The following is a 47,676-nucleotide window of genomic DNA, read 5'->3' on the forward strand; positions in this document are numbered from 1 at the left end:
CCTTGGGGCGACTGTAAACTCGCCTGAAATTCCGAAACTTAGCTGTCCTCTGGGGCCGCTAGGGATTGGGATAAAGCCCGCACCCTGCGCATAGCGCGGGTGTCGGGTAGTTTACGTAGCCGGATCGAAGGTCGGGCAGGCTGGGTTAAGGTGATAAAGAGTTACAGGGCTGGTCGCTATGGCTGAGATGAGTCCGTATCAGGTGTTGGGAATTAGCGAAGAAGCCTCTTTTGAAGAGATTCAATCGGCGCGGGCTCGGCTCCTGGCCAGCTTGGGCGCCGATGAACAGCAGCAAGAGCGGGTGGAGCAAGCCTACGATGCCATCCTGATGCAGCGCCTGCGCCTGCGCAAAGAGGGCAAAATCGCCGTTCCCGATCGCATTCGCTACGCCGAACAACGGGCTGCCCATCCTGAGCCGGAGCTGAGTTTGCCTCGCCCTGCTGCCCAAAATCCCCCCTGGGTCAGCCGCTGGTTGGATACCCCCTCTACCGCCGATGCCCTCTGGCCTGCGGCGCTGCTGGGTGGGCTGGGGGGTTGGGTTATCCTGGCTCCCGATGAGTACCCCTCGCTGCAACTGGCCTTGGGGCTGATGGCTTGTATCTATTTCCTGTACCGCAAAGAGCGCCGCTTCATTCGCGCTTTTCTCTTGGCCCTGGCGGGCCTGAGCCTGGGGCTGATGTTGGCCTACGGCATTGCCCTTCCTCTCACCGGTGGCGATGCTCCTGGTGCGCTGTTGGTGGGGATCACGTTTACGGTGATGTGGTTGGTGACCAGCTTTCTGCGCTAGCTGCCGGTTGGCAACGGATATCCAACCAGGGATCATCCTCACCTGCCAAACCGCCGCTGCCGCGACTGATAGCTAAGCAAGGCTTGGTGAAAAGCGGCTCGGTCGAAATCCGGCCAGAGGATGGGGGTGAAATACTGCTCGGTGTAGGCCATCTGCCAGAGCAGGAAGTTGCTGATGCGCATCTCGCCGCTGGTACGGATCAGCAGATCAGGATCCGATAAGCCGGTGGTGTAGAGAAATTGGGAAAAGAGGGCCTCGTCAATCTGATCCGGCTGCAGCAGCCCCTGCTGCACCAAGGTGGCAATGGAGCGGCAGGCTTGTAGGATCTCCTGTCGTCCCCCGTAGTTGAGGGCCACCGTCAGGCAAATGCCCTTGTTGTGCTGGGTGCAGGCCACCGCATGCACGATGGTTTCCTGCAGAGAGTGGGGCAGAGCCGACAACTGGCCGGCAAACTGGATGCGCACCCCCTGCTGCACCATTTCCCCCAATTCCTGCCACAGCACCTGCTCGAACAAAGTCATGAGAAAATCCACCTCCTCGCGGGCCCGGCCCCAGTTCTCGGTGGAGAAGGCATAGGCGGTAAGGGCTGGGATCCCCCAATCATTGCAACAGCGCAGCAGCTCCTTCAGGGCCGCTACCCCTCGCTGATGCCCAACACTGCGGGGTAAGCCCCGTTTTTGCGCCCAACGCCCGTTGCCATCCATCACCACCGCCACATGGCGGGGCAACAACTGCGGATCTAGGTCGGCAGGCAACTGCAGAAGATGGGCAGGAGAAAGGGTCATGGAGATTCAGTCTTCGGGGAGGGTTTTCTCAGGTTTGCGAAAGAGTTTAGTTAGATCGGAGAGGGATCCCCACCAGCGCAGCGGCCCATTGCGAAACCAGGGGTAGGCCCACAATCCCTTTAGCGGAGCATCTCGTTTTTTGGCATCGCGGGGATTGCGCAACCGCTGTACCAGCAGCTCGTGTAACTTGGCACTGGTCAGAGGCCGCTCGATGCGCCCACCCTCCGCCAGGGAAATGGATCCCGTTTCTTCTGAGACCACAATACACAAGCAATTGGTCTGCTCTGTGATCCCCATCGCAGCACGGTGCCGTGTGCCCAGTTGCCGAGAGGCGGCCCGCTCCGAAACCGGTAGGATGACCCCCGCTGCGCGAATGCGATCCCGATGGATGACCACAGCCCCATCATGCAACAAAGTTGAAGTCTGGAAAATGGTCTGCAGGATCTCCCGCGACACCCGCGCCTGCAGAGGTACTCCTTTGTCGGTAAACACCCGCGAGTCAATTGGTTGCTCCGGCTCGATCACAATCAGCGCTCCTGTGCGGTTTTGGGAAAGTTCTCGCACTGCTTGCACCAGTTCTTCCACCAAATCTTCCTCAGGATCCTCCTCGTCATCGCCTGCGTTGCTCGGCCACTCCATGCGGATGGCTCTTGCCAATTGCTCCAGCAGCCGCCGAAACTCCGGTTGAAAGAGCACGCCCATGGCTACGGCTGCGCCCAGGAGCAGGCGATCCAAGATCAGGTGAACCAAGGGGAGAGAGGCTGTGGCCAGGTACAGCACCAGCAGCACTATAAATCCCCTCACCAGCACCCCAGCACGACTTTCGCGGGTGTAGTAGAGAGCCAAAGCCAACAGAAAGACAGCCAGAGCCCAGTCCAAGAGGCTGAGAAAGTTAAACTGCTGTAGCCAAGCCCATAAGGCCGCCAGCATGGCGAAAAACCCCGTTCACGCTCCCCTCATTGCGGACCTTCTGCCTGGTGCCGTTCTGCACCTCAGAACCCCTGTTGGACTGCGGCCCCCAGACCAGCCTACCACTCACCTCCTGGCTGTCTTCCAGTCTTTCTCGCATGAGGTGCGTTGGCTGCGGTCGGCGCTGCCAGGAAAGGCTGTGCCTCTACTGACCAGATGGGTATGGGCAAACTTCCCCTTCAACGCAGCAACCGCTCTGGCAAGACATCTTGACGGATTAAGTCGGCATAAGTTTCTCGCCGCACAATCAACTGGGCCTCTCCCTCGTTGACCAGCACCGCGGCTGGCCGAGGGAAGCGATTGTAATTGGAAGCCATGCTGTAGTTGTAGGCCCCCGTCGCCAAAACCACCAACACTTCTCCTGCCATTGGGGCGGGCAGAAGCACATCCTTCAACAGCACATCCCCCGACTCGCAGTGTTTGCCGGCCACCGTTACCCGCTGCGTGGCCTCTGCCTCTGGTCGGTTGGCCAGAAGGGCGGTATAGCGGGCTTGATAGGTGATCGGGCGCGGGTTGTCGGACATACCACCGTCGATGGTGATGTAGGTGCGTCCCTGGGGCAGGTCATCGCTGGGAGGGATCCGCTTTTGCCCTCCCAGGGTGTAGGCGGTCACGGCAGCCGGCCCAATCACAGATCGTCCAGGCTCGCAGAGCACCTTGGGCAAAGGGATCCCGGACTGGGCAAAGGCTTGTTGCACCGCCGTTGCCACAGTTTCCACCCACTCCGGGATGGAGGGGGGATCATCGGATTCGACATAGCGGATCCCCAGGCCCCCACCCACATTCAGCTCTTGTAGGGGCAACCCTCTGCCCAGCCCTTGCCGCCAGATCTGGGCCAGCACCCCCGCCAGGTCTCGGTGGCCCTGTAGATCAAAAATCTGTGACCCAATGTGGGCATGGAGCCCAACGCACTGCAGTTGGGGATGGGCTGCCAAAAAGTCAAACACCTCCGGCAGTTGCCATTGGCCGATGCCGAATTTGCTGTCGGTTTGTCCGGTGCGGATGTACTCGTGGGTGTGGACGTCAATACCAGGGTTAACCCGCAGGAGCAGCCGCGCTGGCCGTGCGGGCGTGGTCAGGGCCGACACCTGCTGCAGTTCGTACAGGCTATCGACCACCAAAGTACAGCCCGTCTCCAGGGCCAAGTTCAGCTCGTCGAGAGACTTGGCGTTGCCGTGCAGATAGAGATCTTCACCTTTGGCCCCCGCCTGCAGGGCCGTGTACAGCTCCCCGCCAGAAGCCACATCCAACCCCAGCCCTTCTTGCAGCGCCAATGCACAGATGGCCAGGCAATTCCAGGCTTTCGTGGCGTACAAAACCCGGGATCCCCCGGCGTAGCAGCGGGCCCAGGTGTCACGGTAAAGCTGGCAGGCGCGGCGCAGCGTCCATTCGTCCAGGATGTAGAGAGGGGATCCAAACTGGCGCACCAGCTCCACCACGTCGCACCCCCCAATTTCCAAGTGCCCCCGGCTGTTGATACGGCTGGTCAAGGGGCGCAAAGACTGGTTGGGGGAAAGGGTCTGCTCTGGATGGGTGGGAGTGCCGAGGGTCGAAATCATGGTCAGGAGTCAGAAAACTGTCTTAAACGATATCAAGTTCCTTATTCAGTTTGTCTTGAAAAGTGCCCAGCCCTAACCCGATCCCTTTATACCCAGCTCTGGGGCTGCCTCGTTCCGCTTCGACTCTGACTCCTCGGTTTTGAGATGGCTGACAATTGGCACAGTGGGAGTGTGTCTGACTTACGCAACACCTTCTGCTATGATGAAAGACCGGTGTCAACGGGTCGATGCCCGAGGGGTTAAAGGGGGCGGACTGTAAATCCGCTGGCTTACGCCTACGTTGGTTCGAATCCAACTCGGCCCACCATCGGCTTTGCCCACGTGGCTCAGTGGTAGAGCACCCCCTTGGTAAGGGGGAGGTCACGAGTTCGATCCTCGTCGTGGGCTTGGCGCTGTAAACTACCCGACCCTGACTACTTCGCAGTACAGGGCGGGCTTTTGGTAGCCCTGCAGTTGGCAAGCCAGCCACGAACCTCTAGGCTGGTTTACGGCAGCCCCCAAAAGCGCAATCACCTTCGCACCGTTAAAATCCGCATCCCCTTCCCAACCGCAGTGCCCGCATTTGAACTGCTTACCCTTGCGATAGGATTGAGCGGAGTCGGGATGAATATGCAGGCACTTGTGGCAGATCTGCGAGGTATAGGCCGCAGGGACAGCTACCACCTTGACACCCGCCCTCACAGCCTTGTATTCGATAAACCGCCGCAGCTGGTAGAACGCCCAGCTATTGCTACGCCGCCGCTCCTCACGACTGCGGGGCTGCCGGTTGGTACGCCCCCGGATGCCGCTCAAGTCCTCAATTGCAATGCAGGCAGAAAGAGATTGAGCTGCTTTAACGATGCGCTTAGCGATACTGTGGTTCACCCAAGCTTGAAAGCGTCTCTCTTTGCCAGACAGCCGTTGCAGCAGTTGACGGCATCGCCGCCTGCAACTGCGGGTGCCCTTACTGGCCTTGCGCTGAAGAGACGCTCTTAACCGACAGTAGTGATCTCGGACTTTGTTCAGCTGCTGTCCATTCCAGTTGTCTCCTTCGGAGGTATGGGCAATGTCTCGCCGTCCCAGGTCAACACCAATCACCTTGTCGGTGTTCTGTTGCTTGGGGGGCTCTGCCTCGACACAAATCTGGATGGAGTAGGAGCCGTCCTTCCGCTGGACTAGGGTGGCCGATTTGGGGTTAGAGCCAGCCAGCATTCCCCTCTGGTAGTTGCCAATGGCTAGCTCAAAGTGTTCTCTTCCATCAACCGTGGCAAGCGACACTGTCCAGTCTTTCTCGCGAAACGAGAAGATACGTGCATCATAGGTAACGAACCTACGCTTGAACTCTTTAACTGGACGGTTGCGCTGTCTCGCCACTTTGCGGGCGCCGGCCACCCGTCTGCAGACCTGCTGGGCCAGATTACTGGACAAGCCAAACCGAGCGCGAATCTGGTAATAGCAAAGGGATTGGAGTTTGACTGCGTTGACTACTTTTTCTGGTGTGTTTTGGTTGACCCAGTTCAACGCCTGCACAAAGGCATCCATTGTCGCGTCCAATTTGGCGGCTTGCGACTGGGACACCTTGAGTTTGCAAGCTACAGTCAGGACTTGGGTCATGGTTCTATCATAACTTCCGCATTCCTCCCGACACTGACCCTACGGGTACAGTGCGGGGCTCCTGCGATTTCTAGCTGAAGATGATCCCAGCCGCTGGCGCCAGAAGAGCTATGGCCCGAACAACTGGGGAGATGACAAGAATCCTCCCCCTCGAGGGCGGGGAGTATGTCAAAATGCGGCAAGAACCCTCGAGTGGTCGCGATGATCCCACCGGACGGATCCCCCCTTGCTTCTGTTCCTGCCTGGCATAGCCTCACCCTCGCCGCTGCCATCCAGAAGTTGCAGACCGATCCCGATCGTGGCCTCACCACTCAGCAGGTGATCCAGAGGCAGCGGCAATATGGCCCCAATGAGCTGATCACCACTTCTGGCCGTAGCTCCTGGCAAGTCCTGCTGGATCAATTCCGCAACATCATGCTGCTGATGCTGATCGCCGTAGCGGCGATCTCAGCCACTTTGGACTTGCAAGAAGGCGAGTTTCCCAAAGATGCCCTGGCCATTTTGTTGATCGTTGGCCTTAACGGTGGCCTGGGCTATTTGCAAGAAAGTCGGGCGGAAAAAGCGCTGGCGGCCCTGAAAAAACTGGCCTCCCCTACTGTGCGGGTGGAGCGGGATGGCCTGTGGCAAGAAGTTCCAGCCAGCCAACTGGTGCCGGGGGATCGCGTGCTGCTGGAAGCTGGGGTACAGATCCCAGCCGATGGGCGCTTGGCCGAGGCCGTGAACCTGCAGGTGCGGGAAGCAGCTTTGACCGGAGAAGCCACCCCTGTAACCAAACAGGCAGACTGCGTCCTCCCGCCGGACATCGAGCTGGGGGAACGGCGCAACATGGCCTTCATGGGCACCGAAGTGATTCAGGGGCGAGGGATCCTCTTGGTTACTGCCACCGGCATGAACACGGAGCTGGGCAAGGTGGCGAAGCTGCTGCAAACGGTGGAAAACGAGCCCACTCCCCTGCAGCGGCGCATGAGCCAACTGGGCAATGTGCTGGTGTCGGGATCCCTGGCTTTGGTGGCCCTGGTGGTGGGGATAGGGCTGCTGCAAGCCGGGAGCATGGCCCCCTTTACCTCGCTTTTGGAAACTTCCTTGAGCATGGCCGTGGCCGTGGTACCAGAGGGGCTGCCTGCGGTGATCACTGTCACCCTGGCTATTGGCACCCAACGCATGGTGCGCCGCCACGCCCTCATCCGCCGCCTGCCGGCAGTAGAGACCCTGGGATCCGTGACCACCATCTGCTCCGACAAAACCGGCACCCTCACGGAAAACAAAATGGTGGTAACCGACATCATTACCCCCGACCGCCATTACCACGTCAGCGGCACCGGTTACATTCCCAAGGGATCCTTCTACTGCGGCGGCCAGCCCGTAGATCCCGGGAGCGCCCCGGATCTGCAGGCCATCTTGCGGGCCGTGGTGTTCTGCAACGATGCCCTGTTGCAGGCCAGCCTCCAACCCGTTGCCGGTCGCAACCCACGGTCTGCAGTTTCTTCTCCCCCTTCAACGCCCACCTGGTCCATCCTGGGGGATCCCACCGAGGCCGCCCTGCTGGTGGCAGCCGCCAAGGCCAACCTCCACAAAGGCTCTTTACAGGAGCGCTACCCACGGGTGCAGGAGCTCCCCTTCAGCTCAGAACGCAAGCGCATGAGCGTGGTGATCCAAGAAAACGGCGGCTACTGCGTCTACACCAAGGGATCCCCAGAGCTGGTGCTGGAGCGGTGTGATCGCATCCAGAAAGGGGGCACTTGGCAGGAACTGTCGGAAACCGATCGCCAGGCCATCCTCGGCACCAATAACCGCCTGGCCGCCCAAGGTATCCGGGTTCTGGGGGTAGCCACCCAGAGGCTAGAGCGGATCCCGGACAACGGGGAAGAGGTGGAGCACAACCTGGTTTGGCTGGGCCTGATGGGGATGCACGATGCTCCGCGACCAGAGGCACGAGAGGCCGTGGCCCGCTGCCGAGAAGCTGGGATCCGCACGTTGATGATTACCGGCGACCACCAACTGACAGCTGTTGCCATTGCCCGCCAGCTGGGCATTCTCGAGTCGGAGGATCAGGCGATTGACGGGCGTACCCTCTCCCGCTTGAGTTTCGAGGAGCTGCTGCAAACGGTACAAACCGTCAGGGTCTATGCCCGCGTCGCCCCCGAACACAAGCTGCGCATTGTGCAAGCCCTGCAAAAGCAAAACGAGTTTGTGGCCATGACCGGGGATGGGGTCAACGACGCCCCTGCCCTGCGCCAAGCGGATATTGGCATCGCCATGGGCATCACGGGCACCGATGTGAGCAAAGAGGCCAGCGACATGGTGCTGCTGGACGACAACTTCGCCACCATCGTGGCGGCCATTGAAGAAGGGCGGGTGGTCTACAGCAACATCCGCCGTTTCGTGAAATACATCCTGGGCAGCAACATCGGCGAGGTGTTGACGGTGGCTGCTGCCCCTATCTTGGGCCTAGAGGACGTGCCACTGACGCCCCTGCAGATCCTGTGGATGAACCTGGTAACCGACGGCCTGCCCGCCCTGGCCTTGGCGATGGAGCCAGCAGAACCAGGGGTGATGCAGCGCCCCCCCTTCAACCCCAAAGAGAGCATCTTTGCCCAAGGGCTCGGTGCCTACATGGTGCGCATCGGTGTGGTCTTTGCCATCTCCACGATCCTGATGATGGCCATCGTGGAAGCCTATATCCCCCACTGGCGCACGATGGTCTTCACCACCCTGTGCATTGCCCAGATGGGCCATGCCCTGGCAGCCCGCTCCAACGACAAGCTGACCCTCGAGATGAACCCCTTTTCCAACCCCTACCTGCTGGGGGCTGTGTTGGCCACTTTGCTGTTGCAGTTGGCCCTGCTCTATGTGCCCTTCCTGCGCAACTTTTTCGGGACAGAAGAGTTGACCCTTCCAGAACTGCTCATTTGCCTGGGCTTTAGCACGGTGGTGATGGTCTGGGTGGATCTGGAAAAACTCTACCGCCGCTGGCGCCAGGGATCCCGCTGAATCTTCACAATTATTTTTCACAATAAAGCATCTTCACAATAAAGAGTCTCTCTCCCTACTGCACCCAGAAACAAAGCTTTGAGCCAAGACTCATTTCCCCAAAAAGCCACTCTCGAGGAATCCTGCCCATTGCATAGAGGCCATTTCCGCAAGTTGGCTGAGCTTCCTCTTTTGACCTGCAGGATAAGCTGGAAAAACTTGCTGGGATACTGTGGAAAGGGGGCAGGAATCTCTGGGTTCTATGCACAGAGAGCTATGGGCGGTAGGGAAAACGGTGGGCCTGGTGGATCCCTCTGGCCTTGCCTTTTGGCTGCTGGGATCCCTCTTCTTGGCTCTCCTGCTGCTTGGCGTCAGCCTGGGGGAAAGTCAGCCGCTTTCTGTCTTCAGAGGGATCCTGGGATCCCTTTCTCGAAGATTTCCCTTCCAACCTCCTAGAGGCACCCCCAGCCCAGAGGCTCGTTTTCGGGCAGCCTTGGAAGCCAGCTTGGATGCTATTTACCTGCTGGAGGCGGTGCGGGATCCCGTTACCCGCGAGATCATCGACTTTGTCTTTGTGGATGTCAACGCCAAGGGGGAAGAGCTCATTTCCCTCCAGCGCCGGCAGATCATCGGCCAGCGGCTGTGCGAGCTGCTGCCCATCAACCGCTGGGGGGGCTTTTTTGAGAAATACAAGCGAGTGGTGGAAACCGGCATTCCTCTGGAAGAGGAGTTCCCCATTTCGGGGCAGCCGGGCTTGAAGGCCAGTTGGATCCATCACCAAGTGGTGCCGGTGGGAGACGGGATCCTCATCACCAGCCGCGACATCAGCGAGCGGGTCAAGATGGAGCGGGCTCTACAGGAAAGCGAGTCTCGCTACCGCGCCCTCTACGAGGCCATTCCCGACTTGATTTTTGAGCTCAGCGCCGAGGGAGTCATTCTTCATTGCAAGCCTTCCCCTTACGTTCCCACCCGACATCCGCCTGAGTTTTACGTGGGTCGCCGCGCCCAAGACGTGTTTCCCAGCTCTTTCGGAGAGCAGTATCAGCTTTTAGCAGGGCGGGCCCTGTCCACCCAAACGCCACAGTATCTGGAGTACGAAATGGTGCTCCCCGCCGCTGCCGCAAACGAGTCTGAGCCGGCAATCCGCCGCTATCAGAAGGCTTGCGTCGTTGCCCATGGCAGAGATAGGGTCTACGTTTTGGTGCGGGATATCACCGAGCGGAAACAGGCGGAGTTGGCCCTTAGAGAAATGGAAGCCACCCAGCGGGCCATTCTCCAAGCCATCCCCGACCTCATCCTTCGCCTGAATAGCCAGGGCATCTGCCTGAGCTCTATTCCCGGAGGCGATGTCCATCTTTACTGCCCAGCAGAGCGCCACTTAGGTCGATCCCTCCAGGAGATTCTGCCGCCAGCGCTGGCCGAGCAGCGGCTTTTCTATGTTCAGCAAGCCCTGGCCACCCAAACCCAACAGCGCTACGAGTACAGCATTGAAGTTCAAGGGGAGGTACGCTACGAAGAGGCCCGCATTGTCCCTCTCAACAGCCAGGAAGTCCTGGCAATCGTGCGGGATATTACAGAAGCCAAGCAGGCGGAGCTGGCCTTGAAAGCCGCTGAACAGCTGCAGCGAGCCATTCTAGAAGCCATTCCCGACTTGATCTTTCGCCTGGACAGCCAGGGCATTTGCTTGAGCTTTGTCTCGGGGGGCGAGGTTCTTCCCTATGGCTCACCCGACACCTACGTGGGCCGATCCCTCCAAGAGGTCCTGCCAGCGGAATTGGCCGAGCGGCGGCTTTTCTTTGTTCAGCAGGCTATAGCTACCCAGACGCGGCAGCGCTACGACCAAAGCATCGAGATTGAAGGGGAGACCCGCCACGAAGAGGTGCGCATTGTGCCCCTCAACCCCCAAGAGGTGGTGGTGATCGTCCGCGATGTAACCGACAGGGTGCGATCCCAGCAGGCCGTCCAGGAAAGCGAGCAGAAGTTCCGGGCGCTGTTTGAGAATGCCGCTGTGGCCATCCTCATCCGCCATGCCGAGACCGGCGAGATCCTGGAGGCCAACTCCCAAGCCATTTCGGCCTATGGCTTCTCCAGCCTGGAGGAGCTGCGAGCCTTCGACGCTTCCGAGCAGTCTCCCTATCGCCAGGCTCTTCGGGGCGGGGAGTTCTCGCTGCAGTCCTACTTGGAGCAAGCCCGCCAGCAGGGATCCGCCCGCTTTGAGTGGCAATGGCAGCGGCAGGATGGCCGAGTTGTCTGGGAAGACGTGTTTGTGCAGCCCCTTGTCTTGCGCGGGATCCCGTGTTGGGTGTTTACCGCGGTGGACATCACTGCCCGCAAGTCGGCAGAAGCGGAGCTGGAGCAGTTTTTCTCGGTGGCTCTGGATTTGCTCTGCATTGCCGATGCCCAAGGGTACTTTCGCCGTCTCAACCGCGCCTGGGAGACCACCCTGGGCTATTCCCTGCAGGAGCTGCAGAGCCGACCCTTTTTGGAGTGGGTTCATCCGGACGACCTCCCCGCCACGCAGGCGGCCATGCAGCAGCTTGTCGAAGAGAAACGGCTGGATCACTTTGTCAACCGCTACCGCACCCAGGGCGGCAGCTATCGTTTCATCGAGTGGCGAGCCTCTTTGGCCGGATCCCTGGTCTACGCCGCCGGGCGGGATATCACCCTAGCCAAGCTGGCAGAAGAGCAGATGAAAGCAGCCAAGGAAGCTGCCGAAGCCGCCAGCCGCGCCAAGAGCGAGTTCCTGGCCACCATCAGCCACGAGATCCGCACCCCCATCAACGCCATTTTGGGGATGACCAGTCTACTCCTGGACACCTCCTTGGATCCGCAGCAGCAGGATTGGGTACAGACCATCCGCTATGGAGGCGAGGTGCTGCTGAACCTAATCAACGACATCCTCGATTTCTCCAAGATTGAGTCCCAAAAACTGGAACTGGAGGAAATACCCTTTTCCTTGCCGCAGTTGGTGGAAGAGCTGCTGGATCTGATGGCAGCCCAAGCCCAGAGCAAGGATCTGGAACTGGTGGCTTGGGTGGATCCCAACCTGCCGCCAACCTTGATAGGGGATCCCAACCGGCTGCGCCAAATCCTGGCCAATCTGCTCAGCAACGCCATCAAGTTCACCCCCCAGGGAGAGGTGGTGGTGACCGTCGAGGCCGGGGAGAGGGATCCTGAAAAGCAATGGGTCAACGTTCAGGTGCGGGATACAGGCATTGGCATTCCCCCCGAAAAATTGGATCGCCTCTTCAAGCCCTTCAGCCAGGTGGATAGCTCCATCAGCCGCCAGTTTGGGGGCACCGGCCTGGGCTTGGCCATCAGCCAGCGTCTCTGCCAGCTCATGGGGGGAGCAATCGGGGTGGAAAGTCAGCCGGGCCAGGGATCCACTTTTCGCTTTCGCATCCCCCTAAAGAGGCCAGACCAGGAGCTGTTGCCAACCGCCGCACCGGATCCGTGCTTGGCCGGCAAGCAGGTTTTGCTGGTGGAAGACAACGCCAGTCAACGGCAGTTGCTATCCCGACTGCTGAGCGCTTGGGGCATGGAGGTAACCTGTTGTGCCTTGGCGGCAGAAGCCCAGGCTGCAGTTAGAACTCGTCCTTTTGACCTGGCCCTTCTGGATGCCACCCTGCCAGACCGGGATGGCTTGACCCTGGCGGCTGACCTGCGGAAAGCGCAACCCCGCCTGTTGCCCATAGTGCTGACGGGGCGCAACTTCATCTCCACAGCAGACCCTCTCCCCACTTTGGCCAAGCCGGTCAAAGCCTCCCAACTGCGGAAGCTGCTGCTGGAGCTGGTGGGAGAAAAAGCTCCTTCTTCCTTATTTTCCTCTCCCGCCGCTCCTCCCTCCATTTGGGACGCGACCCTGGCCAGCCGCTACCCGCTTCAGATCCTGGTGGCAGAGGATAACCCGGTTAACCAGAAGGTGATTCGCCTCATGCTGGAGCGATTGGGCTACCGGCCCGATATTGTCGGCAACGGCCTAGAAGCCGTCCAAGCTCTGCGCCTGCGACCCTACGATCTGGTGTTGATGGATATGCAAATGCCGGAGCTGGATGGTCTTGCGGCCACCCGTCGCATCCGCGCTGAACTGCCCCCTGAGCGCCAGCCTCGCATTGTCGTCCTCACGGCGAATGTGTTTTCGGAAGGCCGTGCTGCCGCCGAAGCTGCCGGGGTGGATGGCTACCTCACCAAACCCTTGGAGCCAGCCGCCCTAGTCCGGGTTCTTCAGGGATCCCTTCCCCTTCCCATCCCGGCCAGCCAAGAAGAGGATCCGCCCCTCGACCCCGTTATCCTCGCCCAGATGCGGGCAGTCTTCAGCTCTCCAGAAGCCTGGCAGGAGATGATCCAAACCTACCGGCAGGACAGCGAAGCTCTATTGGGATCCCTGCGGCAGGCCCTGGAGCAGCGGGATCCCCAAGCCATTGCTCGGTTGGCCCACCGCCTCAAAGGCGGCAGCAGCACCCTGGGCGCCAAACGTCTGGCCGAGCTGTGTCAGCAGTTGGAAAAGCTGGTTCATGCCGAGCCAGCCAGTTCTGTAAAATGGGATACTATAGAGCAAGCCCTGCAGAAGCTGGAGGTGGCATATCGGCAAGTTACCCTCAGTCTCTCCTCCTGAGTGCAGAGCCTTTCTCCCTCTCCTCTCAATGCCTATGCTGAGGCCTAATCCCCATCCTCCAGCCGGCTCGTCGCCGGTAGGCCCTCTTCCCGGGGCACAGCCGGGATCCCCCTCGCCTGAAAAGAAGCCGTTGGTGTTGGTGGTGGACGATGAGCGCAGCCAGCGGCTCTTGGTTTGCTATGCACTTGAGCGAGAAGGCTACCAAGTCCTGGAAGCCAGCAGCGGCGAAGTCTGTCTGCAGCTAGCCGCTCAACACTCAGTGGATATGGTCTTGCTGGATGCGGTCATGCCAGATTTGGATGGGTTTGAGTGCTGTCGCCGCCTCCATGCTCAAAACTCGGATCTGCCCATTCTCATCGTCACGGCGCTGGAAGATGAGTCCTGCGTGGATGAAGCCTTTGCTGCCGGGGCCAGCGATTACATTTCCAAACCCATTCGCTGGTCGGTTTTGAAGCGGCGCATCCGCCACCTGATCCAGGCCAGCCAAGCCCAACGCCACCTGCGGGAACTCAACCAAGCCCTAGAAGCCAAAGTGCAGGAACGTACCGCCCAGCTGGCCTGCCAGGTGCAGGATCTGCAGCAGCTCAACCGCCTCAAGGATAGCTTTCTGGCCAGCGTTTCCCACGAGCTGCGCACTCCCCTCACCAAGATCAAGCTGGCCCTGGAACTGTTGGGCCGCACTCCTCTCAACGAGAAGCAGTGCCAATACCACCGCATTGCCCTGGAAGAATGTCAAGCTGAAATCGAGCTAATCAACAGATTGCTGGATCTGCAGGGCCTGGAAGCCAAAGAGTTGAGCTCTGCGGCTGCCGCCATCGATCTCCACAGCCTTTGCACAAGCCTGCTCGACGGGGTGCGAGAACGGGCTCAGGCTCGGCAACTGAAGCTGGAGATGGCAGAGCCGACCTCATTCCCGGCAGTGCTCTACAGCTACCCGCAGCAGCTAACCCTGATCCTGAAGGAACTGCTGGAAAATGCCTGCAAGTTTACCCAGCCGGGCGGAACCCTCCGCTTGGAGGTGCAAGCCTTTCCCGGTGGGGTTGAGTTAAGAGTCGGCAATACCGCCCAAATCGAGCCTGACCACCTGCCCCACCTTTTCGAACGCTTTTACCGTGTGCCCTCTGAGGATCCCTGGGCGCAGCCGGGCAGCGGCCTTGGACTGGCCTTGGTGAAGCATTGGGTGGAGTATCTGCAGGGCCAAATCCGGGTCACCAGCCAGAACGGATGGACTTGGTTTGTCCTTTGGCTGCCCAGCCTAGAGCCCTCCAACCGTTGACGCCCAAAGGCGGGTGGGAGCATGACTCTAGTCAATAATAAGCTCAACTATACTGAAAATAATGTATAATATGTTCAGTACGGATTACTACCAGTTGATCTTTCTGTTTACTTTCGAGTCTGCCAACAGGGTAGCCAAAGCAAAGCAGAAAATTGGTAGTAAGACGACACGGAAACTGCGCTTTGGGTATTCTACTCAAAGCTTTGCGGGATACCGCCATTCTGTTTGGACTCCGTCCCGCTAACGCGAATGGAAACAAACAGAATGCTATCGCTGCATAGTTGAACAGTGATGTTCAGCAGTGTTCAGCGTAAATGTATCAGGCAGCGATTGAGACTTTAGTGACCAACGACAGCAGCAGTCTCAGCAGTGGCAAAGGAGGTGCCACACCCACAGCTAGCTATTGCATTGGGGTTCCTGAAGCGGAAACCGCCCCCCAGCAGATCCTCGGAAAAGTCGACGGTGGTGCCGCTGATCAAGGTCATACTCAAGGGATCCACCGCCACCTGGATATCCCCAAAGTCGAAGGTGTGATCGTCAGGGTTGGCCTGAGACTCGAAGTTCATCACATAAGAGAGGCCAGAGCAGCCGCTCGGCTTGACCCCTAGACGCAGGATGGGCTGGGATCCCTCTTTTTCGTACTTGCTGCGCAGGCGCTTCAACTCTTGGATGGCGCTATCGGTCAGGGTGATCATGACGAGAAGGCTCAAGGGTACGTTCTACTCCCCATCCTATCAAGGGTTTTTTCTCGGCCAGCGGGAGCAGTTGGTAAGCTAGGGATCCCAATCCCTGAGGTCTTGCCCCTGTGACAGATCCCAACGCCATTCGGATCACCTTTTTGGGCACCAGCTCCGGCATGCCCACCCGCCAGCGCAATGTCTCTGGGGTGGCGGTGCAGTTTCCCCAGCGGTCGGAATGGTGGCTGTTCGATTGCGGCGAGGGCACCCAGCACCAGTTGCTGCGCCTAGATGAGCTGCGCCCCAGCCAGTTGCGCCGCATTTTCATCACCCACATGCACGGGGATCACATCTACGGCCTGCCGGGGCTGTTGGCCTCCTGTGGCTTGGGCAGCACCCCTGAGCACATCGATATCTACGGCCCGCCGGGCCTGGAAGAGTACCTGAAGGCCGTGTTGCGCTACAGCGAGACGCGCATCCCCTACGGCTTCCGCGTTCACACCGTCGAAACCGGTCTCATCCTGCAAGAGCCGGAATACTCCGTCTTCTGCGCGCCCTTGGATCACCGGGTGCCCGCCTTCGGCTACCGCGTGGTGGAACAGGATCGGCCAGGCAGCTTTAATGTGGCCAAAGCCCAGGCCGACGGGATCCCCTTTGGCCCTCTGTATGGGCAGCTCAAGGCCGGCCAATCCATCACCTGGCAGGGCCGCTGCTTTCACGGACGGGATTATGTCGGGGATCCCATTCCGGGCCGCAAATTCTCCTACTGCACCGACACCATTTTCTGCCGCAACGCCGTCGATCTCTCCCGGGCTGCGGATCTGGTCATCCACGAGGCTACCTACGCTCAGGCTGACTTGGAGCTGGCCCGCCGCTCCAAGCATTCCACCGCCGCCATGGCCGCCCAAGTGGCCGCCGAAGCCAAGGCCCAAGCTTTGATCCTCACCCACTTCAGCCCCCGCTACACCCCAGAGGCCCCCATTACCTTGGAAGACCTACTGGCAGAAGCTCAGGCCATTTTTCCCAATACCCTGCTGGCCCGCGATCGGCTGACCTACGAGATCCCCCGTCGCAGCCCGTCCCCTCTGCCGGTGGGTGTGGGCTTGCCTCGCTAGAATGGTAGAACTGACTGTCTCAACCGGCAATGACGGATCCCAGACCTTACCCCGAACGTCCCCCATTTCCAGAGCGGCCCAAAACCGAACAACTGGATCAAAGTGCTGGCGAGTGGCGAACCTTCAGCGCTTTGCCCCCTGCCACTTCTCTGCCCCCGGTTCAAGCCGAGCGGCCAGCCCCGCAAACGGCTGCTGAGGGAGAACCCCTGCCAAAATTGGCTCCCTGGAGCAAACGAATTGGGGCTTTTGCCCTCGACTTTGGGCTGGGGCTGGGGATCTCCTACCTAGCCCAAGGCTTGGCTGCTCTGGTAGGGGCCAATGCAGGCGCCGTGGACATGACCGGCTATCTCGCCTTCTTCGCCACCTGGCTGGTGAACCGCGGCTATTTCCAATCCCGTCCTGAGGGCCAAAGCCTCGGCAAATGGCTGCTGAACATCAAAACCCTGGATCCCGAAACCGAAGCCTCGCCGCACCTGGTTCGCTCTCTGGCTCGAGAGGGAGTGCTCTCCCTCTTTGTGCTCACGGAGGCCCTGCTGGTGCCTCTGGCTGCGGATGGGCTGTTTGCTGTCTTCGACAAGGAAAAACGCCAAACCATTCACGACCGCGCCGGACGCACCCTGGTCGTGGAAGCGGAGCGGGGCTATCACCTGGATGAAAAAGTCTTGCGGTTTTTGCAGGACATCCTAGAGGGGGACGCTGCTGACGACGTCAAATCGGCTGCTCGCGACCTGCTGCGCCAAGCCCAGCGCAATGACACCGTGCGGGATCTGTCCAAGCAGTTGCAGCGCCTGAGCAAAGATGTGGATCGCAACGCCCGTAGCCTACGGCAACAAACGGGCAAGCAAGTGAAAACTTGGGTTGATTCCGTCAAGGAAAAGTTGGATAATTGGTGATCGCGCTTATCGAGGTAAACCCCCATCTCCAGCCTCAGGATCTGGGATTGCAGTTTCCTCATTGCCGTTTACCTTCGTCTTGGGATCCGTCATGGCCAAAGCAAAGGGTGCCCGCATCATCATTACTCTGGAGTGCACCGAGTGCCGCACCAACGTCAACAAACGTTCTCCAGGTGTGAACCGCTACACCACCACCAAAAACCGCCGCAACACAACAGCCCGCTTAGAGCTGAAGAAATTCTGCCCCCACTGCAACCGCCACACCGTCCACAAAGAGATTAAGTAGTTCAAGTCGTTTCGCCGTTCTCCTGACCTATGGTTTACGCTCGCCGCCGCCTGTCTCCCATTAAGCCGGGAGAGCCCATTAGGTACACCGATGTGGAGCTGCTCAAGAAATTTGTTACCGAGCGAGGCAAGATCTTGCCCCGCCGCATCACCGGCCTGACTGCCAAACAACAGCGGGAGCTCACCGCCGCGATCAAACGAGCGCGCATCATGGGTCTTCTTTACTTTGTCAACAAAGAGGGATAGCTTTCTCCGGATCCCGATGGGCCTGCAGCTTTCGCCGGAACTCCAAGCCCGCTTGTCCCAGCCCCTCGATATCGGTGGGGTGAAGGTTTTGAGTCGCGTCTTTCAGGCGCCACTGTCAGGGGTAACCGACCAGGTCTTTCGAGGGCTGGTGCGCCGTTTTGCCCCCCACAGCTTGGTCTACACGGAAATGGTCAGTGCGACCGGCTTGCACTATGCCCGCCAGTTGCCCCGCATCATGGAGGTCGGCGAGGGAGAGCAGCCCATCGGCATCCAACTGTTTGATTGTCGGCCTGACTTTCTGGCGGAAGCAGCCCGCATGGCTGTGGACGAAGGGGCGACCTTGGTGGACATCAACATGGGCTGCCCGGTGAACAAGATTACCAAAAACGGCGGTGGCTCTTCTCTGCTCCGCGATCCCGACACGGCAGCGCGAATTGTGGAGGCGGTGGCCAAAGCGGTGGAGGTGCCCGTAACCGTGAAAACGCGCCTGGGCTGGTCGGATCAGGAGATCAACATTTTGGATTTTGCCCACCGTCTGCAGGAGGCAGGGGCGCAACTGCTCACCTTGCATGCCCGGACACGCGCCCAAGGCTTCAACGGCAAAGCCCGCTGGGACTGGATCCGCCGCGTCAAACAGCACCTGCGCATTCCCGTCATCGCCAATGGAGATATTTTCTCGACAGCCGCAGCGGTGAAGTGTTTGGAGGAAACCGGAGCCGATGGGGTGATGTGCTCCCGCGGCACCATGGGCTATCCCTTTCTGGTGGGGGAAATCGATCACTTCCTGAAAACCGGTCAAGAAAGACCGGCCCCCACTCCCCTGGAGCGGATTCAAATGGCCTTAGAGCATCTGCGCGGTCTCTGGGAGTACAAGGGAGAACGTGGCATCCGTCAGGCCCGCAAGCACATGACTTGGTACATCAAAGACTTTGCCGGAGCCTCTCAATTCCGTGCTCTCCTCTGTCGCATTGAGACGGTGCAGGAAGGGGAAGCCCTGCTTCTTCAAGCCATGGAGCGCTGCCAAGAAGCCACACCTCGACCGGAAGAGGCCATTAGAACCACCGAGGAGGTCGACCTTCTCCCTGAAGCCGGTTGGGCGTAGCTGATACATTTACGCTGAACACTGCTGAACATCACTGTTCAACTATGCAGCGATAGCATTCTGTTTGTTTCCATTCGCGTTAGCGGGACGGAGTCCAAACAGAATGGCGGTATCCCGCAAAGCTTTGAGTAGAATACCCAAAGCGCAGTTTCCGTGTCGTCTTACTACCAATTTTCTGCTTTGCTTTGGCTACCATGTTGGCAGACTCGAAAGTAAACAGAAAGATCAACTGGTAGTAATCCGTATTGAACATATTATACATTATTTTCAGTATAGTTGAGCTTATTATTGACTAGAGTCATGCTCCAAGGATCCCCACAATTGGAAATTGCTTGGAAATCGCCGCACGTCTGCCTTGGCTGTAGCCTGTGGCCCCGAAAAAGGCTATTGCGCCTGCTGCTGGGACAGGGCTGCCACCAACTTTTCTCCCATTTCCTGGCAACCCACTAAAGTCATTCCCTCAGAGTAGAGGTCTGGGGTGCGGTACCCTTGCGCCAAAACGGCTTCTACCGCCTGTTCGATGCGGTCGGCAGCTTGCGGCTGATCCAGGGAGTAGCGGAGCATCAGGGCGCCGGAGAGCACCTGGGCAATGGGGTTGGCTTTGTCTTGTCCGGCAATGTCGGGAGCCGACCCATGTACCGGCTCGTATAGGCCGGGGCCAGAGGATCCCAGAGAGGCAGAGGGCAGCATACCAATAGAGCCGGTCAGCATGGCCGCTTCATCGGAGAGGATATCGCCGAAGAGATTGCCCGTGAGGATGACGTCGAACTGCTTGGGCCAGCCCACCAACTGCATGGCGGCATTGTCAATGTACAGGTGGGAAAGTTCCACCTCCGGGTACTCAGCCGCAATGACATTGACCCGCTCCCGCCACAGTTGCGACACCTCGAGAACGTTGGCTTTGTCCACCGAGCAGAGCTTGCGCCGGCGTTTGCGGGCCAGCTCAAAGGCAACTCGGGCAATCCGATCCACCTCAGCTTCGCTATAGACCATGGTGTTCACGCCGCGCCGGGATCCCTGGGCATCCGTGAAGATTCCCTTAGGTTGGCCGAAGTAAATGCCCCCCGTCAGCTCCCGCACTACCACCAGGTCGATCCCCGAGATCACCTCTGGCTTCAGGGAGGAAGCCCCCACCAGTTGAGGGAAGACTTTTACCGGGCGCAAGTTGGCAAACAGCCCCAGCCCCGCCCTCAAGCCCAACAAGGCCCGCTCCGGGCGTTTCTCAGGAGGCAGAGCGTCATACTTGAAGTCGCCGACAGCAGCCAGATAAACGGCATCGCTCTCTTGAGCCATTTTCAGGGTTTCTGCCGGCAAGGGATCCCCGGTCTGGTCGTAGGCAGCCCCGCCGATTAGGCCCTCTTGCCACTGGAGAGCAAATCCCATCTGCCGGGCAACTGCATCCAAAACGGCTCGTCCCACCCGCATGATTTCGGGGCCGATGCCATCTCCGGCAAGGGCTGTGATCCGATAGGTTCGAGCAGTTGAAGAAGAAGTGCTCATGAGCGGTCAAGCTGAAGATGAGGGCGTAGAGATACTACCATTTCGGCGGACTTGCCCATCCCTTGGCACACAGGTTTGCAGACAACTCCTCTAAAAAGCTCTCCAAATAACAAAGTGCAGCCTGGCCACCAACCTGCTGCACTCTGATGGTGATTCTGATGGTGATGATGACGATCAACCCATCAAGCGGGAGTCCCAGATGTTCTTTTAGAACAAGCCCAAGGTGACCCACTTATCCAAGGGCAAGGTGGCACCTATGCCCAGGTAGAGGGTGACCAAGGTGCCGATCAGGAACACCGTTGTCGCCACTGGGCGGCGCAAGGGGTTTTGGAACTTGTTGACGTTTTCGATGAAGGGCACAAACAAAAGACCGACAGGAATGGCAGACATCAGAGCAATTCCCAACAGCTTATTGGGAGCAATCCGCAGGATGTGGAAGGCGGGGTAGAGATACCATTCCGGCAGAATTTCCAGAGGCGTAGCAAAGGGATCCGCCGGCTCACCCACGCCTGCAGGATCCATGACTGACAGGCCAACGATCACTCCAATAGTGCCCAAGATCACCACCGGAAACATAAAGAGCAAATCGTTGGGCCAAGCGGGCTCACCATAGGTCATGTGGCCCATGTTTTTCTTCAGCTTGGCTACAACTTTGGGGTTGTCTAGATCAACCTTGCGGGTAATGGCCTCGGTCGCTATCACCTGTTTTGAGACAGCCATGAGAGTTCTCCTTATCTAGGGACAAAAGTTCTGAAAAAGTGGCAGGTAAAGATCCCAGTTACCAGGAAAGTCAAAGGCGTCTGGGAGTCAAACCTTGCTCACAAAGGCCCAGAAATGCCTTGGCGGCGGATCATCAAAAAGTGCATGGTCATAAAGACTGCGGTCAGCCAGGGTAGCACGAAAGTGTGCAAGCTGTAGAAGCGAGTCAGGGTAGCTTGACCCACCGCTTCGCCGCCCCGGATCAGTTGCACCAACAAGTCGCCCACCACCGGAATGGCACTGGGCACACCTGAGACGATCTTGACCGCCCAGTAGCCCACCTGATCCCAGGGCAGGGAGTAGCCGGTAACGCCAAAGGAGACGGTCAGCACCGCCAAGATCACGCCGGTTACCCAGGTCAGCTCACGGGGCTTCTTGAATCCCCCTGTCAGATAGACCCGGAAGGTGTGTAGGATCATCATCAGCACCATCATGGAGGCGCTCCAACGGTGGATGGAGCGCAACAGCCAGCCGAAGTTCACCTGGGTCATGATGTAGTTCACCGATTCAAAGGCCTCAGCCACCGTCGGACGATAGTAAAACGTCATGGCGAAGCCAGTGGCAAACTGAATTAAGAAGCACACCAGCGTCACCCCGCCGAGGCAGTAGAAGATGTTAACGTGAGGCGGAATGAATTTTCCCGTTGCGTCGTCGACGAAAGGCGTAATCTCCAGCCGCTCGTCCAACCAGTCGTAAACTTTGCTCATAATGCCTGCAATTCTTGAAATTGGATCTCGAGGGCGGGGCAAGCCCACTCCACTCAGCAATGTAACACAATCTTTTAACACCATCCTGGCGTCGGGCTCAGCTTGGGGACGAAGATCTCGATCCCAGGAGGCCAGGCAAGTTTTCGATATTGCGTTTTGTTCATGTTTCTTAATGTTTTTTTGGGATCGATGGTTGTGCAGAAGCCGAGATACACAGGGATCCGCTGGAGAGGGTGGGGGATCCGCATTGTCTTGCTTGGGTGTTTGCTCTGGGCGAGTTTGGGCATTGGCGCCTGTCCAGGGCAGGCCAGCCGCTGGGGAGAAGAGCAGCAACTGCTGGCGCAGGCTTGGGCCTATGTGGATCGGGCCTATGTGGATCCGGGGTTTAACGGGCAAAACTGGTGGCAGGTGCGGCAACGGTTTCTCTCCCGGCCCTTAAAGGAGCGCAAGCAGACTTACCAGGCCATTGAGGAGATGTTGGCCACTCTGGGGGATCCCTTTACTCGCTTTCTGGATAAAGAGCACTACCTCAGCCTGCAGACCTCTACAGCCGGCGAGCTGAGTGGTGTCGGCTTGCAGATTGCTATCGACGAGCAAGGCGCTGTGCGGGTGATTGCCCCCATGGAAGGCACTCCTGCCGAGCAGGCCGGGATCCAACCCCAGGATGAGATTTTGGCGGTGGATCGGGTGCCGGTGGCGGGGCTGAGCCTGGACGAAGTGGCCGAGCGGATGCGGGGGCGCAGCGGCACGCCGGTTACTTTGAAGCTGAGGCGGCAGGATCGCATTTGGGAGGTGGAGCTGGTACGCCAATCGATCACCATCAACCCCGTGCGCACCCGTTTTTTTGAGCTGCCTCAGGGATCGGTGGCCTACATTCGCCTCAGCCAGTTCAACGGCAATGCTGCCGCTCAAGTCCGCCAAGCCATTCGGGCCGCAGAAGCTCAAGGGGTGCGGGGCTACATTCTCGATTTGCGCAACAATCCGGGGGGACTCTTGCAGGCGGCCATTGAGATCGCCCGCTTCTGGATCCCCAAGGGTGACATTGTGCTGGTGACGGATCGCCACGGCATTCAAGACAGCATTCCCGCCACCGGCGAGGTGCTCACAGAGGCGCCGCTGGTGGTCTTGGTAAATCAGGGCAGCGCCAGTGCCAGTGAAGTGTTGGCCGGGGCACTTCAGGATAGTGGGCGAGCTCAACTGGTGGGAACGCGCACCTTTGGCAAGGGTCTGATTCAATCCCTGCTGGAGCTGGCGGATGGCTCGGGGCTAGCGGTGACCACGGCCAAGTACCTTACCCCCAGCGGCCACGACATCCATCGCCAGGGGATCCAGCCCGATGTGGTGGTGGCGGAGGGATCCATTCCCCTGACGGCAGAAACCTTGGCCGGGCCGGAGGACATCCAGCTGCAGCGAGCCTTGGAGTTGTTGGGGCAGACCCAAGGGATCCCGGTGGCCAAAAGCGGGTGAGGGAGGAGATCCCGCTCCAGACCCAGATCTCAATCGTTGGCATTAGGATTTGGATTCCTGTTTGTTTTCAATTCGTTTTAGGATCAGAGGCAGGGTTTTCTGGGCCACTTCTCGGCTCCAGCGCCGGTTTCTGACTCTGTCCGCTCCCGCCCGCATGAACGCTATCCAGCAATTTCACCACTTTTTCAACTGCTGCATTGGGGCTTGGCGCACAGAGCGCACCTACCATTACCTAGACCGTGGCGAGGTGGAGCGCTCCCGCACCGAGTTCACCATTCGCACTCTCACCCCTGAGCTCAAGCACAAGGTGCTCACCGACAACAACTACCCCAACCACAACGTGGATGGTTTTTTGGGCTTTCACTTGGCTTTTGAGACCGTTTCCGAAACGGGGGAGGAGGCCGGGCAAGAGCTGAACATGCTGTTCGTCCCTCGGCAGGAAACCCCCCTGGGGCTGCAGGGAGACTACCTGCGGGATCGGGCCTACGAGGAAGATCGCCCGATGGTGGCGGCTTTCCGGTTTGATCCCGGATCCCTGCAACTGGTGATGACCACCACCTACACTCGTGTGGTTGCTGTAGATACCATCACTCTACTGAATCCGCGCCTGCGCCTGCGGCAGATCCTTACCTACCAACGTCCCCCTCAGGGTCGGCCTTTGCAGGAGCTGTTGCTGGTGGGGTTTGGGGTAGAACAGAAGCTGACCTAGCCTGCGGATCCTGAGCATGACGCTTCCCGAAGACTTGAGATTGTCTCAGCACTTGGCTCTGATCCAGTTGAGGTTCGAGCGAGGACAATACCGGCAGGCGCTAGAGGAGGTTAAGCAGGCCCAAAGCCGCTATCCGCAGTCGGGTAAGCTACGGCTCTGGCAGGCCCTGGCCCAAGAGGCCCTTGGCGAAACGCAGGAGGCCATCCTGTTGGCCCAAACCTTGCTGCGCAACCCAGATCCAGAAGTCGCCCAGCAGGCTCGCTATGTCTTGGGCATCTGGCAAGCCCCTCGTCTGCGGCGTCCAGCGGAGTGGTTGAGCGAAATTCCCGATCTCAGCCGGCTGGAGGAAGCTGATCCCCCGGAATACCGCTTGGCCTATGGGCGCTCTCAACGCAAAGGCCCTTCCCCAAGATCTGGCGCTCCTTCTGGGGATCCCCTCAGCCGCCGGGCAGCGGATCCCCCGTTGGACACTAAGCCCCTCATCTGGGTGTTGATCGGGATCCTCTCGACCCTGCTGGCCGTGATGGCTTGGCTGCCCTAGAGGCGGGTACAACCGTTCTGGAAGTGAGATCTACAACGATTCTCGTCGCTGCGGGGTTAAGGGGAGATACTGGGAATAGAGGAGACGCTAGGTCTAGCTCAGGGGAGCGGATCTGCGTCCTAGGGATCCCGACAGGCTCCTCGACAATGGGGGCGGAAAGCGGAGGTTTAAAGTGGCTACCCAAACATTGGTGATGGATGCAGTGGAACAGTTGGGCCTGCGGGTCACCTTGGGAGATATTGCATCCAGCACGGGCTTGGCTCTACACGAGGCCAAACAAGAGCTGCTGAATTTGGCCCAAAAGGCGGAGGGGCATCTCCAGGTTTCCCGGCAGGGGGAGATTACCTATGTTTTCCCGCCGGATTTTCGCAGCATTCTCAAGCGCAAGGAGCAGCAGGATCAGCTGGCGGCCCTGCGGCGCAAACTGTGGGGGGGCTTCCTCTATGGGTTGCGCATCTCCTTTGGCATTCTGCTGGTGGTGTCAATTGTCTTGATCGTCCTGGCGTTGATTGCCTTGCAGATGGCCAGTAGCCGCGAGCAGGACAATCGCAGCCGGTCGCGGGGGATAGGGTTTTATTACTTCCCCAATCTTTGGATCGGCAACCCCTTCTGGGATCCCTATCCCTATCCCTACTATGGGAGCTACTCCGGTCGGACGCGCCCCCGCCAGCCGCAAAAATCCGAGCTGAACTTCCTGGAAGCGGTGTACAGCTTCCTCTTTGGGGACGGGGATCCCAATGCCAACCTGGAGGAGGAGCGCTATGCCCTCATTGGCCAACTGATTCGTGCCAATGGGGGGGTGATCGCAGCGGAACAGGTGTTGCCCTACCTGGATGTGGAGCCGGGATCCCCGGCCTTGGAATACGAAGATTACATGCTGCCCATTTTGCTCAAGTTCGACGGCCAGCCGGAGGTCAGCGAGGACGGGGACATTGTCTACCGCTTTCCGGAACTGCAGGTGGCCGCCTCAGAGCGCAAGCCCAAGGGGATCCCCGAAGTGTTGCAGGAGAAACCTTGGGTGTTCAGCCGGGCCACGCCTGGTCAACTGACCCTGGCAGGAGGCTTGGGAGTTCTCAATTTCTTTCTGGCTGCCATTCTCTATGGGGCACGGGAGGAGGTGGCAGCGGCAGCCGGCAGCAATGCTTTTTTGGCCTTCATCTACCCGTTGATTGGGTTTCTGTTTCTCTACGGCACGCTGTTTTTGGCGGTGCCCGCCGTTCGCTGGTTGACCTTGCAAATCCGTAACCAGGGAGTGGAGCGTCGCAATCGTGTCCGGCAGCTTTGGCGAGAGCATCTGCAGCATCCCACAGAGGCGCTGCTGCGCAAACTCAACTTTGCCCGCCGCTTCCGCCGTCAAGAAGTTGTGCAAGAGTCGGACACCATTTACTCAACCGACCGGGATTTGATCGAGCAGCGGGACTACCGTCTGGACGAGCCGGCATTCCGCCAACTTTTGGAATCCGAAGCTCAGCAGGAGTACCCGGAAACCGAACAAGTGCGCCAGCAGCGTCCCCTCTAGAGAGGTCATGGCCGTTGGGCAAACTCCCGGTCTACCGTTTAGGCCGAGACAGATTCGAGTTTCTTTGCCAGCCGGCGAATCCGGCGCTTAGGTTTGCTTGGACTTCTTTCTCCCCAGGAGAACTCACAACAACCACTCGGAGACTCGCTCCCCCACCTTCTGCAAATCCAGAGGAATGGCCACCGCTTTGCCCATACGGGGTCTCTGACGGGTGGCTTCGATTTCCCGACGCACCGCTTCCCACACCCCCCAAGCCTGCAAATGGGCCAGCACGTTCTCCAAGTGGGCCAAATACTCGGCCTCGCTCAAGGGGAAGGAGGGCTGCTCCAGGTAGCGCCACATCACCAGCAGCACCACCTTCTGCTGGATACGGCGCAACTGTACGTCGTAGGAACAGCCCCACTTCTCGCGCAACAAAGCTTGAAAGTCGGATCCCTTCATCAGACTTGTCTGAGGCTGGCTTGGATCTGGCTCCAATCGCGCTGGGTGGACCGCTCACCTTGGGAAGGAAGGCCACGGCCTCTTACAGCGTTGCATTTCTTAACGATATTGGCCAGAGGGGTCGGTTAGGATGATGTCGCTTGTCAACGAACGTTAAAACTTCTCAGGTCTGCATTTGCCATTATGACGGAAGCGGTTAGCAACTTTGAAGCGCCCCCCATGAGCCGGCGGGTTCTTCTCAATGCCCTGCTCAGCGGCTCTGTGGGAGTCGTGGTGGTGGGCGCCCTCTACCCGGTGGTGAAGTACTTTATTCCGCCCTCTGCCGGTGGAGGGGGGGAAGGCGTCATCGCTCAGGACGCCCTCGGCAAGCCCATCAGCGTCAGTGAACTGTTGGCCACCCATGCTGCCACGGACCGGGTGCTGGCCCAAGGTTTGAAAGGGGATCCCACCTACATCGTGATCGACAACGGGGCGGTGGCCAACTATGGCCTCAACGCGGTTTGTACCCACCTCGGTTGCGTGGTGCCCTGGAATGTGGGGGAAAACTTGTTTAAGTGCCCTTGCCACGGATCCCAGTATGCGGCCAATGGCAAGGTGATCCGGGGACCGGCTCCCCGCTCGCTGGAGCTGGTGAGCGCCACTGTGGATGGCGACAACGTCCGCTTCAGCCCTTGGCAAGGCCCCGATTTCCGGGAAACCTAAAGGGCAAGGGATCCCGCTGGCTGTGCCGGCTTTTGCCGAACGATTTGGGGCAAATTGTCGAGATGGCTGTTCCAAGACTGTGTCCTAAACCTGTGATGGAAATTCATTCTGAGCTGAGAGTTATGAAGCGAATCTGCTTGGCCTTCTGTGGGCTGCTGCTGTTGCTGGGGATGGGGGCACGTCCGGCGGCAGCCTACCCCTATTACGCCCAGATGGCCTACGACAACCCCCGCGAGGCGACTGGAAAAATTGTCTGTGCCAACTGCCACCTGAACGCCATGCCCACTCGCGCCGAGGTGCCCCAGGCCGTCACCCCCGGCCAGGTGTTCACCATCAAAGTTGGGATCCCTTATGACCTGAGCAAGCAGCAGGTGCTGGCAGACGGCAGCAAGGGTGGGTTGAATGTGGGCGCGGTGGTGGTCTTGCCGGAGGGCTTCCGTTTAGCCACCGAAGCCGAGATGACCGAGGAACAACGGCAAGAAACTGCCGAGACCTACATCACCCCCTACAGCGACGCGAAGCCCAACATCCTCCTGGTCGGGCCTTTGCCGGGCGAGCAGCATCAAGAAATCGTCTTTCCAGTGGTGGCCCCTGACCCGAAAGAGGATCCCTCGGTGGCCTTCATGAAGTATCGCGTTTACATTGGGGCCAACCGGGGTCGCGGTCAGCTCAACCCCGACGGCAGCCTCAGCAACAACAACGTTTTCCGCGCTCCGGCCACCGGGCGTCTAGTCAACATCGCCACCCTCAACTCCGATATCAGCGATCTGCCGGCTGAATTGGCCAGCCTGGTGCCCCCGGAATACGAGCTGCCGGGCACGAGAGTTCTCAGCTTCGAGACCGAAAGCGGGATCCAAAACCTGGTGGTGCCGCCTGGGCCGGAACTGGTGGTTGCCGTTGGCGACAGCGTCAAAGAAGGGGATCCCGTCACCAACAATCCCAATGTGGGCGGCTTTGGCCAGGTGGAGCGGGATCTGGTGCTGCAAAGCCCGGAGCGGGTGAAATGGCTGGTGGCTTTCCTGGCAGCCGTTACGATTGCCCAGCTCTTATTGGTGCTCAAGAAAAAGCAGGTGGAGCTCATTCAAGCCGCCGAAATCCTTGGCTAGCTCAAGCTCTTTCCTGGCCTGCACCTCGGAAGCATATCCGGGGTGTTTTTTGTTCGGTAGGGTTCTAAGGCAGCCTCAGCTCTCCTCTGATCACCAGCACTGCTTGCCCAGCAATCTCCACCCGTGAGCCTCGATCTCGGCACCACAGCTCGCCCCCGCGGGCCGAGAGCTGGTGAGCCTTCAAATCAAGTCGGCCCAGGCGTTTGGCCCAATAGGGCATCAAAAGACACTGGGCGGATCCCGTCACCGGATCCTCCGGGATCCCCAGCCGAGGAGCGAAAACGCGGCAGACGAAATCCGGCCCATCCTCTAGATCCGCCCCAGAGGCTGTGACGATCAACCCCGGAACGGGGAGTGCTTGAACCTGGGCCAGATCCGGTTGCACCTGCTGCACCTGTCCCGCCGAAGCCAGCACCGCCACCCCCATACCCCCGCGGTACAGCTCCACAGGTGGGATCCCTAAAGCCGCTGCCACCTGCTCCTTGGCTTCTGGCCAAGGTTCCGGAGTTTGAGCAGGAAAATCCATGGCCAAGCGATCCCCTTGCCGCCGCACCTGCAACAGGCCACTGCGGGTGGAAAAGGCTACCCTCTCCGCCTGGGGATGCACCTCGGTGAACAGAACATGGGCACCAGCCAAGGTGGCGTGGCCACAGAGATCCACCTCCGTCGTCGGCGTAAACCAGCGCAGACCATAGTGGGGAACCTCGCCCTGGGATCCCTGGGGAAGTAAAAAAGCCGTCTCCGATACATTGTTCTCCGCCGCAATGGCTTGCATCAGCGCCTCTGGCAACTCCTGGGGCAGCAGACACACCGCTGCCGGATTGCCGCCGAAAGGCACCGCCGTAAATGCATCCACCTGAAAAAACGGGATCCACACCTTCTCAACCAAGCCCAACTCAGGTCATGATCCCACAGCAGACCCCAAAGTAGGGGGATCCGCACCCCGACCGCACCTGCCAAAAGCGGGATCCCGCTGACAAAGGCTATTGTCAGGCCAGAAAGTTGGCTGATAAACTAGCACTCGTAAGTCGAGAGTGCTAAGTCGCTTCCCTTCGGGGAAGTGGAACTAATGGAAATGAAAACTTCAGCTTCGTGCTTTAGGATCACGGAGGACATTCGTCATGGCTGCAGTAGCTCTTAACGTCTCTACCCTGAAGCCGCTGGGCGACCGCGTGCTGGTCAAAATCGCTCAGCAGGACGAGAAAACCGCAGGTGGGATCTTCTTGCCGGACACTGCCAAGGAAAAGCCCCAGGTGGGGGAAGTGGTTGCTGTTGGCCCTGGCAAGCGCAACGACGAGGGCAAGCTGATCCCGATGGAACTGAAAGCCGGCGACAAAGTGCTCTACTCCAAGTATGCCGGAACCGAAGTCAAGCTGGGCAGCGATGAATATGTGCTGTTGGCCGAGCGGGACATTCTCGCCATTGTTCAGTAATGGTCAGTGATTCAGCAGCAGTTCAACGAACGATTGAATCCTTGAGACTCTGTTTCACCCTTACCTGCATTTGCATCGGAGAGGTTGACTATGGCCAAATCAATCATCTTCAGTGAAGAAGCCCGCCGCGCTCTAGAGCACGGCATGGATATTTTGGCAGAAGCCGTAGCCGTTACCCTGGGTCCCAAAGGGCGCAACGTCGTGCTGGAGAAGAAGTTTGGCGCCCCCCAAATCATCAACGACGGGGTAACCATTGCCAAAGAAATCGAGCTGGAAGACCACATTGAGAACACAGGCGTTTCCTTGATCCGGCAGGCGGCTTCCAAGACCAATGACACGGCTGGGGATGGGACCACCACGGCCACGGTCTTGGCTCACGCCATGGTGAAAGAAGGTCTGAAAAACGTGGCTGCCGGCGCCAACCCGATTGCCCTAAAGCGGGGGATCGACAAGGCGGTGAAGTTCTTGGTAGACAAGATCGCCGAGCATGCCCGCCCGGTCGAAGATTCCAAAGCCATTGCCCAGGTGGCGGCCATTTCCGCCGGTAACGATGAAGAAGTGGGCCGTATGATTGCCGAGGCCATGGACAAGGTGGGCCGCGAAGGGGTGATCTCCCTGGAAGAAGGCAAGTCCATGACCACCGAGCTGGAAGTGACGGAAGGGATGCGCTTCGACAAGGGCTACATCTCCCCTTACTTCGTCACCGATACCGAGCGGATGGAAGCGGTTCTGGAAAACCCCTACATCCTCATCACCGATAAGAAGATCACCCTGGTGCAAGACCTGGTACCGGTTCTGGAGCAGGTGGCCCGCGCCGGTCGTCCTCTGCTGATCATCGCCGAAGACATTGAGAAAGAAGCGCTGGCTACCCTGGTGGTGAACAAGCTGCGGGGTGTGCTGAGCGTGGTAGCGGTAAAAGCCCCTGGCTTTGGGGATCGCCGCAAGGCTATGTTGGAAGACATTGCCATCCTGACCGGTGGTGAGGTGATCAGCGAAGAGCGCGGCCTGAAGCTGGAGAACGCTCGCCTCGATTCCTTCGGCACTGCCCGTCGCGTCACGGTAACCAAAGACAATACCACCATCGTGGCGGAAGGCAACGAAGCGGCCGTGAAAGCTCGTTGCGAGCAAATTCGCCGTCAAATTGAGGAAACCGACTCCACCTACGACAAAGAAAAACTGCAAGAGCGCCTGGCCAAGCTCTCCGGCGGCGTGGCGGTGATCAAAGTGGGCGCGGCCACTGAAACCGAGATGAAAGACCGCAAGTTGCGCCTGGAAGATGCCATTAACGCCACCAAAGCGGCGGTAGAAGAAGGGATCGTTCCCGGCGGCGGCACCACCTTGGCACACCTGATCCCAGTGGTAACCGAGTGGGCGCAAGCCAACCTGTCCGGCGATGAACTGGTGGGGGCCAACCTGGTCGCCCGCGCTCTGGGCGCTCCGCTGCGCCGCATTGCTGAGAACGCCGGCCAAAACGGCTCCATTGTGCTGGAGCGGGTGAAAGACAAGCCCTTCAACACCGGCTACGATGCCCAGAACGACGCCTTCGTGGATATGTTCGAGGCGGGCATTGTAGACCCGGCCAAGGTTACCCGTTCTGCCCTGCAAAACGCCGCTTCCATTGCGGGGATGGTGCTGACCACCGAAGCAATCGTGGTGGACAAGCCGGAGCCCAAGACCAACACGCCGGCAAGCAGCGGCAGCGGCATGAGTGACTACGACTACTAATCCGTTGACCGCCACAGCGAGGTGGATCCCTGAGGCTCACCGAAGAGCCCATGGGCACTTCGCTTCCTGGCCAGGCATCTTGGATGAATCTTTCGGGATCCCCTGGTGGGATCCCTTTTTTATGGATTTTGATTTTTTATCAAGACAGGCGAGCTGGCGGGATCATTCCCAATACCCATGCAACAGCAGCGCAACTGTCTGTGACGTTGATCCCCCTCTACCTTTGGGAGAGGGGCTGGGGGTGAGGGCGCCGGAGCCATGCAATCGGGAACTGCCTCAAACTGGCTCTTGGAAATGGCTTTGATCTGTCGAACTTGAGGAAAAGGGGAAGGCGGTGTGGCTCAGTTGATTTGCATTGGCCTGGATCTGGCCTGGTCAACCCGCAACCCTTCCGGTCTGGCCACGCTGCGAGTCCAGCTCGGGGATCCCGGCAGGCAGAACTTGACAGGCCATCTGGTCGATAGCCGCATTCTCCAAACGGATGAGGAGATCCTGGACTATATTCAAGCTCAGGCGGGCGAAGATCCCTGCTTGGTGGCGGTGGATGCGCCCTTGCGGGTTCCCAACCTCACAGGACAACGGCGGGCCGAGGCCGAACTGAACCGGGTGTTTCGCGCCTATGCAGCCGGGGCCCACCCGGCCAACCGCCGGTTACTGGCAAAGAACGGCCAAGTCAGAGGAGAAGCCCTGGTGCAGGCTCTCTCGCGCTATGGTTTTGGGGAGCAGGCCAACATCGAGCGAGGAAAGCTTACCCGCCAAGTGACCGAGGTCTTCCCCCACAGCGCCTTGGTCAGTCTCTTCGGCCTCAGCCGCACCCTGAAATACAAGGCTCGCCCCCGACGCACCTGGCCAGAACGGCAACAAGCCTGGCGGCTTTACCAGCATCATCTGCACTCTCTAGCCGCCGCTGACCCAGCTCTCGGGGGCCACGAAGCGTTGCTCCAAGTGGAGGTGGGATCCCTCAAGGGCCGTCGACTCAAAAACTACGAAGATCAAGTGGATGCCTTGATGTGTGCTTACATCGCCCTCTACGGGTTCCGCTGGGGATCCGAGCGCTGCCGCAGTTTCGGCAACCTGCAAGAAGGGCACATTTTCACGCCCTTGCCCCCTCGAACCTCTGAGGCTGATTGAGACCCGCTCCGGGATCGCAGGTGGAAATCCCAACCAGAAGAACAAAACTCTCGCTAGCCTTGGATCCCTCCTTGGCGGCATGATAAAAACAAGGGATCCGCAGAACAGGGGAAAAATGGACGTGCAACTGGGCCGCAATCGGCAGGCAAGACGCGCTTACGGGCTGGATGAGATCGCGCTGGCCCCAGGCAGACGAACGCTGGATCCCAGCCTGGTGGATACCCACTTCACCCTGGGAGGGATCCAACGGCAAATCCCCATCATCGCCAGCGCCATGGATGGCGTGGTGGATGTGCGAATGGCCATTTTGCTCTCGGAGCTGGGAGCTTTCGGGGTGTTGAACCTGGATGGGATCCAAACCCGCTACGCCGATCCCGATGAGGTGTTGGATCAGATTGCGTCGGTGGGCAAAGACGAGTTTGTGCCCCTAATGCAGCGCCTCTACAGCGAACCTGTAAAGCCGGATCTAATTCAAGAGCGCATCCGCCAAATCAAGGCCGGTGGCGCCATTGCAGCAGCCAGCAGTGTGCCCGCCCACGCCGCCCAATACGGCCCCCTGGTGGCGGAAGCCGGGGGGGATCTGTTTTTCGTTCAGGCCACGGTGGTTTCCGTTCACCACAAGGTTCCCGAAGGCATGGAACTGCTGGATCTGGCCCAATTTTGCCGGTCGATGCCCATTCCTGTTGTGGTGGGCAACTGTGTTACCTACGATGTTGCTCTGGAGCTGATGCAGGCCGGAGCTGCCGGTGTCTTGGTGGGGATCGGCCCTGGCGCTGCCTGTACCTCCCGAGGCGTGTTGGGGGTGGGAGTGCCGCAGGCTACGGCCATCGCCGACTGTGCCGCTGCACGGGAGCAGTTTTTGGCGGAAACCGGCACCTATGTCCCTGTGATTGCCGATGGGGGATTGGTGACCGGCGGCGATATTTGCAAGGCCATCGCCTGTGGAGCGGACGCAGTGATGATCGGATCCCCCTTGGCCCGCGCCTATGAGGCCCCCGGTCGCGGCTTTCATTGGGGCATGGCTACCCCCAGCCCCATCTTGCCCCGCGGCACCCGCATCCGCGTGGGATCCACCGGCACCTTGGAAGAAATCTTGCGCGGCCCCGCCCGCCTGGACGACGGTACCCACAACCTCTGGGGTGCTCTGCGCACTAGCATGGCCACCCTGGGGGCTGCCAATCTCCGAGAAATGCAGCAGGTGGAGATCTGCATCGCCCCCTCCCTCCTGACCGAGGGCAAGGTGTACCAGAAGGCGCAGAGCTTAGGTATGGGGAAATAGTCCCTTGGGAATGCTAAACTCGGTGGACTGGGATCCCTCGGGGGCGGTTAGCTCAGCGGTAGAGCGCCTGCCTTACAAGCAGGATGTCACTGGTTCGAGTCCGGTACCGCCCATCCCCACCGGAGCTTGCAGCTTGAGAGCTCTGTCTCAGTTTGAGATACACCCGCTAGCCAGAGCCGGATCCCTGAGGTAGAGTAGTGGATATCGAGCCTCGATCATCTACCGCAGTTGGGTCTCGCATTGAGTCTTGCCCAGAAAGTGTGTAAAGTGGTAGACGATGTGGATTTCGGCTGTATTATGTCTTCCCAGAGTCCCCAATTGCCAGGCTCGTTGTTGAGGTAGGCAGTTTGTCGCTTCTATGAGGACATCCCTACAGCCAAAAAGGTGTGAGGAAAAGAACAAGGAGAGAAACATGCCCGCGAAACACGCGAACTACTGGAAAACGCTGCTGGCCGGCACTCTGGGTGCAGCAGCGATCCTGACCCCTGGAGTGGCTTATGCCCAAGCTACCGGGCCGGTCACCTCCATCTCTGAGCTTTCGGATGTGCAGCCCACCGACTGGGCCTTCCAAGCCCTGCAATCCTTGGTGGAGCGCTACGGTTGTATTGCCGGCTACCCTGACCGCACCTTCCGCGGCAACCGGGCTATGACTCGCTTTGAGTTTGCCGCCGGTATGAACGCCTGCTTGGATCGCATCAATGAGTTGATTGCAGCCGGTTTGGCCGACAAAGTCTCCAAGGAAGACTTGGCCACTCTGCAGCGCTTGCAAGAGGAATTTGCTGCTGAGCTGGCAGCCCTGCGCGGGCGGGTGGATGCCCTGGAAGCCGATGTTACTGATTTGAAAGGGAAGGTCTTCAACCCGGTTACCAAGTTGAATGCCCAAGTCATCGCCGCTGTTGTAGGCAGCGCTCTCACGGAAGACAGAGTTGTTGATGGGAAGGTAGTAGCAGAGCAAAACCAAGCCAACATGACTCTTCCCTATCGGGTACGCTTGAACTTCGATGCCTCTTTTGTGGGTCGCGATCGCCTGCGCATTCGTCTCCAAGCTCGCAACGCTGTGACTGAGTTCTTTGATGGGGATCCCGGCCTTGGCTTTGGCGGTGGTGGCGGTGGCACTTTCACCCTGGCCCAGCTGGTTTATCAATTCCCTGCTTTCGACCGCGCTGCTACTATCTACACGGGCATTACGGGTACGGGAGTGGGGAGCGTTCTGCAGTACAGCACGCCCTTTGATGCCCTGTCGGACTTTGCCGATCCTCCCAAATCTACGGCAGATGTGCCCAGCGGAACCCTATTTGGTTTTCGCTACCGTTTGAGCGACCAGTTTCGTTTAGCCTACGCCTACAGCACCAGGAACGCTCAAGCCTTGGGCAACGGCTTCGGCGACAGCGGTATAACCGGTAGCGACAGTGCCCACGTGGTGGAGCTGGGCTTCCTGCCGAATGAAAACCTGGAGATCTACCTGCAGTTTGCCAGTACCTATCTGCAGCAAGCAAATGACGGCCCCACCTTCCTGGCCAGCGGTACACCCCTTTTCCGCGGACCGGCAACGCAGGCCGATGTCTCTGCGCGGGTAAACGCCTTTACAGTCGCAGCCAACTGGGAGCTTAGCCCTCGCATTACCTTGTCTGGCTGGTTTACGGCTGGCAATGTGGATTACAACTTGCCCAATGTGGTACCGGCTGGCACCATCGATCCGGGTGATGAAGATTTTAACGGATTCCTGTTTGGCTTCGCCTTCCCAGATCTGTTCATTGAGGGTGCTCAAGGGGGTGTGGTTTTTGGCCAGCCAATTGTGACCACCAAAAATGAAGGAGTTTGGGATACCCGCCCGTTCATTGTGGATGTTTACTACAGCTTCCCGGTGAACGAGTACCTCACCCTTACCCCGGCGGCCTACTTTGTGAGCAACCCCAATGGTGCTCTACCTGGGGACAACGACCCAACCATTGGTGTAGGTGCTCTGCGGGCTGTGTTCAACTTCTGATGAGTTGACCTCTTTTGCAGGTTCATAGCTGGTTAGGGGATCCACTGCAGTGGATCCCTTTTTTGGTTCAAACCTTCCTTTATGGTCATTTCGATTCAGACTAGGACACTGCACCCACGTCTGAAACGTTGAGTGCATACAGCGAAGGGCTTTTTCTCTATAGCCCAGGTGTCTCACCCTAACCTGAAACGACTACAACTCCTCTGCGGGGATGACAATGCCGGCTCTGGAGAGCCTGAGGTCGGGCTCAAGACAAGGCTAGGGATTACAGAAAGCACACTGAGCGGGATCCGCCCAAGGCTCTGCCACAGGCTCGGTGTGGGTATGGGAACAGCGGGCACAGCCATATACCCACGCCTTGGTTACAGGGGTGGGGGCGCCACACTGGCCGCAGGGCAGTCCAGAGATCGAGCGGATCCGCCAGTAGCCGGGAGTGCCGCAGGCCGGGCACAGGCTTTGGGCCTTGGCGATTAGGTTTTGGGTGGCGGCTGCGATAACCTGGAGCCGGGTTGGGTTGCACATGGCCCGCATGTCGGTTTCCAGATGAAGGCCCCCTTGCCGAGTCAGCATCTCCCCCACCACCTGCTTCAGGGTCTCTTCATCTTGGATTCCTTTGTGGATGACCTGAGGCTTTTCTGGCCGGTCGAGGGCAATCAGGGCATGCTGGGGAAAACCCGCCCTTTGGGCAAAGTCCAGCGCTTCTGCCCAGCTCTGCACCCAGCGATGGCTGAAATTGGTTTGGGTGCTCTCTGCATAGCCGACCAGCTCCAAGGGCTCCGCGCCGGGTTCAAAAACCCTGAGCATGACCCACTCCTGATTCCAAGGGATCCAAGGGATCTGGGGGTGGGGGCCAAAGGATCCCTCGCTGGCCAAAACCAAGGAGACGGGATGAGCTTGTCGAGCCCTTTCAATCTTCAGGCGCAGAGTCTGTAGGGGATCCCCCGGTCGGGGCCGCTCCCGCGAGAAGGTGCCCAGTTGGTCGGTGTCGAAAGCTACTACTTGAACTTGGATCCCCAAATGTTCGGCCAAGAGAGGGCCGATGACCTGCTCTTTGCGATGCATGGTTGCCAAGTAGGCGACCCGACCCTTCCATTGCATAGACTCAGACTTAACCTAGATCTGGCAAACGGATCCCGCAGCTTTGTGGCTCAGGCCAATTGGGGTTACTCAAACCAGGGGACTGGCCTCGAGCGGCAAGCCCAACTGGGCAACAGCCTCGGCCAAGGCCACCTCACGGCTGTCCACAAACCGCTCTGGGGACAGTGGCAGATGCAGGCTTTCTAGGCGCTGCCGGATCCGACCCTTGGCCCCAACAATCCACACCTGTTTGCCCCGATCCAGGGCCTCGCGGATGGCATTTTCCAAGGATAGCGTCGCCGAAACTCCCAGCATCGGCACATCTGATAGATCCACCACCAGCGCTTGGCAGGAGGCCACCGCCTGATGTTGGCGGGAAATGGCTTGGGAAACCCCGAAGATCATCGGCCCGCTCAGGTAAAACAGCAACACCTGCCCGCATCCCTGGCGCAGCAATTCCCTCTCACGGGGAGTGAGATCCACCGCATCATCGGCATCGGTAATGGCTTTCACCTCTTCGGAGTGGATCTCGCTGAGGCGTTGAATAGTGAGCAAGTTGGCCACAAACACCCCCACCCCTACGGCGGCGATGAGATCCACAAACACCGTCATGAACATCACTCCGTACATGATGGCTGCCCCTTTGAGGGAAAGGCGGTGGGCCCGCTTGAGGAAGCTCCAGTCGAGGATATCCACCCCCACCTTAAAGGCGATCCCTGCCAGCACCGCCATTGGGATCCCTTGCGTGAGGGGAGCGGCAAACAGCACCACCATCAGCAGGATTAACGCTCGGGTAATGCCGGCTAGAGGGGTACGTCCGCCCGACTGGATGTTCACCACTGTGCCCATGGTGGCGCCGGCTCCCGGTAAGCCCCCCAGGAAGCCAGAGACAATATTGGCGATCCCCTGCCCGATCAGCTCTTGGTCGGAGTCGTGGCGGGTGCGGGTGAGGTTATCGGCAATCACCGCCGTCAAGAGGGTATCGATGCAGCCCAGCATCCCCAGCACCACCCCATCCAGCACCAAGTTGGCCAGGGAAGCAAAGGGCAACTGCGGCCACTGCAACTGCGGCAAACCGGTGGGGATAGGGCCAATGCGCCGCAAATCCCAATCGGCCATGAACAAGCTGGCCACCAGCGTTCCCAACACCAAAGCCACCAACTGCGGCGGCACCACCCGTCGCCAGGGCTTGGGATAGCCAAAAAGGATGGCAAGCGTCAGCAGCCCCAGCCCCAGCTCTGGCATCTTGAGGTTGAGCAGGTAGGTCGGCAGGTTCTGCACCGCCCCAATCACTCCCCCCTGGCTGGCGTGGCCCAAAAGCGGCGGGATCTGCAGCAAAATCATGATCCAGCCGATCCCGGACATAAAGCCGGAGATAACGCTGTAGGGCATGAGGGTGATGTACTTGCCCAGTTTCAGGGATCCAAACAGGATCTGAAATAAGCCCCCCAGCATCACCACGGTGAAGGCCGGCCCCAGCCCCTGCTCCGGGTAACGAGCTGTAACATTAGCAACCACCGCCGTCATCATCACAGTCATCGGCCCGGTGGGTTCGGAGATGAGCGTGGGCGTACCCCCAAACAGAGCCGCAAAAAAGCCCACGCATACTGCTCCGTACAAGCCCGCCACCGGCCCTGCCCCCGAAGCCACCCCAAAGGCCAAGGCCATCGGCAAGGAAACAATCGCCGTCGTCAGCCCGCCGAAGAGATCCCCGCGCCAGTTGTCTAGGCTCAGACGTCGGTGCCAATCCAGAAATCTCTTGCCGCCGGACTGTTGTTCTTTCGCTTGGCTCAGCATGCCCCAAAGCCCTCCACGCTATGGGCAGCCTATCATTGAACGTTACTATAGAGATCATGCTAGAGAATAGATTTTCTTCTATAGTTTCCCTCAAGGATTCCCCTCCAAGCGAGGGCATGGGGCTTGAGCCGGTAGAGTTGTGTGAAAGCGAGAGTAGTCCACATAGCGATGCCCATTGCTGTCCAGGTGGAGAATATCGGCAAATCGGTGGTTCCAGAGAATCTCATCGGCCAAGTAGGAGTGGCGAGCATGGATGGTTTGGGAAAAGGTGTCGTCGATGCCGGTCAGGGTAATGATCAGCTCCGCTTGGCCCACCTGTAAATCTCGATCCATGAGGCTGTAGAGAGGGCCGCCGATGAACCACCGAGCCTCTCCTACTGGAAGTCAGCCGGCCTTCACAAAGGGCGAATGGTAGACTGGGAATACAAAAGCTTTCTGCTCAATTCAATCACCTTCAGCTTACTAGCGCAGGAGCCCCGCACTGTACCCGTAGGGTCAGTGTCGGGAGGAATGCTATAATAATTCTGCGGACACCAGAAACGGCTGTTTAGGGCACTGGTAACGGTCGATTGGGGCTGCCCGTAAACCAGCCCAGAGGCTCGTGGTTAGTTTACTAACTGCAGGGCTACCGAAAGCCCGCCCCGTACTGCGAAGCAGTCAGGGTCGGGTAGTTTACTCTGCCACGGCCAAGGTTGGCTTCTCGATAAACTTCCATGAACCCACTGCGCCAAGGCCGACTGGGATCCCTTACGGATAACCCAACCCCATGAGCGACAACGAATCGACGGCGCGCATCATCTCCACCGACCTGCAGCGGGAGATGTCGCAGTCCTACCTGGAATACGCCATGAGCGTGATCGTCGGGAGGGCTTTGCCAGATGCGCGGGATGGCCTGAAGCCGGTGCACCGCCGCATTCTCTACGCTATGCACGAGTTGGGCCTGACGGCGGATCGCCCCTTCCGCAAGTGTGCCCGCGTGGTGGGGGATGTGATCGGGAAATACCATCCCCATGGGGATCAGGCGGTTTACGATGCGCTGGTGCGCATGGCTCAAGATTTCTCCATGCGGGAGCGGCTGGTGGATGGGCATGGCAACTTCGGCTCTGTAGACAACGATCCGCCGGCAGCCATGCGCTATACCGAGTGTCGGCTGACTGCCTTTGCCCAAGAAGCCCTGCTCCAAGATATTGACGCCAACACTGTCGATTTTGTCGGCAACTACGACGGATCCCAGCAAGAGCCGCTGGTGCTGCCGGCGCGGATCCCGCAGCTGCTCCTGAACGGCTCTTCCGGCATTGCCGTGGGCATGGCCACCAACATCCCGCCCCACAACTTGGGCGAATTGGTGGACGGCCTGATTGCCCTCATCCACAACCCCAACCTCACCAGCCTGGAGTTGATGCAGTGGATCCCGGCCCCCGACTTCCCCACCGGGGCGCTGATCATGGGCCAGGAGGGCATCCGAGAAGCCTACACCACCGGGCGCGGCTCCATCACCCTGCGGGGGGTGGCCACCGTCGAAACCATAGAGCAGCGGGGCCGACCGGTTCGGGACGCCATCATTATCACCGAACTGCCCTACCAGACCAACAAGGCAGCCATGATCGAGAAGATCGCCGAGCTGGTCAACGAGAAAAAACTGGAAGGCATTGCCGACATCCGCGACGAGAGCGACCGCAGCGGCATGCGGGTGGTGATCGAGCTGAAGCGGGATGCCCAGCCGCAGGTGGTGCTCAACAACCTCTACAAGCAAACCCCCCTGCAGGCCAACTTCGGGGTCAACATGCTGGCCATCCTCAACGGCGAGCCGCGCACCCTGACCCTGCGGGACGCGCTGCAGGCTTTTCTGGATTTTCGGGAAGAGGTGATCGAGCGGCGCACCCGCTACGAGCTGCAAAAAGCCGAAGAGCGGGATCACCTGCTGCAGGGCTATCTCTTGGCTTTGGGGCAGTTGGATCGGGTGATTGCCCTCATTCGGGGAGCCGCCGATACCGCCACAGCCCGAGAGGAATTGCAGGCGGTGTTGGGCCTGAGTGAAGCCCAAGCCGACGGGATCCTGCAGATGCAGCTGCGCCGCCTCACCGCCCTGGAAGCGGAAAAAATCCAGGCCGAGCACGAAGACTTGGTGAGGCAAATTGCCGACCTGCGGGATATTCTGGCCCGCCGAGAACGGGTGATGCAGATCATCAGCGAAGAGCTGCAGCAGCTCAAAGCCCGCTTTGCCAGCCCGCGCCGCTCCCGCCTCTGTTTGGAGGATGGGGAGCTGGGAACGGACGATCTGATCGAAAATCGGGAGACGGTTATCTTTCTAACCGAGCAGGGCTACATCAAGCGCATGGGCCTTGAGGAGTTCCAGGTGCAGGGGCGAGCCACCCGCGGCAAAGCCGGCGCCCGCATCAAGGAAGACGATGCCATCGAACAGTTTTTTGCCTGCCGCAGCCACGACACCGTCCTCTTTTTCACCAATCGAGGCGTAGTCTACACCCTGCCCGCCCACCAGATCCCCCAGGGGAGCCGTACCGCCCGTGGCAGTGCCATCGTTCAGTTGCTGCCGATCACTCGGGAAGAGCGGGTTACGTCCATGGTGCCGGTGAGCCAGTTCAGCGACGACGAATATCTGGTGATGCTCACCCGCGGCGGCTACATCAAAAAAACGGCCCTCAGCGCCTTTGCCAATGTGCGCTCCAACGGCCTGATCGCCATCTCTCTGGAAGAAAACGACGAACTGCGCTGGGTACGCCGCGCCCGCTCCAGCGACGATGTGGTCATGGCAACCCGCCAAGGCATGTCCATTCGCTTCCGGGCGGATGACGAGCAACTGCGCCCTCTGGGACGGGCCACCCGGGGCGTGCGGGCCATGACCCTCAACGCCGGCGATGACATCGTCAGCATGGATATTATCTCTGCCGAATCGGTGATGGCTGCCGAGCGAGAGGGGGAGAAGCTGGCTAACCCTTGGGTGCTGGTGATCACCAAAGAAGGGCGGGGCAAGCGCTCGGCCATCGACCATTTCCGCCAGCAAAACCGCGGCGGCAAGGGGGTGATCGCCACCAAGTTCCGCCAGGCGTCGGACGAGCTGGCGGCCCTGCGCATCGTCAATGCCGAAGACGAGATCCTGTTGGTAACCGCCAGGGGCATTGTCATGCGCCAGTTGGCCAAGGCCATTCCCACCCAGTCCCGCGAGGCGACCGGGGTGCTGGTGCAGCGCCTGGATCCGGAAGACAGCATTGTGGGAGTTACAGTGGTACCCGCTGCCTTGGTTGCCGAGGAGGAGACCTCAGAAGCCAGCGCTTGATCCCCGGCCGTTACTTAGGTACGGCATTTGCCGCCGCAGAAGGGTGGGATCCCGTACCGAGGGGGGTGAAGATGGGGTGTTACCTTTGGGATAGCCCAAATTCCGGGAACGGCAAAGGCCTGTGGGATCAGGCCGAGCGGCCCGGTTGGGATGGCATCTGCTGTGTTTGTGGAGCTTGGTTACTCCATGGCGAGCCCGTTGAACTTCATCCCTGGTTTTGAGGCATTGCAAACTCCGAGCCCCGACAACCGGCTATGGCAATACTTGCAATCTCAGGATCCCAGCGTCTTTCAGGATATTGCCCGCAATTCTTCTCCGGAAGTGCTGGAGATCTTGGGCCACAACATCCGCAGCTTGGTGGGGAGCTTGCCCTCCGATCAATTCGGGGTTCAGATCATCACCAACCGCGAGAGCTTGGCCAAAATGCTCTCCGGCGCGATGATGGGCGGCTATTTCCTGCGGGTCATGGAGCAGCGTCTGGCCCTGGAGCAATCTTTGGGCAGTGCCTCCCAGCCTGCCAGCGCGGATCAGCCTTCGCCAGCAGAGGAGGAGGGCTAGGCTTGCAATCCACCTTTTAGCGCCGCCGAGGAGGCTCCATGCTGGATGCGGGTTTCCAGGCAAAGGGATCCCAGTTCAGCAGCCCACCGCGGCGGATTTTGGTTTGCCCGGATAGTTTTAAGGGATCCCTAACAGCCACGGCGGCGGCAGAGAGCATGGCCCGCGGGATCCAACAGGTGCTGCCGGAGGCCGAGGTGGAGCGGCTCCCCTTGGCCGATGGGGGAGAGGGCACCCTAGAGGTACTGCTGCCGACGCTGGGGGGAGAGAAGAAGGGCCTATGGGTCACCGGCCCCCTGGGGGATCCCGTCTGGGCGGAGTACGGGGTGGCAGGAGAGCTGGCCCTGTTGGAGCTGGCCCAGGTGGCTGGCCTGACCTTGGTGCCACCGGAGCGGCGGGATCCCACCCGCACCACCACTTATGGCCTGGGAGAGCTGCTGCGGGCTGTTTGCCGCGATCCCATCGCTGAGATCTGGATAGGACTGGGGGGATCCGCCACCGTGGATGGAGGGGCGGGCATGGCGCAGGCCTTAGGCTATCGCCTGTTGGATGGAGCTGGGGATCCCATCGGCTGGGGTGGGGCGGAGCTGGCCCGGCTGGCGCGCATCGAGCCCCCCGAACAGCCTGGTTGGCAGGGGAAACGGGTCCGCGGCCTCTGCGATGTGCAAAACCCCCTCACTGGCCCGTTGGGAGCCGCCGCCGTCTTTGCCCCCCAGAAGGGCGCCACCCCTTCCCAGGTGCAGCAGTTGGAGCAGGCGCTGCAGCAGTGGGCTCAAGTGGTGGAGCGAGATTTGGGCCAGGCCGTGGCCGGGATCCCGGGGGCCGGAGCCGCAGGCGGCTTAGGAGCAGGTCTGGTGGCTTTTTTGGAGGCCACTCTGGAGTCCGGGATCCAGCTCTTGGCGCGGCAATTGGCCCTGCCGGAGCGCATCCGCCGCTGCCATCTGGTCGTCACCGGAGAGGGCTGCCTCGACGAACAAAGCACGATGGGAAAGGTGGTGGGGGCCGTGCTGGAGCAGGCTATCCAAGCCCAAAAACCCCTGCTCATCCTCTGTGGCCAGGTGACTCCGGCAGCGCGCGCTGGGTTGGCAGCCCAGCCTCTTCCCCTTCGGGTTGGCGCCCTGTGCGACCGGATCCCCGATGTGGCAGAAGCCCAACGGCAGGCCGGCCATCACCTGGAGCAGATGACGGCCCAGGAGCTGAGAGATTTTCTGGAGCAGGATGCGGGGATTGGCCGGTTATAATGGCTTAAATCATCGTGTTTCGTAGGACATCATGGCCAGTATCGAGTTCTCCCCCGGCATCCAAGAGGTGCCCACCCAGGTGCGAGTGCTGAAATCCAAGACCGGCAACCGGGGATCCGCGATTTTCCGCTTCGAGGATCTAAAATCCGATACGCAAAACATCCTCGGCATGCGGATGATCGATGAGGAAGGGGAGCTGACCACCCGCAACATCAGGGCCAAGTTCCTGAACGGGGAATTCAAAGCCCTGGAAGTGACCTACGACATGGAAACCGAGGCAGAGTGGGATCGCTTCCTGCGCTTTATGGAACGCTTTTCAGCGGCCAACCAGATGGGCATGGCCTAGTTGCCGCCCTTCCCGCCTCAGCTTTTGGATTTTTTGCTCCTTTTGCCGGATCTGCGCTTGGCTTGAGGTTGGCCGGGATCGGATCCCTGGCCCTCTTCAACTGAGGGCTGCCCCAGCGGGGGCCGTCGCTTGTGCCAGTCGGTGCTTTGCTCATAGGCATAGGCCACCCGCAGCACCTTGCTCTCCTGTAGGGCATTGCCCACAATTTGCAGGCCAATGGGCAGCCCATCGGCAAACCCGCAGGGCAGGCTCAGCCCCGGCAAACCCGCCAGGTTCACCGGGATCGTCATCAGGTCGCAGAGGTACATGCTGAGGGGATCCTCCCGCTCGCCGAGCTTGAAGGCTGGGGTGGGGGTGGTGGGGCTGACCAGCACATCCACCTTCTCGAAAGCCTTGAGGAAGTCCTGCTTGATGAGGGTGCGCACCTTCTGAGCCTTGAGGTAGTAGGCGTCGTAGTACCCCGAGGAGAGGGCATAGGTGCCGATCATGATGCGCCGCTTGACTTCTGGCCCAAAGCCGTGGGCGCGGGTCTTGCCATACATCGACAGCAGCGAGTCGGCAGGTTCCCGCAGGCCGTACTTTACCCCGTCGTAGCGGGCCAAGTTGGCAGAGGCTTCCGAAGGGGCGATGATGTAATAGGTGGCTAGGCCATAGCGAAAACTGGGGCAGTCGATCTCCAGGATCTCGGCCCCCAGTTCTTGCAGATGTTGAATGGCTGCTTGGACGGCAGCGCGGGTCTCCTCGCCGCATCCTTCTCCCAGCAAGTCGCGGATCACCCCGATTTTGAACCCCTTGATGTCCGGGATCAGAGCCTGGCTATAGTCCGGGATATCCACCTTCAGGCTGGTGGAGTCCATTGGGTCATGGCCGGCGATCCCCTGCAGCAGCAGGGCCACATCCTCCACCGTGCGCCCAAACGGCCCCACCTGATCCAAAGACGAGGCAAAAGCCACCAGCCCGTAGCGGGACACCAGCCCATAGGTGGGTTTCAGGCCCACCACCCCGCAAAAAGCTGCCGGCTGACGGATGGATCCCCCCGTATCCGAGCCCAGGGCCACCACCGCTTGGTCGGCAGCCACCGCCGCCGCCGATCCCCCAGAGGATCCCCCTGGCACCCGCGTCAGATCCCAGGGATTGGCGGTGCGCTGAAAGGCGGAGTTTTCCGTGGAGCTGCCCATGGCAAACTCGTCTAGGTTGGTCTTGCCCACCGTCACCATGCCCGCAGCCGCCAGCCGCGCCGTCACTGTTGACTCGTAGGGGGGAATGAACCCCTCCAGCATCCGGGAAGCGCAGGTGGTGCGGATCCCTTGGGTGCAGAGGTTGTCTTTGACAGCTAACGGGATCCCGGCCAAAGGGCCAATCTCCTCCCCGGCCCGAATGCGGGCGTCCACCGCCCTGGCCTGTTGCAGAGCCAGTTCCTCGGTCACAGTAATAAAGCTCTTGAGCTGCGGCTCCAGTTGGGCCAGGCGCTCCAGGTATTCGCGGGCGATCTCTTCGGCAGAGCGCTCTTTGGTTACCAACTGCCTGTGGAGGGCACGGATGACAGACATAGGCAAACTCGTGGGGAAGGGCAAATGCCAGTGAGGCCAGACAAAGTTCCTCTAGAGTGACATCCTCCCGACGCTGACCCTACGGGTACAGCGCGGGCCTCCTAACCTCGCGGTCAGGCATTCCTGCCCCACGCCACTTATCTAGGTCATAGACCCCCGACAGAACGACTTGGCAGGCTGTTTCCGTTCCCCAGAGTCCCTGGGCTACTAAATTCTCTAGTCCACGATGCAAAACCATTTCTGCTGCTGCATGGTCACGATGAGTTCGATACCCACACTCAGGACAATGATGCTCTCTAATCTTCAACCCCTTACTGACAGTGGCAAAACACCTTGGGCAGGTTTGGCTAGTCCCGTTGGAGTTGACTTTAGCGAAGTACACTCCACGTTTCCAGCACACCCATTCCAACAGAGACAGAAATTGTCCAAAAGCGACATCGACACAATCTTTTCGCAGCATTCCCCCTGTCAAGCCTGTGACATTGAGGTCTTCTGCAAAGATGGTTTGCGCTTGGTCACAAAGCTTATGAGCCGTCTTTAGGTGGAAATCTTTACGACGGTTCGCAATCCGATGGTGCATTCTGGCAACTTTGATTTGTGCCTTCTCCCAGTTTCGTGACCCCTTCTGTTTTCGTGCCGCTCTGCGTTGCAGCAATTTCAGCTTGCGTTGCATCGACCTAAAAAACTTGGGTCGCTCCTGGAAGCTACCATCTGAAACCGTCAAAAACCGTTCCAATCCCAGATCAATCCCAATCGCACGACCGTGAACCGGAGCATCGGGAACCGATATGTCCGATTCGATGGTAACGACGACATACCATTGCGTCCCTCTTACCTTGGACAGTACCCTCACCTGCTTGACCTTGAACCCATCTGGGATAGGACGATGCAAGTTGATAGGCACTTTTCCTATCTTTGGTAGCTTGATACTGCTGCCGGAGATGGGATTGTCCTTGAACTGGGGAAACACAAAAGACTTAAATTGGCCTTGTTTCTTGAAACGGGGAAACCCATATCCCCGCTTCTGGAATGCCTCCCAAGTATCATGCAGCCTGCGAATCGTAGTCTGCAAGACCTGAGAATGCACCTTGGCCAAATGCGGGAATTGCTTCTTTGCTTTGGGTAGGTTATTTTGCTGACGATAGCAAGACGGGAATGGCTCATCGGCAGGAATGATGTATTCCTTCTCCAGTGAGCATCTGTCTATGGGACACTTACGGGAAGCAATCCAGTCTTTGAGTTCGCGCAAAGCGTAGTTGTACACGCCTCTGCACGTCTCAAGCCACGACCGCAGCTCGGCCTGCTGCGCGGCATCTGGATAGATCCGGTAAGTGTAGTTCATGGTCAGCATAGTGGCAGTTTACCACAAGCTATAGCTGCTGGTAAATACTTGTCTTATCCCATCGAGAGAATCGACAAGTGCGGGGAGTCCATGTATCCCGACGCTGATGCTTTGCATACAGCGCGGGACTTATAGCTCCCCGCGCCCCTCCTTTGTTAATCTAGGTGGGATCCCTTCCTACCCAAAATCCCGCCAATTTCCCCTCTCCCTGAGAGAGAGAGGCTGGGGGTGAGGGCGTCGGCAATGCAGAGCGCTTGGGCCCAAGCTACCGCCGTTCCAAAAAGTCGCGGCGCAGATCCCGAATCTCCTGCCGCATCTCCCGCATCTCTCGGGCCATCTCGTCAGTGCGCCGTTCCAAAGCTTCGGTGCGGCGCTCCACAGCTTCCGTGCGCCGTTCAATGGCTCGGGTGCGCTCGTCAAAGCGATCCAGCGCCTCGCGGAAAAACTGCGCCAGCATCGCCTGCCCTTCCCGCAGCTCTTGGATCAAAACCTGCTGGTTCTGCTGGGCAGCTTGCAACTCCTGGACGGCCCGAATCAGCCACTGCTCTTGCTCAGGTGTCATGGTTACCAAGGCGCTACAGAACAAGGAAATCCT

At 59.3% G+C, this 47,676-nt stretch carries 41 protein-coding genes and 3 tRNA genes; 28 read left to right on the forward strand and 16 right to left on the reverse strand.

Features of this window, described 5'->3' with window-relative positions:
- Window positions 1-187 precede the first annotated feature (187 nt).
- The gene (locus ACVWXF_RS07645) at window positions 188-787 is read left to right on the forward strand and encodes a CPP1-like family protein (RefSeq protein WP_011433251.1); all 600 of its coding nucleotides are present in this window, start codon (window positions 188-190) and stop codon (window positions 785-787) included.
- 38 nt (window positions 788-825) lie between these two features.
- Here the strand turns inward: ACVWXF_RS07645 and ACVWXF_RS07650 are convergent, their stop codons facing one another.
- From ACVWXF_RS07650 to lysA, 3 genes are all read right to left on the reverse strand, one after another.
- On the reverse strand, window positions 826-1,572 hold the full coding sequence (locus ACVWXF_RS07650) for an isoprenyl transferase (RefSeq protein ID WP_457474071.1): 747 nt from the start codon (window positions 1,570-1,572) through the stop codon (window positions 826-828).
- A 6-nt stretch (window positions 1,573-1,578) separates the two neighbouring features.
- Window positions 1,579-2,502 carry a diadenylate cyclase CdaA gene (cdaA, locus tag ACVWXF_RS07655; protein ID WP_457474072.1) on the reverse strand — a complete coding sequence of 308 codons (924 nt, stop codon included), beginning with the start codon at window positions 2,500-2,502 and terminating at the stop codon, window positions 1,579-1,581.
- Window positions 2,503-2,720: 218 nt separating this feature from the next.
- Window positions 2,721-4,100, reverse strand: coding sequence for a diaminopimelate decarboxylase (gene lysA, locus ACVWXF_RS07660; protein WP_414412578.1), 1,380 nt, complete (start codon window positions 4,098-4,100; stop codon window positions 2,721-2,723).
- Window positions 4,101-4,321: 221 nt separating this feature from the next.
- On the opposite strand from lysA, the gene ACVWXF_RS07665 reads away from it, so the two are divergent.
- Window positions 4,322-4,407, forward strand: a tRNA-Tyr gene (locus ACVWXF_RS07665).
- 8 nt (window positions 4,408-4,415) lie between these two features.
- Window positions 4,416-4,487, forward strand: a tRNA-Thr gene (locus ACVWXF_RS07670).
- A 12-nt stretch (window positions 4,488-4,499) separates the two neighbouring features.
- Here ACVWXF_RS07670 and ACVWXF_RS07675 read toward each other — a convergent pair.
- Window positions 4,500-5,693, reverse strand: coding sequence for an RNA-guided endonuclease InsQ/TnpB family protein (locus tag ACVWXF_RS07675; RefSeq protein ID WP_457474073.1), 1,194 nt, complete (start codon window positions 5,691-5,693; stop codon window positions 4,500-4,502).
- A gap of 201 nt (window positions 5,694-5,894) precedes the next feature.
- On the opposite strand from ACVWXF_RS07675, the gene ACVWXF_RS07680 reads away from it, so the two are divergent.
- From ACVWXF_RS07680 to ACVWXF_RS07690, 3 genes are all read left to right on the forward strand, one after another.
- Complete coding sequence (locus ACVWXF_RS07680; RefSeq protein ID WP_457474074.1) at window positions 5,895-8,684, forward strand: cation-translocating P-type ATPase; 2,790 nt, start codon at window positions 5,895-5,897, stop codon at window positions 8,682-8,684.
- 241 nt (window positions 8,685-8,925) lie between these two features.
- Window positions 8,926-13,278: a PAS domain S-box protein gene (locus tag ACVWXF_RS07685; RefSeq protein WP_457474075.1), complete on the forward strand. Its 4,353-nt coding sequence runs from the start codon at window positions 8,926-8,928 to the stop codon at window positions 13,276-13,278.
- Window positions 13,279-13,312: 34 nt separating this feature from the next.
- A complete protein-coding gene (locus tag ACVWXF_RS07690; protein WP_457474076.1) occupies window positions 13,313-14,554 on the forward strand; it encodes a hybrid sensor histidine kinase/response regulator in 1,242 nt (413 codons plus the stop codon).
- A gap of 338 nt (window positions 14,555-14,892) precedes the next feature.
- On the opposite strand, the gene ACVWXF_RS07695 is transcribed toward ACVWXF_RS07690, so the two are convergent.
- Window positions 14,893-15,249, reverse strand: a complete 357-nt coding sequence (locus tag ACVWXF_RS07695; protein ID WP_011433244.1) for a HesB/IscA family protein — start codon at window positions 15,247-15,249, stop codon at window positions 14,893-14,895.
- 110 nt (window positions 15,250-15,359) lie between these two features.
- On the opposite strand from ACVWXF_RS07695, the gene ACVWXF_RS07700 reads away from it, so the two are divergent.
- The 5 genes from ACVWXF_RS07700 to dusB all read left to right on the forward strand — a co-directional run bounded on the left by ACVWXF_RS07700 (window position 15,360) and on the right by dusB (window position 18,872).
- Entirely contained in the window at window positions 15,360-16,346 is a 987-nt protein-coding gene (locus ACVWXF_RS07700) for a ribonuclease Z (protein ID WP_457474077.1), read from the forward strand.
- A gap of 29 nt (window positions 16,347-16,375) precedes the next feature.
- Window positions 16,376-17,239, forward strand: a complete 864-nt coding sequence (locus ACVWXF_RS07705; RefSeq protein WP_457474078.1) for an RDD family protein — start codon at window positions 16,376-16,378, stop codon at window positions 17,237-17,239.
- 91 nt (window positions 17,240-17,330) lie between these two features.
- Window positions 17,331-17,525, forward strand: a complete 195-nt coding sequence (rpmG, locus tag ACVWXF_RS07710) for a 50S ribosomal protein L33 (protein ID WP_011433240.1) — start codon at window positions 17,331-17,333, stop codon at window positions 17,523-17,525.
- Window positions 17,526-17,554: 29 nt separating this feature from the next.
- Window positions 17,555-17,770, forward strand: coding sequence for a 30S ribosomal protein S18 (gene rpsR / locus ACVWXF_RS07715; protein WP_011433239.1), 216 nt, complete (start codon window positions 17,555-17,557; stop codon window positions 17,768-17,770).
- Between the two features lie 16 nt (window positions 17,771-17,786).
- The gene (gene dusB, locus ACVWXF_RS07720) at window positions 17,787-18,872 is read left to right on the forward strand and encodes a tRNA dihydrouridine synthase DusB (RefSeq protein WP_457474079.1); all 1,086 of its coding nucleotides are present in this window, start codon (window positions 17,787-17,789) and stop codon (window positions 18,870-18,872) included.
- A gap of 384 nt (window positions 18,873-19,256) precedes the next feature.
- Here dusB and leuB read toward each other — a convergent pair whose 3' ends face one another.
- The 3 genes from leuB to petB all read right to left on the reverse strand — a co-directional run bounded on the left by leuB (window position 19,257) and on the right by petB (window position 21,838).
- Window positions 19,257-20,372 (reverse strand): 3-isopropylmalate dehydrogenase, encoded by a 1,116-nt coding sequence (gene leuB / locus ACVWXF_RS07725; RefSeq protein ID WP_457474080.1) that lies wholly within the window; start codon window positions 20,370-20,372, stop codon window positions 19,257-19,259.
- 207 nt (window positions 20,373-20,579) lie between these two features.
- A complete protein-coding gene (gene petD, locus ACVWXF_RS07730; protein ID WP_011433236.1) occupies window positions 20,580-21,092 on the reverse strand; it encodes a cytochrome b6-f complex subunit IV in 513 nt (170 codons plus the stop codon).
- 98 nt (window positions 21,093-21,190) lie between these two features.
- Window positions 21,191-21,838, reverse strand: coding sequence for a cytochrome b6 (petB, locus tag ACVWXF_RS07735; protein WP_041436518.1), 648 nt, complete (start codon window positions 21,836-21,838; stop codon window positions 21,191-21,193).
- Window positions 21,839-22,027: 189 nt separating this feature from the next.
- Here petB and ACVWXF_RS07740 point away from each other — a divergent pair, with 189 nt between their 5' ends.
- The 4 genes from ACVWXF_RS07740 to ACVWXF_RS07755 all read left to right on the forward strand — a co-directional run bounded on the left by ACVWXF_RS07740 (window position 22,028) and on the right by ACVWXF_RS07755 (window position 26,074).
- Window positions 22,028-23,305: a S41 family peptidase gene (locus ACVWXF_RS07740; RefSeq protein ID WP_414380977.1), complete on the forward strand. Its 1,278-nt coding sequence runs from the start codon at window positions 22,028-22,030 to the stop codon at window positions 23,303-23,305.
- A gap of 154 nt (window positions 23,306-23,459) precedes the next feature.
- Window positions 23,460-24,014 carry a phycobiliprotein lyase gene (locus ACVWXF_RS07745; protein ID WP_457474081.1) on the forward strand — a complete coding sequence of 185 codons (555 nt, stop codon included), beginning with the start codon at window positions 23,460-23,462 and terminating at the stop codon, window positions 24,012-24,014.
- Between the two features lie 16 nt (window positions 24,015-24,030).
- Window positions 24,031-24,555 (forward strand): hypothetical protein, encoded by a 525-nt coding sequence (locus tag ACVWXF_RS07750; RefSeq protein WP_457474082.1) that lies wholly within the window; start codon window positions 24,031-24,033, stop codon window positions 24,553-24,555.
- Between the two features lie 172 nt (window positions 24,556-24,727).
- Window positions 24,728-26,074, forward strand: coding sequence for a hypothetical protein (locus ACVWXF_RS07755; protein ID WP_457474083.1), 1,347 nt, complete (start codon window positions 24,728-24,730; stop codon window positions 26,072-26,074).
- A gap of 123 nt (window positions 26,075-26,197) precedes the next feature.
- On the opposite strand, the gene ACVWXF_RS07760 is transcribed toward ACVWXF_RS07755, so the two are convergent.
- Window positions 26,198-26,515, reverse strand: a complete 318-nt coding sequence (locus tag ACVWXF_RS07760; RefSeq protein ID WP_414421662.1) for a DUF3067 family protein — start codon at window positions 26,513-26,515, stop codon at window positions 26,198-26,200.
- A 183-nt stretch (window positions 26,516-26,698) separates the two neighbouring features.
- On the opposite strand from ACVWXF_RS07760, the gene ACVWXF_RS07765 reads away from it, so the two are divergent.
- Complete coding sequence (locus tag ACVWXF_RS07765; protein WP_457394389.1) at window positions 26,699-27,217, forward strand: cytochrome b6-f complex iron-sulfur subunit; 519 nt, start codon at window positions 26,699-26,701, stop codon at window positions 27,215-27,217.
- A gap of 122 nt (window positions 27,218-27,339) precedes the next feature.
- Window positions 27,340-28,323 (forward strand): apocytochrome f, encoded by a 984-nt coding sequence (locus ACVWXF_RS07770; protein ID WP_414423627.1) that lies wholly within the window; start codon window positions 27,340-27,342, stop codon window positions 28,321-28,323.
- Between the two features lie 64 nt (window positions 28,324-28,387).
- Here ACVWXF_RS07770 and ACVWXF_RS07775 read toward each other — a convergent pair whose 3' ends face one another.
- Window positions 28,388-29,200 (reverse strand): PhzF family phenazine biosynthesis protein, encoded by an 813-nt coding sequence (locus ACVWXF_RS07775; RefSeq protein ID WP_457474094.1) that lies wholly within the window; start codon window positions 29,198-29,200, stop codon window positions 28,388-28,390.
- 244 nt (window positions 29,201-29,444) lie between these two features.
- Here ACVWXF_RS07775 and groES point away from each other — a divergent pair, with 244 nt between their 5' ends.
- The 7 genes from groES (at window position 29,445) to ACVWXF_RS07810 (ending at window position 35,878) form a co-directional block, all read left to right on the forward strand.
- Complete coding sequence (gene groES / locus ACVWXF_RS07780; protein WP_011433225.1) at window positions 29,445-29,756, forward strand: co-chaperone GroES; 312 nt, start codon at window positions 29,445-29,447, stop codon at window positions 29,754-29,756.
- A 90-nt stretch (window positions 29,757-29,846) separates the two neighbouring features.
- Window positions 29,847-31,481: a chaperonin GroEL gene (gene groL, locus ACVWXF_RS07785; protein ID WP_011433224.1), complete on the forward strand. Its 1,635-nt coding sequence runs from the start codon at window positions 29,847-29,849 to the stop codon at window positions 31,479-31,481.
- 50 nt (window positions 31,482-31,531) lie between these two features.
- The gene (locus tag ACVWXF_RS07790) at window positions 31,532-31,726 is read left to right on the forward strand and encodes a hypothetical protein (protein ID WP_457474084.1); all 195 of its coding nucleotides are present in this window, start codon (window positions 31,532-31,534) and stop codon (window positions 31,724-31,726) included.
- 91 nt (window positions 31,727-31,817) lie between these two features.
- The gene (locus tag ACVWXF_RS07795; RefSeq protein ID WP_457474085.1) at window positions 31,818-32,612 is read left to right on the forward strand and encodes a DUF429 domain-containing protein; all 795 of its coding nucleotides are present in this window, start codon (window positions 31,818-31,820) and stop codon (window positions 32,610-32,612) included.
- A 115-nt stretch (window positions 32,613-32,727) separates the two neighbouring features.
- Window positions 32,728-33,891 (forward strand): GuaB3 family IMP dehydrogenase-related protein, encoded by a 1,164-nt coding sequence (locus tag ACVWXF_RS07800; RefSeq protein WP_457474086.1) that lies wholly within the window; start codon window positions 32,728-32,730, stop codon window positions 33,889-33,891.
- Between the two features lie 41 nt (window positions 33,892-33,932).
- Window positions 33,933-34,004 (forward strand) — tRNA-Val (locus tag ACVWXF_RS07805).
- Between the two features lie 299 nt (window positions 34,005-34,303).
- Window positions 34,304-35,878 (forward strand): iron uptake porin, encoded by a 1,575-nt coding sequence (locus ACVWXF_RS07810; RefSeq protein WP_457474087.1) that lies wholly within the window; start codon window positions 34,304-34,306, stop codon window positions 35,876-35,878.
- Window positions 35,879-36,136: 258 nt separating this feature from the next.
- Here the strand turns inward: ACVWXF_RS07810 and ACVWXF_RS07815 are convergent, their stop codons facing one another.
- The 3 genes from ACVWXF_RS07815 to ACVWXF_RS07825 all read right to left on the reverse strand — a co-directional run bounded on the left by ACVWXF_RS07815 (window position 36,137) and on the right by ACVWXF_RS07825 (window position 39,109).
- Entirely contained in the window at window positions 36,137-36,976 is an 840-nt protein-coding gene (locus tag ACVWXF_RS07815) for a DUF6671 family protein (protein ID WP_457474088.1), read from the reverse strand.
- Window positions 36,977-37,045: 69 nt separating this feature from the next.
- On the reverse strand, window positions 37,046-38,752 hold the full coding sequence (locus ACVWXF_RS07820; protein ID WP_457474089.1) for a SulP family inorganic anion transporter: 1,707 nt from the start codon (window positions 38,750-38,752) through the stop codon (window positions 37,046-37,048).
- Between the two features lie 90 nt (window positions 38,753-38,842).
- Window positions 38,843-39,109 carry a hypothetical protein gene (locus ACVWXF_RS07825; RefSeq protein ID WP_457474095.1) on the reverse strand — a complete coding sequence of 89 codons (267 nt, stop codon included), beginning with the start codon at window positions 39,107-39,109 and terminating at the stop codon, window positions 38,843-38,845.
- A 409-nt stretch (window positions 39,110-39,518) separates the two neighbouring features.
- Between ACVWXF_RS07825 and gyrA the strand changes: the two genes are divergently transcribed.
- The 4 genes from gyrA (at window position 39,519) to psb28 (ending at window position 44,189) form a co-directional block, all read left to right on the forward strand.
- On the forward strand, window positions 39,519-42,047 hold the full coding sequence (gene gyrA, locus ACVWXF_RS07830; RefSeq protein ID WP_457474090.1) for a DNA gyrase subunit A: 2,529 nt from the start codon (window positions 39,519-39,521) through the stop codon (window positions 42,045-42,047).
- A gap of 186 nt (window positions 42,048-42,233) precedes the next feature.
- Window positions 42,234-42,605 (forward strand): DUF760 domain-containing protein, encoded by a 372-nt coding sequence (locus tag ACVWXF_RS07835; protein WP_414330541.1) that lies wholly within the window; start codon window positions 42,234-42,236, stop codon window positions 42,603-42,605.
- A gap of 38 nt (window positions 42,606-42,643) precedes the next feature.
- Window positions 42,644-43,843, forward strand: coding sequence for a glycerate kinase family protein (locus ACVWXF_RS07840; protein ID WP_457474091.1), 1,200 nt, complete (start codon window positions 42,644-42,646; stop codon window positions 43,841-43,843).
- 31 nt (window positions 43,844-43,874) lie between these two features.
- A complete protein-coding gene (gene psb28 / locus ACVWXF_RS07845; RefSeq protein WP_011433213.1) occupies window positions 43,875-44,189 on the forward strand; it encodes a photosystem II reaction center protein Psb28 in 315 nt (104 codons plus the stop codon).
- 17 nt (window positions 44,190-44,206) lie between these two features.
- Here psb28 and gatA read toward each other — a convergent pair whose 3' ends face one another.
- The 3 genes from gatA to ACVWXF_RS07860 all read right to left on the reverse strand — a co-directional run bounded on the left by gatA (window position 44,207) and on the right by ACVWXF_RS07860 (window position 47,643).
- The gene (gene gatA, locus ACVWXF_RS07850) at window positions 44,207-45,739 is read right to left on the reverse strand and encodes an Asp-tRNA(Asn)/Glu-tRNA(Gln) amidotransferase subunit GatA (protein WP_457474092.1); all 1,533 of its coding nucleotides are present in this window, start codon (window positions 45,737-45,739) and stop codon (window positions 44,207-44,209) included.
- Window positions 45,740-45,818: 79 nt separating this feature from the next.
- Window positions 45,819-47,081 (reverse strand): RNA-guided endonuclease InsQ/TnpB family protein, encoded by a 1,263-nt coding sequence (locus tag ACVWXF_RS07855; protein WP_457474093.1) that lies wholly within the window; start codon window positions 47,079-47,081, stop codon window positions 45,819-45,821.
- A 265-nt stretch (window positions 47,082-47,346) separates the two neighbouring features.
- A complete protein-coding gene (locus tag ACVWXF_RS07860) occupies window positions 47,347-47,643 on the reverse strand; it encodes a hypothetical protein (RefSeq protein WP_457385995.1) in 297 nt (98 codons plus the stop codon).
- Window positions 47,644-47,676 lie beyond the last annotated feature (33 nt).

Source organism: Thermostichus sp. MS-CIW-40 (genome assembly GCF_054058315.1).

Coding starts and splice junctions, on each gene's coding strand:
- ACVWXF_RS07645 (WP_011433251.1), top strand. CDS start 188: ATGAGTCCGTATCAGGTGTTGGGAATTAGCGAAGAAGCCTCTTTTGAA.
- ACVWXF_RS07650 (WP_457474071.1), bottom strand. CDS start 1,572: ATGACCCTTTCTCCTGCCCATCTTCTGCAGTTGCCTGCCGACCTAGAT.
- cdaA (WP_457474072.1), bottom strand. CDS start 2,502: ATGCTGGCGGCCTTATGGGCTTGGCTACAGCAGTTTAACTTTCTCAGC.
- lysA (WP_414412578.1), bottom strand. CDS start 4,100: ATGATTTCGACCCTCGGCACTCCCACCCATCCAGAGCAGACCCTTTCC.
- ACVWXF_RS07675 (WP_457474073.1), bottom strand. CDS start 5,693: ATGACCCAAGTCCTGACTGTAGCTTGCAAACTCAAGGTGTCCCAGTCG.
- ACVWXF_RS07680 (WP_457474074.1), top strand. CDS start 5,895: ATGATCCCACCGGACGGATCCCCCCTTGCTTCTGTTCCTGCCTGGCAT.
- ACVWXF_RS07685 (WP_457474075.1), top strand. CDS start 8,926: ATGCACAGAGAGCTATGGGCGGTAGGGAAAACGGTGGGCCTGGTGGAT.
- ACVWXF_RS07690 (WP_457474076.1), top strand. CDS start 13,313: ATGCTGAGGCCTAATCCCCATCCTCCAGCCGGCTCGTCGCCGGTAGGC.
- ACVWXF_RS07695 (WP_011433244.1), bottom strand. CDS start 15,249: ATGATCACCCTGACCGATAGCGCCATCCAAGAGTTGAAGCGCCTGCGC.
- ACVWXF_RS07705 (WP_457474078.1), top strand. CDS start 16,376: ATGACGGATCCCAGACCTTACCCCGAACGTCCCCCATTTCCAGAGCGG.
- rpmG (WP_011433240.1), top strand. CDS start 17,331: ATGGCCAAAGCAAAGGGTGCCCGCATCATCATTACTCTGGAGTGCACC.
- rpsR (WP_011433239.1), top strand. CDS start 17,555: ATGGTTTACGCTCGCCGCCGCCTGTCTCCCATTAAGCCGGGAGAGCCC.
- dusB (WP_457474079.1), top strand. CDS start 17,787: ATGGGCCTGCAGCTTTCGCCGGAACTCCAAGCCCGCTTGTCCCAGCCC.
- leuB (WP_457474080.1), bottom strand. CDS start 20,372: ATGAGCACTTCTTCTTCAACTGCTCGAACCTATCGGATCACAGCCCTT.
- petD (WP_011433236.1), bottom strand. CDS start 21,092: ATGGCTGTCTCAAAACAGGTGATAGCGACCGAGGCCATTACCCGCAAG.
- petB (WP_041436518.1), bottom strand. CDS start 21,838: ATGAGCAAAGTTTACGACTGGTTGGACGAGCGGCTGGAGATTACGCCT.
- ACVWXF_RS07740 (WP_414380977.1), top strand. CDS start 22,028: ATGGTTGTGCAGAAGCCGAGATACACAGGGATCCGCTGGAGAGGGTGG.
- ACVWXF_RS07745 (WP_457474081.1), top strand. CDS start 23,460: ATGAACGCTATCCAGCAATTTCACCACTTTTTCAACTGCTGCATTGGG.
- ACVWXF_RS07750 (WP_457474082.1), top strand. CDS start 24,031: ATGACGCTTCCCGAAGACTTGAGATTGTCTCAGCACTTGGCTCTGATC.
- ACVWXF_RS07760 (WP_414421662.1), bottom strand. CDS start 26,515: ATGAAGGGATCCGACTTTCAAGCTTTGTTGCGCGAGAAGTGGGGCTGT.
- ACVWXF_RS07765 (WP_457394389.1), top strand. CDS start 26,699: ATGACGGAAGCGGTTAGCAACTTTGAAGCGCCCCCCATGAGCCGGCGG.
- ACVWXF_RS07770 (WP_414423627.1), top strand. CDS start 27,340: ATGAAGCGAATCTGCTTGGCCTTCTGTGGGCTGCTGCTGTTGCTGGGG.
- groES (WP_011433225.1), top strand. CDS start 29,445: ATGGCTGCAGTAGCTCTTAACGTCTCTACCCTGAAGCCGCTGGGCGAC.
- groL (WP_011433224.1), top strand. CDS start 29,847: ATGGCCAAATCAATCATCTTCAGTGAAGAAGCCCGCCGCGCTCTAGAG.
- ACVWXF_RS07790 (WP_457474084.1), top strand. CDS start 31,532: ATGGGCACTTCGCTTCCTGGCCAGGCATCTTGGATGAATCTTTCGGGA.
- ACVWXF_RS07800 (WP_457474086.1), top strand. CDS start 32,728: ATGGACGTGCAACTGGGCCGCAATCGGCAGGCAAGACGCGCTTACGGG.
- ACVWXF_RS07810 (WP_457474087.1), top strand. CDS start 34,304: ATGCCCGCGAAACACGCGAACTACTGGAAAACGCTGCTGGCCGGCACT.
- ACVWXF_RS07815 (WP_457474088.1), bottom strand. CDS start 36,976: ATGCAATGGAAGGGTCGGGTCGCCTACTTGGCAACCATGCATCGCAAA.
- ACVWXF_RS07820 (WP_457474089.1), bottom strand. CDS start 38,752: ATGCTGAGCCAAGCGAAAGAACAACAGTCCGGCGGCAAGAGATTTCTG.
- gyrA (WP_457474090.1), top strand. CDS start 39,519: ATGAGCGACAACGAATCGACGGCGCGCATCATCTCCACCGACCTGCAG.
- ACVWXF_RS07835 (WP_414330541.1), top strand. CDS start 42,234: ATGGCGAGCCCGTTGAACTTCATCCCTGGTTTTGAGGCATTGCAAACT.
- ACVWXF_RS07840 (WP_457474091.1), top strand. CDS start 42,644: ATGCTGGATGCGGGTTTCCAGGCAAAGGGATCCCAGTTCAGCAGCCCA.
- psb28 (WP_011433213.1), top strand. CDS start 43,875: ATGGCCAGTATCGAGTTCTCCCCCGGCATCCAAGAGGTGCCCACCCAG.
- gatA (WP_457474092.1), bottom strand. CDS start 45,739: ATGTCTGTCATCCGTGCCCTCCACAGGCAGTTGGTAACCAAAGAGCGC.
- ACVWXF_RS07855 (WP_457474093.1), bottom strand. CDS start 47,081: ATGAACTACACTTACCGGATCTATCCAGATGCCGCGCAGCAGGCCGAG.
- ACVWXF_RS07860 (WP_457385995.1), bottom strand. CDS start 47,643: ATGACACCTGAGCAAGAGCAGTGGCTGATTCGGGCCGTCCAGGAGTTG.